Raw genomic sequence first — 57671 nt, 5'->3', positions numbered from 1 at the left:
GCTGTTTAGGATCGATATTGGCGATGCTGGCTTTGGACGAGTCATCAAAAATCTCTGACAGGTCAGGGCGGGTACGGCCCTGGTCGTCGACCGGCGCGTTGAGTTTGTTGATGATGACGCCGGTGATATTTTTGTTCTTCTGGCCGCCGAAGCTGCTCTGGGTCAGCTCGATACGCTCTTTGAGCTGTGCCGGCGAGTCATTGCCCAGCGCCATCACGAAGACGATTTCCGCGTTCAGGGTTTTGGCGATTTCATAGTTCAGCGCGTTGGCGAACTGATGCTTACGGGTCGGCACCAGACCTTCAACCAGCACGACTTCAGCATTCTGACTGCTGGCATGATAACGGGAGATGATCTCTTCCATCAGCGCATCCTGCTGGTTCGACCCCAGCAGTGACTCGACGCGCGACATCTGCAGCGGTTCGGCGGCAGGAATGGAAGAGTTCTTACGAATGATGGTCGTAGTCTGGTCGGGATTGTCCCCCCTGAGCGTGGCTGGGCAATCGGCTTGAATACGCTGAGGCGGACGCCTTTGCGCTCCATCGCACGGATCACACCGAGACTGACGCTGGTCAGGCCGACGCTGGTGCCGGTCGGAATGAGCATAATTGTACGTGACACGTTTGAACCTCTCAGTCATGGCAGGGTGTCAAAAACAACGCCGTCAGCCAGGGCTGACGGAGAAAAGGCTTCAGGCTGTCAGACGCGCAGCGTCCCGGGCGATGACCAGCTCTTCGTTGGTGGGGATCACCAGCGCCGGGCGGGACCCTTCTTTATTGATGTAGCCCGACTTGCCGAAACGGGCGGCCAGATTGCGGTCGTGATCGATGTCAAAGCCCAGCAGAGCAAGTTTTTTCAGTGACAGTTCACGCACCATCGCGGCGTTCTCGCCGATGCCGCCAGTAAAGACGACGGCGTCAAGACGACCATCCATCAGGGCTGTGTAGCTGCCGATATATTTTGCCAGACGATGGCAGAAGACATCCATCGCACGTTTCGCATCTTCTTTGGTGTCGTAATTATCTTCCACATAACGGCAGTCACTGGTGACTTCGGTCAGGCCCAGCAGGCCAGACTCTTTAGTCAGCAATTTATTGATGGCGTCGACGCTCATTCCCAGCGTGTCGTGCAGGAAGAAAACGATGGCCGGGTCGATGTCACCGCTGCGGGTGCCCATCACCAGGCCTTCCAGCGGGGTCAGACCCATGGAGGTATCTACGCACTCGCCGTTGCGAATCGCTGAAACGGAACCGCCGTTGCCGAGGTGGCAGGTGATGATGTTCAGTGACTCAAGCGGCTTATTCAGCATTCTGGCGGCTTCATGGGTCACATAGAAATGGCTGGTGCCATGCGCACCATAGCGACGAACGCCATGCTCTTTATACAATTTGTAGGGCAGGGCATAGAGATAGGACTCTTCCGGCATTGTCTGATGGAAAGCGGTGTCAAATACCGCCACATTCTTATCGGACAGATGAGGGAAGTTTTTCATCGCTTCATCAATTCCGATCAGGTGAGCCGGATTATGCAGCGGTGCAAAAGAGGCGGCGTCTTTGATGCCCTGAACCACCTCTTCGGTAATGATGACGGATTGCGTCAGCTTCTCGCCGCCGTGAACGATGCGATGACCGATTGCAGCAATTTGTGCCGAAAGCTCAGGTTTTTGTGCCAGAATGGTTTTAACGATAAAGTTCAGCGCTTCGCTATGCGCCGCACCCGCACCCAAAGGCGCTTCCTGTTTTTCGCCTTCCAGCTTCCACTTGATGCGGGCTTCAGGAAGATGGAAACATTCTGCCAGGCCTGACAGGAATTCTTCACCGCTTGCAGGGTTGAGGATGGCAAACTTAAGGGAAGAGCTGCCACAGTTCAGGACCAGAACTAACTTACTCGACATGGAAGTACCTATTTTTTGAGAGTGGCTAAATAAAACGCAATCAGACTAACAGCGTAGCCCATGAAAGCTGGTAGATTAATGACAAACATCATGCGGTAGACAGAATTCTGCATTCCCGCAAAAAATTTCGTTAATCTTACGTGAAAATTTGAAAATTGCCTTGTCGAAATAGGGCTCAGGCCTCTTCCCAAAGGCGCATTTCGCTGCCGAAGAGTATCGGAGCGGCGTCAGGATAGCCGGAGTCCCCATTAAAGACAAAAATAATTGAAGGATGTCACGTAAAGTTGTGTGGTTATAACTATTTTTTAATCTTTGCAGTATTAGTTGAGGTGAGCCATGGCGAATGAATCTGGCAGTACCAGTTGGTTTCGGATGTTTCAGCGCGGCCAGCACTATATGAAGACATGGCCTGCTGATAAGCGCCTGGCCCCCGTGTTCCCGGAAAATCGCGTTTCAACGGCGACCCGCTTTGCGATTCGTTTTATGCCGCCTCTGGCGGTTTTCACGCTGACCTGGCAGATTGCGATGGGCGGTCAGTTAGGCCCGGCCGTGGCGACGGCACTGTTTGCCTGTAGCCTGCCGATGCAGGGGTTATGGTGGCTGGGTAAACGCTCTGTCACGCCATTGCCGCCGACGCTGTTAAACTGGTTTCATGAAGTGCGTGCCCGGCTGGAAGAAGCGGGGCAGGCGATAGCACCGGTAGAAGGCAAGCCAACCTATCAGGCGCTGGCCGATCTGTTAAAACGGGCATTTAAACAGCTCGATCGCACCTTCCTCGACGATCTCTGAGCTTTCCCGGGCTGGCGGTAAATTCTTTACCGCTGACCTGCGGCCAAATTAACGCCAACTGAGACGGCGATGGTCGCGCAGTGCAACCGTCACGCTATTGTCGTTTAACTGAGCGGTCTCTGACCCGGCGTGTATAGTGCAGTTGGCCCGTGCACAGTGTCCGATATTCACCAACCAGTAAAATTATGTCCCTGCCTGAGCCGGGAAAGGCCAGGCGCGCTCGTCGGTACCAGAGCCTTATCAAATGTGATTCCGCGTCAGAAATGCGGGCGCGGGATAAAGCGTCAGGTGAACTCAGTGAGGCGGTCTGCCTGACGGTTATCGACATGCCGGAAATGCATTACGCGCTTCACGTCTTCGGGTTAAACCTTAAAGAGCGCCCGCAGCTGGACGAGCGCGATTCGCCTTTCCGGGCTTTGATGCCGCGACGGACGCTCACCTGCCAGGCTACATACGCTTTATAGTCAACACACAAGGGCGTTACCCCCGGTTCGATTCCGGCACACAGGGGGAGATACCCAGACCCCGATGTGGGAAAAGTATCAACGCATGCTGGCTTTATGGCAGACTTGTCCGCGTCAGTACCCTTTAAGTGCAAACGAAATTGCGCACGTGATTAATACCTGAGGAGGAGCGCGTGACCTACAGAGGTTTTCTTTTTGATTTAGACGGCACGCTGGTGGATTCCCTGCCAGCCGTTGAACGAGCCTGGAGCCAGTGGGGTGCCCGTCATGGCATCGCGGCGGATGAGATCCTGGATTTCATTCATGGCAAACAGGCGATTACCTCTTTGCGTCATTTTATGGCAGGCCAGCCGGAAGCCGCGATTCAGGCTGAATTTGTCGCGCTGGAACAGGCGGAAGCGGCGGACACTGAGGGCGTGCAGGCGCTGCCGGGCGCAGTGTCGCTGCTCAACCGGCTCAATGCACTGCAGATCCCCTGGGCGATTGTTACGTCCGGTTCGATGCCGGTTGCGCAGGCCCGTCATCGGGCGGCGGGCTTACCAATGCCTGAGGTGTTCATTACTGCGGAGCAGGTCGCAAAAGGAAAACCCGATCCCGATCCCTATCTGCTGGGCGCGGAAAAGCTCGGCTTAGCGGCAGCATCCTGTGTCGTGGCCGAAGACGCTCCTGCAGGCATCGTATCCGGCCTGAGCGCCGGCTGTGCGGTGGTCGCGATCAAGCCCTCCGCGCACACGCCACGCCTGAATGAAGTGGCGCTTCAGCTCGACTCACTGGCGCAGCTGGCGATAACCCGTGAGTCTGACGGCAGCTTCAGCTTCGCGCAGAAGCCCTAAGCCTGGCCCGGCGGCCTGGCCGTCGGGTTACAGCGGCGTATCCTGCGAAATCTCATCCAGCGACAGGCTGAAACTCGGAATAAAGACCTCAACGAAGTAATCCATCTCCGGTGAGCGGCGCTGCGCCAGCGTCTTCTCCAGCCGCGCTTTGGCCAGTAAAAATTCGTTGTTGCCGGCAGAAAGCTCTTCGAGGCACTTTACATAGGCACAGAGTGCATCGGCCTGTTTTACCACGGCCTGCTCCTCTTCGCTGTGCAGATGTTCATCGATCAGTGGCGCATAAACCGCCTGAAACTCATCGGGCAGCATCGCGATCAGCTTCCGCTGCGCAATCTTCTCGATCTTCTTATATTCGTGGGCGATCTGCGCGTTGTAATACTTCACTGGCGTCGGTAAATCCCCGGTGAGGACCTCGCTGGCGTCGTGGTAGAGCGCCAGCATTGCGATGCGATCGGCATTGAGCGAACCGCTGAATTTAAGATTTTTGATCACGGCCAGGGCGTGCGCCACCATGGCGACCTGCAGGCTATGCTCAGAGACGTTTTCGGTGCGCACGTTGCGCATCAGGGGCCAGCGATTGATCAGCTTAAGACGGGAGAGGTGAGCGAAGAAATGGCTTTGAGTCATGCGCGTTCCTGTTTGCCGATAGGGGAGAGACAAGCCCTCCCCAGATAGCCTCAGTATACGCGGGCGCGATTACTGACGATAGCCTTGCAGGAAACGGCCAAACTTATTGATTGCCATCTCCAGATCGTCCACGCGCGGCAGCGTCACGATGCGCAGATGGTCGGGCCATGGCCAGTTAAATGCACTGCCCTGAACCAGCAGCACCTTCTCCTGTAACAGGATATCCAGCACCATCTTCTGATCGTCGAAGATATTGAATTTTTTAGCGTCAATTTTCGGGAACATATAGAGCGCCCCCTGCGGCTTCACGCAGCTGACGCCCGGGATGTCGTTGATCAGCTCCCACGCGCGCTGGCGCTGCTCATAAAGACGCCCGCCGGGCATGATAAATTCGCTGATGCTCTGGTAGCCGCCCAGTGCCGTCTGAATGGCATGCTGCGCCGGTACGTTGGCGCAGAGTCGCATAGAGGCGAGCATCTCAAGCCCTTCAATATACCCTTTGGCGTGCTTTTTCGGCCCGTTCAGCACCATCCAGCCTTGCCGGAAACCGGCAACGCGGTAGGTTTTTGACAGGCCATTAAACGTGACCGTCAGCAGATCGGGTGCCAGCGCCGCAATGGAGTGGTGCTGTGCTTCGTCATAGAGGATTTTGTCGTAGATCTCATCGGCAAAAATAATCAGGTTATGCTGACGCGCAATCTCAACGACCTCCAGCAGCAGCTCTTTACTGTAAACCGCGCCGGTCGGGTTGTTGGGGTTGATAATGACGATCCCGCGCGTGCGCGGCGTGATCTTACTGCGGATATCATCCAGGTCCGGGAACCAGCCGGCTGACTCGTCACACAGATAGTGCACCGCTTTGCCGCTGGAGAGCGAAACTGCTGCGGTCCATAACGGATAATCGGGGGCGGGCACCAGCATTTCATCCCCGCTGTTCAGCAGCGCCTGCATCGCCTGCACGATCAGCTCAGAAACACCGTTGCCAATATAGATGTCTTCTACAGTAACATCGCGCATCTCGCGCGCCTGGTAATGCTGCATAATCGCTTTGCGGGCGGAATAGAGACCCTTGGAGTCGCAATAACCCTGCGCGCTGGGCAGGTTGCGAATCACATCCACCAGGATTTCGTCGGGCGCTTCAAAACCAAAGGGGGCAGGGTTGCCGATGTTCAGTTTAAGAACCTTATTGCCTTCTTCTTCGAGGCGCTTTGCCTCTTTCAGTACCGGGCCACGGATGTCATAGCAGACGTTATCGAGTTTTCCGGATTTATCAATTTGAAAAGTCATTGTTACCGCCTTAATGGGCAGCATCCTTTTGGCTGCCACAGAAATCGAACCAGCACAATGTACTCTCCTCACGGACACAAAAGAAGGGTGTCGCCCCGTTTTGGCGGGTTCAACACCTTTTCACACGGTGGGTAGCTTAAAAAAGAGTAAAGCAGGGATAATGTGGTTAATAAAACCATGATGAAATGATTTTAAGAAATTTTAAACTAAGTAAAGCCGGCCTGATCCCACATATCGCTTTGCGAACGGGCAGGCTGGCGGGAGAAAAATAAAGCACGCTTTTTTTCAAATCGGAAATACCCACTTAGTGAAATAGTTAAAAGATATTTTATAAACGATCAATTTTCAGACAGTTTCTGGTTGCCCGGCACGGCGACGCCTTAATGCGGCTTAAGCGTTGTCATATTGAAGCCATGGAGGAGCGGGAAACGCGCTTGTAAAAGAGGTTCATCTGAGACTTTGTTCGCAGGATTGTGAGCCTCACTTAACACTCTCTCACTAAATTTCGGAATGCTGAAGGCTTAAAAAACGATCAATAATATGGCATAAGGGTCCGTAAATGCATCTGGCACAAAATTTACAGCGCTTTTCACAAAATCATTTCCATTTTGAAGTCAAAAATGATTAAGTATAATTTATTATTTAATGCACTTTGCCGCTTCATCCTCCTGGCGAGCAAAATGCTCTTTTTGGCCCGCCGACACGTCCGGAGGGGATTAAGACAATTACGCAGCTTCCTGCATTTCCGCACCCAGTGCCATCGGTTCAGAAGTTGTCTCTGTCTTGAAGCGTATTATGGCTCCGTCAGGACGCCATCAGCGCTGGTTCCACATGAAAATTTCTTTGTGCCAGTCTTCACACAGGACTGTCATTGAGCACCATTACTGCTTATCACTTTGATAAGCCTGTAATAACACCAGGGTAGTAGTTCGTAAAAATCTTATAAGTGAAGAAAAAACATGACTAATGCAAATCGTCCGATACTGAATCTCGACCTCGATCTGCTGAGAACTTTCGTTGCCGTTGCGGATTTGAATACCTTTGCAGCCGCCGCTGCAGCGGTCTGCAGAACCCAGTCAGCAGTCAGTCAGCAGATGCAGCGTCTGGAACAATTGGTAGGTAAAGAGCTGTTTGCCAGACATGGACGTAATAAGCTGCTGACAGAGCACGGGATCCAGCTTTTAGGCTATGCCCGAAAAATCCTTCGTTTCAACGACGAAGCCTGTACCTCTCTGATGTACAGCAATATTCAGGGCGTTCTGACTATCGGCGCCTCTGATGACACCTCAGACACGATTCTGCCGTTCCTGCTAAACCGGGTCACCTCAGTTTATCCCAAACTGGCAATCGACGTACGGGTCAAACGTAATCCATTTATGATGGAGATGCTGAATCAGGGTGAAGTAGATCTGGTTGTGACTACCTCCAGCCCGGGCAACTTTACCTATCAGGTGCTGCGTACGTCGCCCACATTGTGGTACTGCGCAGCGGATTATATCTTCCAGCGCGGCGAAGCCATTCCACTGGTGCTGCTGGATGAGCCAAGCCCTTATCGTGATATGGCGATCGACCACCTCAATGAGGCTGGGATCCCATGGCGTATCTCCTATGTCGCGTCGACCCTGGCCGCTGTGCGTGCCGCGGTGAAAGCGGGTCTGGGTGTCACAGCACGTCCGGTTGAGATGATGAGCCCGGAGTTGCGTGTAATGGGTGCAGCCGAAGGCCTGCCGGTCCTGCCAGATACCCAGTATCTGCTGTGCCGTAATCCGGATAGCGACAATGAGCTGGCGCTGGCTATCTTTAATGCCATGCAGTCCACCAACGACCCTTACAATCTGAGCAACAATCCGGATGGCGCTCTGCTGCTGGATGACGAAGAGTAACGTCGTTAACGTATTCTCCTCAGCATCAGTCACGCTGTATTAATAAACGCTTATAAATAAGCCTCTCATTTCCTGAAAAGAACGAGAGGCTTTTTTTATACCTGTAATCCTCTGTTGCTGCTTCTTCCGTTCACTCACCTGCACTCAGCCCCGCCTGTAAGTTTCAGTTACGCCTGAAGTGAAACTTGCCTGCCGAAAAAATGAACCTGCCGTTTCGGATTAGCCTGTGAGGTGGAGGATTTTCATGCAAAAAGGGCAAAAGTGTGTTTTGGATCAAGAAAATACCCCTGATGAGGGGAAGGAAAACCGAGTGATACCTGTCAAAATATGTTTGTTAATTGCACGATCCATGCATGTGAATACCCGCTACACTAAAATTAACCCTACAGACTGAAGCGATTTAGCTGGAAAGCGGGGCAGCATTTGTTAATAATATGATGCAGGTGTGAAATAATGTTTGGATACTTTTGTCAAAGTTGACAAAAGGTTATCGAAAGGAGTAAAAAACCCCATAAAATTGCTGTTTATTAAAGAATAACAGCAACCTTTAAAAGGTTTTTACCCTTCCCTTGAATCGATGTGGTCAGTTTGCTGCGGGAAACGCGTGCAGGATGCCAGCGCCACTTTTGATGAGTAAGCAATGAGTATGTCAACTACCACCGAAATCATCGCTCAGCACTGGGCGTTTATCGTCTTTATCGTTATCGCCTTTGGCTTATGTGCTTTCATGCTAACCGGAGGATGGCTGCTTGGCGGCAGAGCACGTGCTCGCTACAAGGAGACACCATTCGAATCGGGCATTGAATCTGTGGGTGATACCCATATCCGCCTGTCGGCAAAATTTTATCTGGTTGCGATGTTTTTCGTCATCTTCGACGTCGAAGCCCTCTTTTTATACGCATGGGCGACCTCCATTCGCGAAAGCGGCTGGGTCGGCTTTGTGGAAGCCGCAATTTTCATTTTGGTGCTCCTGGCGGGTCTGGTCTATCTGGTACGCATCGGCGCACTGGACTGGGCGCCAGCTCGTCGTCGCGTAGTGGTGAAAACAACTACGGTCAGCCACACCAATTCTCATAAGCAGTAAAAGAGAGGCAATAAGATGGACTATACGCTCACCCGCATAGACCCGAACGGTGGTGAGAACGACCGTTATCCTCTGCAAAAGCAGGAAATCGTCAGCGATCCGCTGGAGCAGCACGTTCATCGCAGCGTTTACATGGGCAAACTCGAAAATGCCCTGCATGACATGGTGAACTGGGGGCGTAAAAACTCCCTCTGGCCTTATAACTTTGGTCTGTCCTGTTGTTACGTTGAGATGACCACCTCGTTCACCGCGGTTCACGACGTCGCCCGTTTCGGTGCGGAAGTTATGCGTGCCTCGCCACGTCAGGCTGACTTTATGGTCATCGCCGGTACGCCATTTACCAAAATGGCGCCGGTGATTCAGCGTCTGTACGATCAGATGCTGGAACCGAAATGGGTCATCTCTATGGGGGCCTGTGCTAACTCAGGCGGCATGTATGACATCTACTCAGTCGTGCAGGGGGTCGATAAATTCCTGCCGGTTGATGTGTATATTCCTGGCTGCCCGCCACGTCCGGAAGCTTACATGCAGGCGCTGCTGCTGCTGCAGGAATCGATCGGCAAAGAGCGCCGTCCGCTCTCGTGGGTGGTTGGCGACCAGGGCGTTTATCGCGCCAATATGCAATCGGAGCGTGACAGAAAACGCGGCGAGCGCATCGCAGTCACAAACCTGCGCAGCCCGGACGAAGTTTAAAACCGTATGGATGGAAAATCGCGCCTGCAGCAGAACATCACAATTTAATGCATGGCCCCATCCTGACGCCTTCATTTGAGTGCCTGAAACCAGGCCGGAATGGTGAGTAACGTATGACAGATTTGACCACGCAAGATCTCGCTCAGCCATCATGGCAAACCCGTGATCACCTTGATGACCCGGTGATCGGCGAGTTGCGTAACCGTTTTGGGCCGGATGCCTTTACCGTTCAGCCCACCCGAACCGGTATTCCGGTAGTGTGGGTAAAGCGTGAACAGATACTGGAAATTATCGAATTCCTGCGTAAATTACCTAAGCCTTACGTCATGCTGTATGACCTGCATGGTGTTGATGAGCGTTTACGTACCCACCGCGCAGGCCTGCCTGCGGCGGATTTTTCCGTTTTCTATCACCTGCTGTCGATTGAACGCAACCGCGACATCATGCTCAAGGTGGCGCTGTCTGAAAATGACATGCACCTGCCCACCATTACCCGTCTGTTCCCGAATGCCAACTGGTATGAGCGTGAAACCTGGGAGATGTTCGGTATTACCTTCGACGGTCACCCACACCTGACGCGCATTATGATGCCGCCAACGTGGGAAGGGCATCCGCTGCGCAAAGATTATCCGGCGCGCGCTACCGAATTCGATCCCTTTACGCTGACGAAGCAGAAAGAAGATTTAGAGATGGAGGCGCTGACCTTCAAGCCTGAAGACTGGGGCATGAAGCGTAGCACCACCAACGAAGATTTCATGTTCCTGAACCTCGGGCCTAACCATCCGTCGGCGCACGGTGCGTTCCGCATCATTCTGCAACTGGATGGCGAAGAGATTGTCGACTGTGTGCCTGACATCGGTTATCACCATCGTGGTGCCGAGAAGATGGGCGAGCGTCAGTCCTGGCACAGCTACATTCCTTATACCGACCGTATCGAATACCTCGGTGGCTGCGTCAACGAGATGCCTTACGTTCTGGCGGTAGAAAAGCTGGCAGGGATCGTAGTGCCCGATCGCGTTAACGTGATCCGCGTGATGCTCTCTGAGCTGTTCCGCATTAACAGCCATCTGCTTTATATCTCTACCTTCATTCAGGACGTCGGCGCCATGACGCCGGTGTTCTTTGCCTTTACCGATCGTCAGAAAATTTACGACGTGGTCGAAGCTATTACCGGTTTCCGTATGCACCCGGCCTGGTTCCGTATCGGTGGCGTGGCGCACGATCTGCCGCGTGGCTGGGAACGTCTGCTGCGTGACTTCCTGGACTGGATGCCGAAGCGCCTGAAAGAGTACGACAAGGCTGCACTGCGTAACTCGGTGCTGATTGGCCGTTCTAAAGGCGTCGCGGCTTACAACATGGAAGAGGCGCTGGCGTGGGGAACCACCGGTGCCGGTCTGCGCGCTACCGGTCTGGACTTTGATGTGCGCAAATGGCGTCCATATTCAGGCTACGAAAACTTCGACTTTGAAATCCCGGTCGGATCGGGCGTCAGTGATGCCTACAGCCGTGTGCAGCTGAAGATGGAAGAGATGTGGCAGTCGCTGCGTATTCTTGAGCAGTGCCTCAACAATATGCCAGAAGGGCCGTTCAAAGCGGACCATCCGCTGACCACGCCGCCGCCTAAAGAGCGTACGCTACAGCACATCGAAACCCTGATTACGCACTTCCTGCAGGTTTCATGGGGGCCCATCATGCCCGCCAATGAATCCTTCCAGATGATTGAGGCGACCAAGGGGATCAACAGCTACTACCTGACCAGCGACGGCAGCACGATGAGCTACCGCACCCGCGTGCGTACGCCAAGCTTCCCGCATCTGCAGCAGATTCCTTCAGTAATCCGCGGCAGTCTGGTATCCGACCTGATCGTATACCTGGGTAGTATCGATTTTGTTATGTCAGACGTGGACCGCTAATTATGCACGATCAACACATTGCCATTAAAACGATCGACCCTAACGAGGTCTTCGTGCTGAGCGCGGAAGAACATCACGCCATTGAGCACGAAAAACACCACTACGAAGATGCGCGTGCAGCCTCAATCGAGGCGCTGAAGATCGTGCAGAAGCAGCGCGGCTGGGTGCCGGATGGTGCCATCAACGCGATTGCCGAGGTGCTGGGTATTCCGGCGAGTGACGTGGAAGGCGTGGCGACGTTTTATAGCCAGATCTTCCGTCAGCCAGTCGGCCGTCATGTGATTCGCTATTGTGACAGCGTGGTCTGTCATATCACGGGTTATCAGGGCATTCAGGCGGCGCTGGAGCAGCAGCTCAATATTAAACCGGGCCAGACCACGGCCGATGGCCGCTTTACGCTGCTGCCAACCTGCTGTCTGGGCAACTGTGACAAGGGGCCAACGATGATGGTGGATGAAGATACTCATGTACATCTGACGCCGGAAGGCATCCCGACTTTGCTGGAGCAGTATCAATGACAATCAAAACGATCATTCGTACTGCTGAAACCCATCCGCTGACCTGGCGGATGCGTGACGACAAACAACCTGTCTGGTTTGACGAATACCGCAGCAAGAACGGCTATGCCGGTGCGGATAAAGCGCTGAAAACCATGTCGCAGGATGAGATCGTCGCAGCAGTTAAAGACTCCGGCCTGAAAGGGCGCGGCGGTGCAGGCTTCTCTACCGGACTGAAGTGGAGCCTGATGCCGAAAGATGAGTCGATGAACATCCGTTACCTGCTGTGTAACGCGGATGAGATGGAGCCGGGCACCTATAAAGACCGTCTGCTGATGGAGCAGATGCCGCACCAGCTGGTGGAAGGCATGCTGATCAGCGCCTTTGCCCTGAAAGCGTATCGCGGCTACATCTTCCTGCGCGGCGAATATATCGAAGCCGCGGTGCATCTGCGTCGCGCTATTGCTGAAGCGACCGAAGCGGGTTATCTCGGTAAAAATATTCTCGGTACCGGTTTTGACTTTGAGCTGATTGTCCACACCGGCGCAGGCCGTTATATCTGCGGCGAAGAGACGGCGCTGATTAACTCGCTGGAAGGCCGTCGTGCAAACCCGCGTTCCAAACCGCCGTTCCCGGCGAGTGCGGGCGCATGGGGTAAACCGACCTGCGTGAACAACGTTGAAACCCTCTCCAACGTCCCGGCGATCCTGGCGAATGGCGTGGAGTGGTACAAAGGTATCTCGAAAAGTGAAGATGCCGGCACCAAAATGATGGGCTTCTCCGGACGGGTGAAAAACCCTGGCGTCTGGGAGCTGCCGTTTGGTATCACCGCGCGTGAGATCCTGGAAGATTATGCTGGTGGCATGCGCGACGGGCTGAAGTTTAAAGCCTGGCAGCCTGGCGGTGCCGGTACAGACTTCCTGACCGATCAGCATCTGGATCTGCCGATGGAGTTCGCCAGCATCGGTAAAGCCGGCAGCCGTCTGGGCACCGCACTGGCGATGGCGGTGGACCACGAAATCAACATGGTTTCGCTGGTGCGCAACCTGGAAGAGTTCTTTGCGCGTGAATCATGCGGCTGGTGTACACCGTGTCGTGACGGTCTGCCGTGGAGCGTAAAAATTCTGCGTGCGCTGGAGCAGAAGCAGGGGCAACCGGGCGATATCGAAACCCTGCTGCAGCTCTGCCGTCAGCTTGGCCCGGGCAAAACCTTCTGTGCGCATGCGCCGGGTGCGGTTGAGCCGCTGCAGAGCGCCATAAAATATTTCCGTGAAGAGTTTGAAGCCGGCATGGCACCGCAGGTGTTTGGCAATACCCGCGCGATTGGCGGTATTCAGCCTAACCTGCTTAAAGCACGCTGGTAATCTGCCGCAGAGCACGGAACAGGCCTGGTGCCGCCGCCCCGACAATGTCGTGTGTCGGGGCAAGAATATGATTAACGCTCGTCTCTGACGAGCCTTACGGAAGCATGTCACTATGGCTACAATTCATGTAGACGGTAAAGAGTATGATGTGAACGGAGCGGACAACCTGCTACAGGCATGTCTCTCTCTGGGCCTTGATATTCCTTACTTTTGCTGGCATCCGGCGCTGGGAAGCGTTGGGGCCTGCCGCCAGTGTGCGGTAAAGCAATTCCAGAATGCCGAAGATACCCGCGGCCGTCTCGTCATGTCCTGCATGACGCCGGCCTCTGACGGCACATTCATCTCCATCGATGATGGCGAAGCGAAAGAGTTCCGCGAAAGCGTGGTGGAGTGGCTGATGACCAACCACCCGCACGATTGTCCGGTGTGCGAAGAGGGCGGTAACTGTCACCTGCAGGATATGACAGTCATGACCGGCCACAGTTTCCGCCGCTATCGTTTCACCAAACGTACCCATCGTAATCAGGATCTCGGTCCGTTTATCTCCCATGAGATGAACCGCTGTATCGCCTGCTATCGCTGCGTGCGTTACTACAAAGATTATGCCGATGGCAAAGATCTGGGTGTCTACGGTGCGCACGACAACGTCTACTTCGGCCGCCCGGAAGATGGCACGCTGGAGAGCGAATTCTCCGGCAACCTGGTTGAGATCTGCCCGACCGGCGTTTTCACCGACAAGACCCACTCTGAACGCTATAACCGTAAATGGGACATGCAGTTTGCGCCGAGCATCTGCCAGCAGTGCAGTGTCGGCTGTAACACCAGTCCGGGTGAGCGCTATGGCGAGCTGCGCCGTATCGAGAACCGCTACAACGGTAGCGTCAACCACTACTTCCTGTGCGACCGTGGCCGCTTCGGCTATGGCTATGTGAACCGTAAAGATCGTCCGCGTCAGCCGATGCTGCTGCGTGGTAACGACTGGGTCACGCTGAACGCAGAGCAGGCGGTTAACGCCGGTGCCGATTTGCTGCGTCAGGCGAAAAAAGTGATAGGCATTGGCTCGCCACGCGCCAGCATCGAAAGCAACTTCGCGCTGCGTGAGCTGGTGGGTGCAGAAAACTTCTCTACCGGGATGCCCGCTGATGAGCAGGCTCGGCTGGAACTGATGCTGAAAGTGCTGCGTGAAGGCGGGATCTATACGCCATCGCTGCGCGAAATCGAAAGCTACGATGCGGTGCTGGTGCTGGGTGAAGACCTGACGCAGGTCGGCGCCCGCGTTGCCCTCTCGGTGCGTCAGGCGGTGAAAGGCAAAGCCCGCGAGATGGCGGCGGCGCAGAAGGTTGCCGACTGGCAGATCGCCGCGATCCTGAACATCGGTCAGAACGCGAAGCATCCGCTGTTTGTCACGCATGTCGATGAAACCCGTCTGGATGATATTGCCGCGTGGAGCTATCGCGCGCCGGTTGAAGATCAGGCGCGTCTCGGCTTTGCGATCGCCAGCGCGCTGGATGAATCCGCGCCTGCGGTTGCCGATTTCGACAGCGCGCTCAGCGGAAAAATGGACGTTATCGTTCAGGCGCTGGCTGGCGCGAAAAAACCGTTAATCATCTCCGGCACCCACGCGGGCAGCACCGCGATTATTGAAGCTGCGGCGAACGTAGCCAGAGCCCTGAAAGCACGTGGCGCGGATGTCGGCATTACCCTGCTGGCGGATCACGCCAACAGCATGGGCCTAGGCATGATTGGCGGTAATCCGCTGGAGCATGCGCTGGCGCAGTTGAGCAACGGTGAAGCCGATGCGCTGGTGGTGCTGGAAAACGATCTCTATCGCCATGCTCCGAAAGCGCAGGTGGACGCCGCACTGGCCCAGACCACTAACGTTATCGTGGTTGATCATCAGCGCACGGCGACGCTGGAGAAAGCCGGTCTGGTGTTATCGACCGCCAGCTTCGCGGAGAGTGATGGCACCTCGATTAACCATGAAGGCCGCGCTCAGCGTTTCTTCCAGGTTTACGATCCGGCGTACTACGACAACAGTGTAGTGATGCTGGAAAGCTGGCGCTGGCTGCATTCGTTGCACAGCACCCTGGAAAGCCGTCAGGTGGACTGGACTCAGCTCGATCACGTGATTGATGCCGTGGTGGCACGTCTGCCGCAGCTGGCCGGGATTAAAGAGGCGGCACCGGATGCCAGCTTCCGTATTCGCGGACAGAAGCTGTCGCGTTCGCCTATCCGTAACAGCGGACGCACGGCGGTACGCGCCAATATCAGCGTGCATGAACCCCGTCAGCCGCAGGATCAGGACACCATGTTCGCCTTCTCTATGGAAGGGAACAACCAGCCTTCAGCACCGCGTTCGCAGATTCCTTTCGCCTGGGCGCCAGGCTGGAACTCACCGCAGGCGTGGAACAAGTTCCAGGCCGAAGTGGGCGGCAAACTGCGTCATGGCGATCCGGGCGTACGCCTGTTTGACGCTGGCAGCGCTCAGTTGCCATGGTTCACTACCGTACCAAAGGCCTTCAGCCGTGATGCGCAGTGGCGCGTGGCCCCGCTTCATCGCCTGTTCGGCAGTGAAGAGATGTCACAGCGTTCACCGGTGTTCCAGCAGCGTATGGCCGAGCCTGCGCTGGTGATTAACCCGGAAGATGCAGCGAAACTGGGCCTGAACCAGGGCGCGGCGGCAGAGTTTAGCTGTGCCGGTGAAACTGTGCGTCTGCCGGTCCGTTTCTCGGCGTCACTGCAGGCGGGACAGATTGGCCTGCCGCTGGGCATGCCGGGCGTTCCGCCATTCCTGGCGAACAGTAAAATCGACACTCTGCAGGAGGCGGCGCAATGAGCTGGTTAACACCGGACGTTATCGACATTCTGCTGGCCATTGTGAAAGCTATCGTGATTCTGCTGGTAGTTGTGGCCTGCGGCGCGTTCATGAGCTTTGCCGAGCGTCGTCTGCTCGGCCTGTTCCAGAACCGTTATGGGCCAAACCGCGTCGGCTGGGGCGGGTCGCTGCAGCTGGTCGCGGACATGATCAAAATGTTCTTTAAAGAGGACTGGGTCCCGCCGTTTACCGATCGCTTTATCTTTACCCTGGCACCGGTTATCGCCTTTGTTTCGCTGCTGCTGGCCTTTGCTATCGTGCCGGTTTCGCCGACCTGGATGGTGACAGATCTGAACATCGGTCTGCTCTTCTTCCTGATGATGGCGGGTCTGGCCGTATATGCCGTGCTGTTTGCTGGCTGGTCGAGTAACAACAAATACTCGCTGCTGGGTGCCATGCGCGCCTCGGCGCAGACCCTGAGCTATGAAGTGTTCCTGGGTCTGTCACTGATGGGGGTGGTGGCGCAGGCGGGCTCGTTCAATATGAACGATATCGTCAACAGCCAGACGCACCTGTGGAACATCATCCCGCAGTTCTTTGGTTTTGTGACTTTCTGTATTGCGGGCGTCGCGGTGTGTCACCGTCACCCGTTTGACCAGCCGGAAGCAGAACAGGAGCTGGCAGATGGTTATCACATCGAATATGCCGGTATGAAATTCGGTCTGTTCTTTGTCGGCGAATATGTGGCGATTACCACCGTTTCAGCGCTGATCGTTACGCTGTTCTTCGGTGGCTGGCACGGACCTTTCCTGCCGCCGTTCATCTGGTTCGCCCTGAAAACGGCGTTCTTTATGATGATGTTCATCCTGATCCGTGCTGCGCTTCCGCGCCCGCGTTACGACCAGGTGCTGTCATTCGGCTGGAAAGTGTGTCTGCCGTTGACGCTGCTGAACCTGCTGGCTACGGCCGCAGTGATTCTCTATACAGCGTCGTAAGGGGTTAACAAATGACTTTGAAAGATATTGTCACAGGCTTTGGCACGACAGTTCGCAGTATCTGGCTGATCGGCCTGCACGCCTTTGCCAAACGTGAAACTCAGATGTACCCGGAAGAGCCGGTTTATCTGCCGCCACGCTACCGTGGTCGCATCGTATTGACCCGCGATCCGGATGGTGCAGAGCGTTGCGTCGCCTGTAACCTTTGCGCGGTGGCCTGCCCGGTTGGCTGTATTTCACTGCAGAAAGCAGAAACCAAAGATGGCCGCTGGTATCCCGAGTTCTTCCGCATCAACTTCTCACGCTGCATCTTCTGCGGTATGTGTGAAGAGGCCTGTCCGACCACGGCGATTCAGCTGACTCCCGATTTCGAACTGGGCGAGTTCAAGCGTCAGGATCTGGTTTATGAGAAAGACGACCTGCTGATTTCGGGACCGGGTAAATATCCGGAGTACAACTTCTACCGCATGGCGGGTATGGCAATTGACGGTAAAGATAAGGGCGACGCGGAAAATGAAGCGAAGCCTGTCGACGTCAAAGGCTTATTACCTTAAGGAGCAAGGCATGGAATTTGCGTTTTATCTTTGCGGACTGGTGGCGGTGCTGACGACGTTGCGCGTCATTACCCACACTAATCCGGTACATGCGTTGCTGTACCTGATCGTGTCGCTGTTATCGATCGCGGGCGTTTTCTTCTCAATGGGCGCCTACTTCGCCGGTGCGCTGGAGATCATCGTTTACGCCGGGGCCATCATGGTATTGTTCGTCTTCGTGGTTATGATGCTGAACCTGGGCAAACAGACCGAGAAGCAGGAGCGTGAGTGGCTCAGCCCGTCACTGTGGATTGGTCCGGGTCTGGTTTCGCTGCTGCTGCTGGTGGTGATGGTCTATGCCATTCTGACGGCTAACGATCAGGGCATCGATGGCACCGTTATCGACGCGAAAGCGGTGGGTATCAGCCTGTTTGGTCCTTATGTCCTGGCGGTTGAGCTGGCGTCAATGCTGCTGCTGGCGGGTCTGGTCGTGGCGTTCCACATTGGTCGTGAAGAGCGTCAGGGTGAAGTTCTGAGCAACCGTCCTGCTGACGCCGCCCAGGTGAAAAAGGAGAGCGCATGATCCCGTTACAACATGGATTGATTCTTGCCGCCGTGCTGTTTGTCCTTGGACTGACATCGCTGGTGATACGCCGCAATCTGCTGTTTATGCTGATCGGCCTTGAAATCATGATCAACGCCGCCGCGTTAGCTCTGGTGGTTGCCGGAAGCTACTGGGGTCAGGCCGATGGACAGGTGATGTATATCCTGGCGATCAGCCTGGCGGCAGCGGAAGCCAGTATCGGTCTGGCACTGCTGCTTCAGCTCTATCGTCGTCGTCAGACGCTGAACATTGATACTGTGAGCGAGATGCGCGGATGAATCTTCTCTATTTAACTGTCTTGTTTCCGCTAATCGGCTTTCTGCTGTTAGCGTTTTCGCGCGGTCGCTGGTCTGAGAACCTGTCGGCCACGGTGGGTATGGGATCGGTGGGTCTGGCGGCCCTGACCACGGCGATGATCGGTTTCGACTTCTTCGCGAATGGCCAGCAGGCTTACACCCAGTCACTCTGGACCTGGATGCATGTCGGTAACTTTGACATGAAGGTCAATCTGACGCTGGATGGCCTGTCGCTGACTATGCTGTCGGTCGTGACCGGCGTCGGCTTCTTCATTCACATGTTCGCCTCCTGGTATATGCGTGGAGAAGAGGGCTATTCCCGCTTCTTCGCCTATACCAACCTGTTTATCGCCAGTATGGTGGTTCTGGTGCTGGCCGATAACCTGATGCTGATGTATCTGGGCTGGGAAGGGGTAGGGCTCTGCTCCTATCTGCTGATCGGCTTCTACTACAGCAATCCGGAAAATGGCAAAGCAGCGATGAAAGCCTTCATCATCACTCGTGTTGGCGATGTCTTTCTGGCGTTTGGCCTGTTCATTCTCTACAACGAGCTGGGCACGCTGAACTTCCGCGAGATGATGGAACTGGCGCCGGCGCATTTCGCCGCCGACAACCACATGCTGCAATGGGCGACACTGATGCTGCTGGGTGGCGCGGTCGGTAAATCGGCGCAGCTGCCGTTACAGACCTGGCTGGCAGATGCGATGGCCGGTCCGACACCGGTTTCGGCGTTGATCCACGCCGCGACCATGGTGACGGCAGGGGTCTATCTGATCGCCCGCAGCCACGGCCTCTTCCTGCTGACGCCGGAAGTGCTGCATCTGGTGGGGATTATCGGGGCGATTACGCTGGTGCTGGCAGGTTTCGCGGCGCTGGTGCAAACCGATATCAAACGTGTTCTCGCGTACTCCACCATGAGTCAGATTGGCTACATGTTCCTGGCGCTGGGTGTTCAGGCCTGGGACGCGGCGATTTTCCATCTGATGACGCACGCCTTCTTTAAAGCGCTGCTGTTCCTCTCGTCGGGTTCCGTAATTCTGGCCTGCCATCACGAGCAGAACATTTTCAAAATGGGTGGCCTGCGTAAGAGCATTCCGCTGGTTTACATCTGCTTCCTGGTCGGTGGCGCGGCGCTGGCGGCACTGCCGCTGATTACGGCGGGCTTCTACAGTAAAGATGAGATCCTGTTTGGCGCACTGGCTAACGGGCACATCAATCTGATGGTAGCGGGTCTGGTCGGGGCGTTCCTGACCTCGATCTACACCTTCCGCATGATCTTTATCGTGTTCCACGGTGAAGAGAAAATCCACGCGCACGCCGGCAAAGGTATTACGCATCATCTGCCACTGATCGTGCTGCTGCTGCTCTCCACCTTCATTGGTGCGCTGATCACGCCACCGCTGGCGGGCGTTCTGCCAGCCAATGAATTTGGTGAAGCGGGCAAAGTGGGACTGGAAATCACCTCAGGCGTTGTCGCAATCGTCGGCATTCTGATTGCAGCGGCGCTGTGGCTGGGCAAACGTGAGCTGGTTACCCGTATCGCAAACAGCGCACCAGGCCGTTTCTTCGGCACCTGGTGGTTTGCGGCCTGGGGCTTCGACTGGCTCTACGACAAAGTGTTCGTCAAACCTTATCTGGGCATTGCGTGGCTGCTGAAACGCGACCCACTGAATGGCGTGATGAACCTGCCTGCACTGTTGTCACGTGTGGCTAACAAAGGCCTGGTGGTCAGTGAAAATGGCTACCTGCGCTGGTACGTGGCATCAATGAGCGTCGGTGCCGTAGTCGTGCTGGCTCTGCTGCTGGTGATTTAAAGATTGATGAGCGGGGCAGGTTAGTTAATCTGCCCATTGAGAATGTCAAAAATTGTCCTGAGCAAGGGCGTTATCGTCACAGCCAGTTTGGTTACCGCCAGCGCGCAGCAACCGCAGCATACCGAGGTATGTGAGGATTGCGAGCACTGCCGGGAAGCAAAATGGCAAGTAAGATAGCCCGAGCTAAGACAAAGAAAAGGGAAGTGTGCCGTGTTATTACCTTGGCTAATTATCATACCCTTCGTCGGCGGTCTGATCTGCTGGCTCACTGAGCGCCTCGGCGCGAAGGTGCCACGTTGGATCGCGCTGATCACCATGGGGCTGACGTTGGCGCTTTCGCTGCAACTCTGGTTGCAGGGAGGCTATTCACTGACGCAGGCAGCGGGCATTCCGCAGTGGCAGTCAAGTTTCTCCGTTCCCTGGATCCCACGCTTCGGCATCAGCTTCCATTTAGCCATTGATGGGCTGTCGCTGCTGATGGTGGTGCTGACCGGCCTGCTGGGTCTGATGGCGGTGCTTTGTTCCTGGAATGAGATCTCAAAATATCAGGGCTTTTTCCATCTTAACCTGATGTGGATCCTGGGCGGCGTGATCGGTGTGTTCCTCTCCATCGACCTGTTCCTGTTCTTCTTCTTCTGGGAAATGATGCTGGTGCCGATGTACTTCCTCATCGCGCTCTGGGGTCATAAAGCGTCAGACGGTAAAACCCGTATTTCCGCGGCAACCAAATTCTTCATCTATACCCAGGCGTCGGGTCTGGTAATGCTGATTGCGATTCTGGGACTGGTGTTTGTTCACTACAACGCGACTGGCGTCTGGACTTTCAGCTATGAGCAGCTGCTGCAGACTCCGATGTCAAGTGGCGTGGAATACCTGCTGATGCTGGGCTTCTTTATCGCTTTCGCCGTGAAGATGCCGGTGGTGCCTTTACACGGCTGGCTGCCGGATGCGCACAGTCAGGCACCGACCGCGGGCTCCGTCGACCTGGCCGGTATTCTGCTGAAAACCGCTGCTTATGGTTTACTGCGCTTCAGTCTGCCGCTGTTCCCGAATGCCTCCGCCGAGTTTGCACCGATCGCCAACTGGTTAGGCATCATCGGTATCTTCTACGGTGCCTGGATGGCCTTCTCGCAGACCGATATCAAACGCCTGATTGCCTACACCTCGATTTCGCACATGGGCTTTGTGCTGATTGCTATCTATACCGGCAGCCAGCTGGCGCTGCAGGGCGCGGTAATCCAGATGATTGCGCACGGTCTCTCCGCCGCCGCACTCTTCATCCTGTGTGGCCAGCTCTATGAGCGTCTGCATACCCGTGATATGCGTCAGATGGGTGGCCTCTGGTCGCGCATCAAATGGATCCCGGGCCTGTCGCTGTTCTTCGCGGTCGCTAACCTCGGTATGCCGGGCACCGGTAACTTCGTCGGCGAATTTATGATCCTGACGGGCAGTTTCCAGGTGGTACCGACGATTATCGTCATCGCGACCTTTGGTCTGGTGTTCGCCTCTGTTTACTCGCTGGTAATGATGCAGCGCGCTTACTACGGCGAAGCGAAATCGAAAGACCCGCTGCCAGGTATGTCCCCGCGTGAGTTTATGACCATCGGTGTTCTGGTGGTGCTGCTGGTGCTGCTGGGCGTCTATCCACAGCCAATCCTGGATACTTCGCACGCTGCCATGAGCAATATTCAGCAGTGGTTTACCGCTTCAATTTCAACTACAAGGCCGTAATTCGCCATGACAATAACTCCTCAACAATTGATTGCGTTGCTGCCGCTGTTAATCGTCGGATTGACGGTGGTGGTTGTGATGCTGTCCATTGCCTGGCGACGCAACCACTTCGTTAACGCCACGCTAACGGTGGTTGGCCTGAACCTGGCGCTGCTGTCGCTCTACTTTGTCGGGCAGGTCGGCGCGATGGATGTGACGCCGCTGCTGCGTATTGACGGCTACGCGATGTTCTATACCGCGCTGGTGATGCTGGCCAGCCTGGCGACCTGTACTTTTGCCTATCCGTGGCTGGCAGGCTTCCCGGACAACAAAGATGAGTTCTATCTGCTGGTGCTGATTGCGGCACTGGGCGGCATCGTGCTGGCCAGTGCTAATCATCTGGCCTCGCTGTTCATCGGGATTGAACTGCTGTCACTGCCACTGTTTGGTCTGATTGGCTACGCGTTCCGCCAGAAACGTTCGCTGGAAGCGGCGCTGAAATATACCATTCTGTCTGCGGCGGCCTCTTCATTCCTGCTGTTTGGCATTGCGCTGATCTACGCAGACTCGGGCAACCTGAGCTTCGTGGCGCTGGGCAAGAGTCTGACTGACAGCATGATCCACGAACCGCTGCTGCTGGTGGGGCTGGGCATGATGATCATCGGTCTGGGCTTTAAGCTTTCACTGGTGCCATTCCACCTCTGGACGCCGGATGTCTATCAGGGTGCGCCTGCGCCGGTCTCTACCTTCCTGGCCACCGCCAGTAAGATTGCGATCTTCGGTGTCATCATGCGCCTGTTCATGTATGCGCCGGTAACCGACAGCGAAGCCGTTCGTACCGTGCTGGCAGTGATCGCCTTTGTCTCGATTCTGTTCGGTAACCTGATGGCGATTTCGCAGAGCAACATCAAGCGCCTGCTGGGTTACTCCTCAATCGCGCACCTCGGCTATCTGCTGGTGGCGCTGATCGCGGTGAAAGATCATCAGCTGTCGCTGGAAACGTCAGGCGTCTATCTGGCGGGCTATCTCTTCAGCAGCCTGGGCGCCTTTGGCGTGGTGAGCCTGATGTCCAGCCCGTATCGTGGGCCGGATGCCGACTCGCTCTATTCCTATCGTGGTCTGTTCTGGCATCGTCCGATCCTGTCTGCGGTCATGACCGTGATGATGCTGTCGCTGGCGGGTATCCCGATGACGCTGGGCTTTATCGGGAAATTCTATGTGATTGCGTCAGGCGTCAGCGCCCACCTCTGGTGGCTGACCGGTGCCGTGGTAGCAGGCAGTGCGATTGGTCTGTACTACTACCTGCGCGTGACCGTAAGCCTTTACCTCAGCCCGCCGGAACTGCATACCCGCGATACCCCGGCGAACTGGGCGTTTACAGCCGGTGGTGTGGTGGTACTGATCTCCGCCATTCTGGTGCTGCTGTTAGGGGTTTACCCGCAGCCGCTCATCAGGCTGGTGCAGCTGGCGCAGCCACTGATGTAAACCGCATTTTGCGACGAATCAATCAGGCCTCCGGGCCTGATTTTTTTTTGCCTTAAGTTTGGCGAACCGGCAGATGCGGGCCGGGTCGCGCTGATGTAATGTATCCCTTTCATTACACAGGGAGAGACGATGAATATTGACTGGCACGACAGACATCACAGTGAACTCACGCAGCATGAGCTCTATGCACTGCTGGCGTTGCGCAGCGCTGTGTTTGTAGTTGAGCAGCAGTGCGCATATCTGGATGTGGATGGCAACGATCTACGGGCGGAAAACCGGCATCTGCTGGGCATGGCAGAGGGGCAGCTGGTGGCCTATGCACGTCTTCTCTCCCCGGACGATGCGAACAGTCCGGTGAAGATCGGACGGGTCATCGTGTCAGGGCAGGTGCGGGGCGCGCGGCTGGGTAACAGGCTGATGGAGCAGGCCATCGGCCGCTGCCAGCAGCACTGGCCGGGGCGCGATATTTTTCTTTCCGCGCAGGCCCATCTGGAAAGTTTTTATCAGCAACACGGATTCATCGCGCAGGGGGAGGCATACCTGGAGGATGGTATCCCGCACGTCGATATGCGGAAAAGCACACCATAAAAAAGGCGAGGCTGGTGCCTCGCCTTTTTTTATTAACCCACCGTCATCTGGCGGTCATCGACATATTTACGCTGATCCGGCGCAGGCGGGAAGTACTGATAGAGCCAGGTTTCGCTCAGCGTTTCATCCTTGCTACGCAGGAACAGACGCATCTCCACTGGCTGAGTGGAATCGCTGTTCGGATACCAGTCAAACAGGATGCGGTAGCCTTTCAGCGGATCAACATACAGGATCTCAACCTGCTTCACGGTTCCGGATGAGACAGTGATCACCGGCTCAATGCCTTTCGGTGCTGCGGCCTGCAAATCACCACCAATAAAGTCGATAGCGAAGCGACGGCACCAGGTTTCCGGGAAGTGTTCGCCCGGCGCCCAGCCTTCCGGGAAGCCACCGATACCGGTACGAGTGGCGTCAACGCGCGCCAGACCGCTGCGCACTGGCGGCAGTCCACTCCAGTAGAGTTTATAGGCGAAGCTCAACTCGCTGCCCGCTTTAACCGGCTCAGAAGGCTGCCAGAAGCAGACGATGTTATCCAGGGTTTCACCGGTGGTCGGGATCTCCATGAGATTAACTGCGCCTTTGCCCCACTTGCCGACCGGCTCCACCCACAGGCTGGGCCGTTTGTCATACCAGCCGATGACATCCTGATAATCTTTGAAGTCGTGGTTGAGCTGCAGCAGACCAAAGCCACGCGGATTCTCATCTTCGTAGGCGTTAAACTGCAGGCGCTGCGGGTTGTTCAGTGGACGGGCAATCCATTCGCCTTTCCCGGTCCACATGGCCAGGCGGTCGGAGTCGTGGATCTGCGGATGATAGGTGTTGCACATTCGGCGCTCGTTGGTGCCACAGCTGAACATACTGGTCATCGGCGAGATACCAATCTGACGAATCTCTTTACGGGCGAACAGGTGGTTTTCCACCTCCATCACCACGCGCTTCTCTTCGCAGTGGATAATGAACTTGTAGGCGCCGGTGAGGCTGGCACCATCCAGCAGGGCGTAACAGGTAAAGGTGGTGTCCTCTGCTTTTGGCGTTTCAAACCAGAAGGCGGTGAAATCCGGGAACTCTTCCTGGCCATTGCTGAAGGTGTTAATAGCAACGCCCCGTGCGGAAAGGCCATACTGGAATGTTTCGTCAACCGCACGGAAGTAGCTGGCACCCAGGAAGGAAACAATGTCACGACGGGCCAGTTCCGGCTTTTTGAACGCACGGAAGCCAGCAAAGCCGAGGTCAGTTTTACCCTCCAGCTGCTTCGTGTCGACGTGGGCATTGTTGTAGTTAAACAGCTCCGGGCGGAAGTGAATTTCACGCGCCTCACGGCTCTCGCCATCAACAGAAAACATGCGGATGCGCCGCTTAAAGCCCATACCCACATGGAAGAACTGCACATCCAGCTGACGATCGGGCAGATTGTTCCACAGCGAGTGATTCGCATCATACTGAATTTCGTTGTACGCCTGCGGCGTCAGCGTGGCCAGCGTCTCTGGCAGTGCGCCAGGTGCGCCGCCCCAGGGTTTTTTCGCCAGTGCTGCCGCGTTTTTTTTCAGTACGTCGAAATCGAAGCGCACGGCGTTCCCGTCTGCAATGCCATCTTCTGCCCATGCGGATTGCGCAAACAGCGTGGAGAGGCCGGTCATGCCACTGACGGCAGAGAAGGCCATTGACGCTTTCATAAACATTCTTCGATTCATGCCAGAGATCATTCCTTAGCTGTTCGAGGGTGTCGTGACTGTCGTGCAAAATGCACTTTTATGGCCCGGTAATTACAGGCAACAGAGGGGTACGACAGCAGGGTTACTGGAAAATTCAGTCACGTTAAAATTTATCAGATTAATCAAAGAAGCGAAGCGAAATTCAGGGCCTGCCGCTGCGTCTTACACTTCTTTGCGCTGCGAAGCGACAGCCCGCCGGAATCGTCCATTTTTAGCAGATGAAAAATCAGGGGATTCCTGGCGCAGGAAATCGGCAGTTCGCCAGATTGTGACTATAGTTAATGAACTGCTTTGCAATTCACACGGAGGAAACGATGGTAAATCAGACAAATCAATTCGAAACGGGCCTCGATGACGATATTGCGTTACTGACCGAAACGCTGGAAGAAGTGCTCAAATCATCAGGCGATCCGGCCGACCAGAAGTACATTGAGCTTAAAAGCAAAGCCGAACAGGCCCTGAACGACGTGAAATCCCGCGTCAGCCAGGCATCCGACAGCTACTACTATCGCGCAAAACAGGCCGCATACCGTGCTGACGACTATGTGCACGAAAAGCCGTGGCAGGGCGTCGGTATCGGCGCAACGGCTGGCCTGGTTCTGGGGCTGCTGCTGGCAAGTCGCTAATCGTGATGGCCAGACATCCTTAACATGAATAAACGGCGGGCAAATCCCGCCGTTTTTGATTCTCCTCCCTGCGCCTCTATCCCCCCTTATACGCAACGTGCTGCCCTGCATTTTACGGTCACATTCGCTGACGCGGCTGATTGTGTTTCGCGGCCGGACTTCCTACAGTTAAACAAACGTAAAAGGAGAAACGACGTGATCAGAGTAGAGATGCTGTCAACCGGGGATGAGGTGCTGCATGGCCAAATCGTCGATACCAACGCGGCCTGGCTGGCGGACGTGCTGTTTCAGCAGGGGTTACCTATGACCAGCCGCACTACGGTGGGCGATTCCCTCGAATCGCTGATTGCCACGCTTCAGGCGCGCAGCCACGAGGCCGATGTGCTGATTGTGAATGGCGGACTTGGGCCAACCAGTGACGATCTCAGCGCGCTGGCCGCTGCCAGAGCCTGTGGCGTTGAGCTGGAGATGCAGCACGAATGGCTGGCGCAGATGGAAGCCTGGTTCGCCAGCCGGGGACGCGTCATGGCGGCCAGCAATCGCAAGCAGGCTGAAATCCCGGCGAATGCTGAACTGATCGATAATCCTGTCGGCACCGCCTGCGGTTTCGCACTGCAACTTAATCGCTGCTGGATGTTCTTTACGCCTGGCGTACCGTCAGAATTTAAAGTGATGGTGGAGCAGCAAATCATCCCACGGCTGAAAGCGAAATTTTCACCGCCTGAGCCTCCGATCTGTCTGCGGCTGACGACCTTTGGTCGCGGCGAAAGCGACATCGCGGCAGAGCTGGAGCCGCTGCCGTTGCCGGAAGGGGTGGTAATGGGCTATCGCTCCTCCATGCCGATCATTGAGATCAAACTCACGGGACCGGCAAGCCAGCAGGTAGCGATGGAGCAGGTGTGGCAGCAGGTACGTCTGCAACTGGCAGAGTGCACGATTTTTGAAGGGACGGAAGGTTTACCGGCGTTGCTGGCCCGTGAACTTGCGCAACGCGGTGAGCAACTGGCGGTCAGCGAGCAATACACCGCCGGACTGCTCTGCTGGCAACTGGCGTCTGCCAGCGTGCCGCTGCGTGGTGGGGATATTTTACCGCCGCAGCCGGAGACGCTGGCGCAGCAGGTCGCCCGCACCCGCCATCTTGCGACGCAGCAGCAGTCGGCACTGGCGCTCTCCGTCGGCACTCTGGATCAGGAGGCAATATCCATCGCACTTCACACGCCGGACGGCAGCACAGGGCAGCGTGTGAAATTCAGCACCGGTCGCCATAATCTGGAGACGCGGCAGAAGGTGGTGGCGATGATGGCGATGAACCTGTTGCGTCGCTGGCTGCACGGCAGCGAGGTAAGTACGGGGCACGGCTGGATTGATGTGGTTGAAACCATCAGACAGTGATATCAGAGAAAATAAAACGGGCGCCTGAGGCGCCCGTTTGGTTTCTGACTCTGTTTCCTGAGTTGACGCCATCTTAATGCAGAGCCAGAACGGTCCGGCCACTCTTATAACTCAAGCTCAATCTCGCCTTTTGCTTTGCAGCAGCAGGGCAGAATCTCATCCTGCTGCACAAAAGCCAGTGGCTGCTGCGGATAATGCACTTCGCCTTTCAGCAGACGCATCCGGCAGGAGCCGCAGTAACCTTCACGACACTGGAACTCCACGCAGAGATTATTCGCTTCCAGCAGCGTCAGCAGATTGGTGTGCTCGTCTGTGCATTCCAGCCGGGTGCCGGAACTGCGCAGAATAACAACATCGCGGCTCATGATTACAGCTGGAAGTCGTCGAAGTCGTTGGCGCCCACTTCAGAATCGATCTGACCCACCAGATAGGAGCTGACTTCGACTTCCTGCGGCGCAACCTGGACGTTGTCAGAGACCAGCCAGGAGTTGATCCACGGAATCGGGTTTGAACGGGTCTGGAATGGCAGATCGAGGCCCACCGCCTGCATACGGATATTGGTGATGTACTCGATGTACTGGCAGAGAATATCTTTGTTCAGGCCGATCATTGAGCCGCCACTGAACAGATAGTCCGCCCACTCTTTTTCCTGCTCGGCGGCTTTCTTAAACAGCTCGAAGCACTCTTCGCGGCACTCTGCGGCGATCTCTTTCATCTCCGGATCGTCTTCACCACTGCGCAGCAGGTTCAGCATGTGCTGCGTGCCGGTCAGGTGCAGGGCTTCGTCGCGGGCGATCAGTTTGATGATCTTGGCATTGCCTTCCATCAGCTCACGCTCAGCGAAAGCAAACGAGCAGGCGAAGCTGACATAGAAGCGGATCGCTTCCAGCGCATTGACGCTCATCAGGCAGATGTAAAGCTGCTTTTTCAGCGCACGCAGGCTGACGACAACCTGTTTGCCGTTAACCTGATGTGTACCTTCGCCCAGCTGATGCCAGTAGTTGGTCATCTCGATCAGATCGTCGTAATAGCGGGAGATATCCTGCGCACGCGCCAGGATCTGCTCATTGGTAACGATATCGTCGAATACCAGTGCCGGATCGTTAACGATGTTACGGATGATATGGGTATAAGAACGGGAGTGGATCGTCTCTGAGAACGCCCAGGTTTCGATCCAGGTTTCCAGTTCAGGAATGGAGATCAGCGGCAGCAGCGCCACGTTCGGGCTGCGGCCCTGAATCGAATCCAGCAGCGTCTGATACTTCAGGTTGCTGATGAAAATATGCTTTTCATGCTCAGGCAGTGCCTGGTAGTCGATACGGTCGCGGGAGACGTCCACTTCTTCCGGACGCCAGAAGAAGGAGAGCTGCTTTTCGATCAGCTTTTCAAAGATGTCATATTTTTGCTGGTCGAAGCGCGCCACGTTTACCGACTGACCGAAAAACATCGGCTCTTTCAGCTGATCATTTTTGTTCTGTGAGAAAGTGGAGTAAGCCATAAATGTTGTCCAAAAAAGTAGACGAAGCCAGGCCTCGTGAAATGAATGAGGCGGGAGAGTTTCCCGCCTGACCATTAGATCTTACAGGCGCCGCTCTCGCAGCCGTCATCCTGGATAGAAGGTGCCAGGTCATCCTGCGCATCTTCCGCACCGTCACGGGTGTTCTGATAGTAAAGCGTCTTCACGCCGAACTTATACGCGGTCAGCAGATCTTTCAGCAGCTGCTTCATCGGCACCTTGCCGTTGGCAAAGCGTGACGGATCGTAGTTGGTGTTGGAAGAGATCGCCTGGTCGATAAACTTCTGCATCAGACCCACCAGCTGCAGGTAGCCGTCGTTGTTTGGCATTTCCCACAGCAGCTCATACTGATCCTTCAGACGCTCATACTCCGGCACCACCTGGCGCAGAATGCCATCTTTCGACGCTTTAATGCTGATATGGCCGCGTGGCGGCTCAATGCCGTTGGTGGCATTAGAGATCTGCGACGAGGTTTCAGACGGCATCAGCGCCGACAGCGTGGAGTTACGCAGGCCGTGCGTTTTGATCGCTTCACGCAGCGTTTCCCAGTCGAGATGCAGCGGTTCGTTGCTGATCGCATCCAGGTCTTTCTTGTAGGTGTCGATCGGCAGAATGCCCTGCGCATAGGTGGTTTCATTAAACCACGGGCAGGCGCCTTGCTCTTTCGCCAGTTCGTTTGAGGCTTTCAGCAGGTAGTACTGAATGGCTTCAAAGGTTTTATGCGTCAGACCATTTGCGCTGCCATCGGAGTAGCGCACGCCGTGTTTAGCCAGATAATAGGCGAAGTTGATCACGCCAATACCCAGGGTACGACGGCCCATCGCGCCACGCTGCGCAGCCGGGATTGGGTAGTCCTGATAATCGAGCAGGGCATCAAGGGCGCGGACGGCCAGGGTTGCCAGCTCTTCCAGATCGTCGAGGCTCTCGATCGCGCCGAGGTTGAACGCAGAGAGTGTACAGAGCGCGATCTCACCGTTTTCGTCGTTAACGTCTTCCAGCGGTTTGGTCGGCAGGGCGATTTCCAGGCAAAGGTTAGACTGGCGAACTGGCGCAATAGCGGGATCAAACGGGCTGTGCGTGTTGCAGTGGTCAACGTTCTGGATGTAGATACGGCCAGTGGAGGCGCGTTCCTGCATCATCAGCGAGAAGAGATCGACCGCTTTAACACGCTGTTTGCGGATGCTCTGATCCTGCTCATATTTGGTGTAAAGGCGCTCGAATTCATCCTGATCGGCGAAGAAGGCGTCATACAGGCCAGGCACGTCAGACGGGCTGAACAGCGTGATATCTTCGCCTTTCAGCAGGCGCTGATACATCATCTTGTTGAGCTGAACGCCGTAGTCCATGTGACGTACGCGGTTGCCTTCAACACCCCGGTTGTTCTTCAGTACCAGCAGGCTTTCGATTTCCAGATGCCACATCGGGTAGAACAGCGTAGCGGCACCGCCACGCACGCCGCCCTGAGAACAGGATTTCACTGCGGTCTGGAAGTGTTTGTAGAACGGGATACAGCCGGTATGGAACGCTTCACCGCCGCGGATCGGGCTGCCCAGCGCACGGATACGACCCGCGTTGATGCCGATACCGGCACGCTGAGAAACATATTTCACAATCGCGCTGGAGGTGGCGTTGATGGAGTCGAGGCTGTCGCCGCACTCGATCAGTACGCAGGAGCTGAACTGACGCGTCGGGGTACGCACGCCGGACATAATCGGGGTCGGCAGCGAGATTTTGAACGTTGAGATCGCATCATAGAAACGCTTGATGTAATCCATACGCGTGTCGCGCGGATAGCCAGAGAAAAGGCAGGCCGCGACCAGAATGTAGAGGAACTGCGCGCTCTCATAGATATCACCTGAGACGCGGTTCTGCACCAGATATTTGCCTTCCAGCTGCTTCACGGCGGCATAGGAAAAGTTCATATCGCGCCAGTGGTCGAGGAACGTATCCATCTGTGCAAACTCTTCCTGGCTGTAATCTTCCAGCAGGTGGCGATCGTATTTGCCCAGATCAACCATTTTAACTACCTGGTCGTAGAGCTTCGGCGGCTCAAACTGACCATACGCTTTTTTGCGCAGGTGGAAGATCGCCAGACGGGCAGCCAGGTACTGATAATCAGGGGCATCGCGAGAGATAAGGTCTGCTGCGGCCTTGATGATGGTCTCATGAATGTCAGAGGTTCTGATGCCATCATAGAACTGAATGTGAGAGCGCAGTTCCACCTGTGAGACAGAGACATTGTTCAGCCCTTCGGCAGCCCAGTCCAGCACACGGTGAATTTTGTCGAGGTCAATGCGCTCCTGGCGGCCATCGCGTTTAGTAACGAGCAGACTCTGGTTCATGTCGCGTTTTTACCTTTGCGTGAGTATCCAAAAATTAAAAGAAATCCCGGTTTATACACAGCCTATTCATTGTGAATAATATGTGGATAAACACTACATCTAGGGGGTGATGGGAAAAGCCATAACTACATGGAGGCATATTTTAGTATTTTGCGGCGGGTTAACAAGAGCAAAAATGATGGCTGAAGGGGTTGTATTTTTGCCGAAAATTCTCAGGCCACGCCTTATAAGGCCTGACATCGTGTCAACCAGATCACACTTTTTTTTCTAACTTTGATCGGGCGCGTATTTCTTATTCAATCCTCCGGATTCTTCACCAGAAGGGAGGAAAAATAGTCAAAAGCCGCTAGCAGGATTGCAGACAATCCGAAATCCGGCGACGGAAACGGCAGCAAAAAGACCGTAACCGGCTGGTAATGCTCAGAATAACGCGGGACGAAAATGAGAGGAGCAATGGGAAGAGGCCCGCCCGGATTCGGGCGGGCAGATCGCTTACACGGCGCGGTGGGTGTGCACCATGTAATTGACGTCGGTGCCGGGCGCCAGTTTGAAGCGGTTCGTGAGCGGATTGTAGTGCAGGCCAATGATGTGGCGTTCGCGCAGCGCGGTTTCATCAACCCAGCCCAGCAGTTCAGAAGGGCGGATAAACTTTTTCACGTCATGCGTTCCGCGCGGCAACATGCGCAGCACATATTCGGCGCCAAACACCGCCAGCAGCCAGGCTTTCGGGTTGCGGTTCAGTGTAGAGAAAAAGACCTCGCCACCCGGTTTGACCAGCTTCGCACAGGCATGAACCACCGAGCGCGGATCCGGGACATGTTCCAGCATCTCCATGCAGGTCACCACATCATATTTTCCGGCATGTTCTTCCGCGTGCGCTTCCACGGTCTGCTGTACGTAGTCCAGCGTCACGCCGCTCTCCTGCGCATGCAGACGCGCCACGGCCAGCGGTTCCGCGCCCATGTCCAGGCCGGTCACGATTGCGCCTTCACGCGCCATGCTTTCGGCTAAAATGCCGCCGCCGCAGCCGACGTCGAGCACGGTTTTACCAAACAGGCCGTTGCTGTGCTCTGCGATATAGCCCAGACGCAAGGGGTTGATACGGTGCAACGGTTTAAATTCACCCTCCAGATCCCACCAGCGCGAGGCAACGGCCTCAAACTTGGCAATTTCCTGTGCATCGACGTTGTGCTGATGATTCTGCGGTTGTGCATTCATTGAATCGTAACTCCTGACAAAATGTGTCCACAGTATAAACGCTTAACCGCCGATGGCACACCTTTCAGACGGAAGGAAAAGCAGGCGATATCGGTGGTTAACGTTCACCAGAGGATTGCAGTGTGATATACTTTCGCACCTTTAAAATCCGGGATTAAGTAGAGGGATAGCGGCTCCATGAGCGACCTTGCGAGAGAAATTACACCGGTCAACATCGAAGAAGAATTAAAAAATTCTTACCTCGGTTACGCCATGTCGGTCATCGTTGGCCGAGCTTTACCCGATGTGCGTGATGGCCTGAAGCCGGTTCACCGTCGCGTACTCTACGCGATGAGCGTACTGGGTAACGACTGGAACAAACCCTATAAAAAATCTGCCCGCGTCGTCGGTGACGTTATCGGTAAATATCACCCGCATGGTGATTCTGCCGTTTACGACACCATTGTACGTATGGCCCAGCCTTTCTCCCTGCGTTACATGCTGGTGGACGGACAAGGCAACTTCGGTTCCATCGACGGCGACTCCGCCGCGGCGATGCGTTATACCGAAATTCGCATGTCGAAAATCGCCCACGACCTGTTAGCTGACCTGGAAAAAGAGACCGTCGATTTCGTGCCGAACTACGACGGCACTGAGCAGATCCCTGACGTTCTGCCGACCAAAATCCCGAACCTGCTGGTGAACGGTGCTTCCGGTATCGCCGTAGGGATGGCAACGAATATTCCGCCGCACAACCTGCGTGAAGTCATTAACGGCTGCCTGGCTTACATTGAAGATGAGAACATCAGCGTTGAAGCGCTGATGGAGCACATTCCAGGGCCTGATTTCCCGACTGCCGCCATTATCAATGGTCGCCGCGGCATTGAAGAGGCGTACCGCACCGGACGCGGTAAAATCTACATTCGTGCGCGTGGCGAAGTGGAGGCCGATGCAAAAACGGGCCGCGAAACCATCGTCATTCATGAGCTGCCTTATCAGGTGAACAAAGCCCGCCTGATTGAGAAAATTGCGGAGCTGGTGAAAGAGAAGCGCGTCGAAGGCATCAGCGCACTGCGCGATGAGTCTGATAAAGACGGCATGCGTATCGTCATTGAGATCAAGCGCGATGCGGTTGGTGAAGTGGTGCTGAATAATCTCTACTCGCTGACGCAGCTGCAGACGTCGTTTGGCATCAACATGGTTGCCCTGCATCAGGGCCAGCCAAAGATTATGGCGCTGAAAGAGATTCTGGACGCCTTTGTTCGCCATCGTCGTGAAGTGGTGACGCGTCGTACCATCTATGAGCTGCGCAAAGCCCGTGATCGCGCCCATATCCTGGAAGGTCTGGCGATTGCGCTGGCGAATATCGACCCGATCATCGAGCTGATTCGTCGTGCGCCGACTCCGGCAGAAGCGAAAGCGGGTCTGATCGCGCAGGCCTGGGATCTCGGTAACGTGTCAGCCATGCTGGAGCGTGCAGGCGATGATGCGGCGCGCCCGGAGTGGCTCGATCCGCAGTTTGGTATCCGCGAAGGTCGTTACTATCTGACCGAACAGCAGGCTCAGGCGATTCTGGATCTGCGTCTGCAGAAGCTGACCGGCCTGGAACATGAGAAGCTGCTGGACGAGTACAAAGCGCTGCTGGAGCAGATTGCTGAGCTGCTGCACATTCTGTCGAGCGCCGAGCGTCTGATGGAAGTGATCCGTGAAGAGCTGGAGCTGATGCGCGATCAGTTTGGCGACGATCGTCGTACTGAGATCACCGCGAACTCTGCCGATATCAACATCGAAGATCTGATCAACCAGGAAGACGTTGTGGTGACGCTGTCGCATCAGGGCTACGTCAAGTATCAGCCGCTGAGCGACTATGAAGCGCAGCGTCGTGGTGGTAAAGGCAAGTCAGCTGCGCGTATCAAAGAAGAGGACTTCATTGATCGCCTGCTGGTGGCCAATACTCACGATACCATCCTGTGCTTCTCCAGCCGTGGCCGTCTCTACTGGATGAAGGTTTATCAGCTGCCGGAAGCCAGCCGTGGTGCGCGCGGACGTCCAATCGTCAACCTGCTGCCGCTGGAAGCTAACGAGCGTATTACAGCCATTCTGCCGGTTCGCGAGTATACCGAAGGCTTCAATATCTTTATGGCGACCGCGCTGGGCACCGTGAAGAAGACCGCGCTGAAAGAGTTCAGCCGACCACGCAGCGCGGGGATTATTGCCGTGAACCTGCGTGACGACGATGAGCTGATCGGTGTGTCGCTGACTAACGGTAACGATGAAGCGATGCTGTTCTCCGCAGCCGGTAAAGTGGTGCGCTTTGCAGAAACCGCCGTTCGCGCGATGGGTCGTACCGCTTCAGGCGTACGTGGCATTAAGCTGGCGGAAGGCGATCGCGTTGTGTCACTGATTGTACCGCGTGAAGAGGGTGCCATCATGACCGTGACGCAGAACGGGTACGGTAAGCGTACGGCTAACAGCGAATATCCGACCAAGTCGCGTGCGACGCAGGGTGTGATTTCCATCAAAGTGACCGAGCGTAACGGTCCGGTGATTGGCGCGGTTCAGGTTGTCGATAGCGATCAGATTATGATGATCACCGATGCCGGTACGCTGGTGCGTACCCGCGTGTCAGAAGTGAGCGTCGTGGGTCGTAATACCCAGGGTGTCATTCTGATTCGTACGGCCGAGGATGAGAATGTCGTGGGTCTGCAACGTGTTGCTGAGCCGGTTGAAGAAGAAGAGCTGGATTCAATCGACGGCAGCGTAGCGGAAGGCGAAGAGGATATTGCGCCGGAAGCCGAGATCGATGATGAAGAGATTGCACCGGAAGAGGATGCTGACGGTGAAGACGACGCGGCGGAAGACGAAGCGTAATTTGTCTGGAACACGCTAAGGTCGTTGCAGAAACGGCAGGTCAGGGGAAACCCGGCCTGCCGTTTTTTTTGCCTGAACGTTGGGGACGGGAAGATCGCTTTAAGTGGGGTGCTGCCGAAAGGCCCGCTACGCCCGATCGCAAAGGAATCCCGCTTCCCTGGCGTAGACGCTTTGCTCTTCGGGCAGGGCGGGTCTTTCTCGCTGGGGCTTTTGTGTCGCTTCAGGTGGGATAGCGCGTTGAGTGAGGAAGCTGGTGGTCGATCTCAGAGGGAAATCGCTTTGAGCCGGGTGCTGCCGAAAGGCCCGCCATGCCCGATCGCAAAGGAATCCCGCCTCCCTGCGGATCGGCCACGCCACCCCTGGCGTGGACGCTTTGCTCTTCTGGCATAGCGGGTCTTTCTCGCTGGAGCTTTTGTATCGCTTCAGGTGGGGTGGCGCGTTGAGGAAGCTGGTGGTCGATATTAAAGGGAAATCGCGGTGAGCCGGGTGCTGCCGAAAGGCCCGCCATGCCCGATCGCAAAGGAATCCCGCCTCCCTGCGGATCGGCCACGCCACCCCTGGCGTGGACGCTTTGCTCTTCGGGCATAGCGGGCCTTTCTCGCTGGAGCTTTTGTATCGCTTCAGGTGGGGGGGCGCGTTGAGGAAGCTGGTCATCGATATTAAAGGGAAATCGCGGTGAGCCGGGTGCTGCCGAAAGGCCTGCTATGCCCGATCGCAAAGGAATCCCGCCTCCCTGCGGATCGGCCACGCCACCCCTGGCGTGGACGCTTTGCTCTTCTGGCATAGCGGGTCTTTCTCGCTGGAGCTTATGTATCGCTTCAGGTGGGGTGGCGCGTTGAGGAAGCTGGTGGTCGATATTAAAGGGAAATCGCGGTGAGCCGGGTGCTGCCGAAAGGCCCGCCATGCCCGATCGCAAAGGAATCCCGCCTCCCTGCGGATCGGCCACGCCATCCCTGGCGTGGACGCTTTGCTCTTCGGGCATAGCGGGCCTTTCTCGCTGGAGCTTTTGTATCGCTTCAGGTGGGGTGGCGCGTTGAGGAAGCTGGTCATCGATATTAAAGGGAAATCGCGGTGAGCCGGGTGCTGCCGAAAGGCCTGCTATGCCCGATCGCAAAGGAATCCCGCCTCCCTGGCGTGGACGCTTTGCTCTTCAGGCCGGGCGGGTCTTTCTTGTCAGGGCTTTTGTGTTGCTTCAGGTAGGCTGGCATGGGAGAGCAGGGCGGGTCTTTCTCGTTTTAATGGGGGCCGCTTAATATTATTGTGAACGCGTGTTTGGTCAGGGGGCAGGAGCGACGCTCTGATACAGGCGTTAACGACCTTGTCACGCTGTCCTAAAAGCGTCTCAAACCACCCGCTAAGCCTGCGGCTGGCTGGCTTTTTACGCCCGATAAAGCTAGTGTATGAGCATTAAAAATCGACGATGCGACTAACCTTGCCAACTGCGAGTTACCTTTGAAATATCCTGTCTCTTTCCGCACCACGCTTCGCATCTCGCGTTATCTTTTCCGCGCGCTGGCGCTGCTAATCTGGACGCTGGGTGCTGTTCTGACGGCGTTTTACATCATCAGCGTGCTGCACAATAAAGAGACGCAGGTTCGTCAGGAGTTTGCCAGCAATTACGGCACAGTACAGTGGTATGTGCGTCATTCGGCAGACATGATGCGTGAGCTGAAATATATCACCGAGAATCGCCTGACCAACGCCAGCAGCGGGCTGGATGTTCTGACGGGCATGATGCCGGGTAAAGCCACCCAGCCGCAGTTTACGCCGCTGTTTTCCGATGGCGACTGTACCGCAATGAGCAATACCTGGCGCAACTCGCTCGATTCCCTGAGTTACTACATTAATTACTGGAAAAGCAATTTCGCCTCGTCGTATGAACTGAACCGGGTGTTCTTTATCGGTGGCGAGAGTCAGTGTCTGGCCGACTTTACCATCAGCAGCAGCAATGCTGACCGGGAGCGCAGCCTGAAAGCGCTGCGTGAAAATGTGCTGCGCTACCGAAACAGCAGCGAGGAAGAGCGTCGTAATCCGATGTACTGGATCAACAGCAGCGCTCAGCCAGGCGTCGGCACCTTCTATATGGTTGTACCGGTTTATGTCGCGAATAAGCTGCAGGCGCTGCTGGGCGTGGAGCAGAATATTCGCCTGGATGAGTTTATCCAGCCTGGCAGCCTGCCGATCATCGCCTCGATTACGGATGAAAATTATCGGCCGCTGCTGAACTCACGACGCGGCGGGCTGGGCTTTTCGCTCGATAACCTCCCTGACGATAAAACCTGGTTCGGCTACCTGAATGGCTATCGTCAGCTGGTGCTGAAAAAGCCGCTGCCGCCATCAGATCTTAACGTGGTCTGGTCGATACCGACCGACGCGATGGTGGATCAGCTAAAGCTGATGATTATCAACGCGCTGCTGCTTAATATTTTCAGCGCCGTGATCCTGATTACTCTGGCCTGGATATTTGAGCGGCGGATGTTCCTGCCAGCGGAAGAGAATGCCCATCGGCTGGAGGAGCACGAGCAGTTTAACCGTAAGATTGTCGCCTCGGCGCCGGTCGGGATCTGCATTTTACGCACCAGCGACGGCACCAATATTCTGAGTAACGAGCTGGCACATAACTATCTGACGCTGCTGACTCAGGAAGATCGTCTGCGGCTGAATGAGATTATCGGCGGTCAGCAGGTCAACTTTGTCGATGTGCTGACCGGCAGTAACACTAACCTGCAAATCAGTTTTGTTCATTCACGCTACCGTAACGAGAACGTGGCGATCTGCGTGCTGGTTGATGTCTCGGCGCGCGTGCGGATGGAGCAGTCTCTGCAGGAGATGGCCCATGCGGCAGAGCAGGCCAGTCAGTCAAAATCGATGTTCCTTGCCACGGTCAGCCATGAGCTGCGAACGCCACTCTATGGCATCATCGGAAACCTTGATCTGCTGCAGACCAAAGAGCTGCCCAGCGGGATTGATTCGCTGGTGACGGCGATGAATAACTCGTCCAGCCTGCTGCTGAAAATCATCAGCGATATTCTCGACTTCTCGAAAATAGAGTCGGAGCAGCTGAAGATTGAACCGCGTCCGTTCGCCCCGCGCGAAATTGTCACCCACATCGTTGGCAACTATCTGTCGCTGGTGGTGAAGAAGCGGCTGACGCTCTACTGTTTTATTGAACATGATGTTCCGCAGGTGCTGGATGGCGATCCGCTGCGCCTGCAGCAGGTCATTTCGAATCTGCTGAACAACGCCATCAAGTTCACGCATACCGGCTGCATCATTCTGCACGCCTATGTGGAGCAGGGCTACCTGGCGTTTCGCGTGCGCGACACGGGCGTGGGAATTCCGGCCAAAGAGCTGCCACGCCTGTTTGATCCCTTTTTCCAGGTAGGGAATGGGGTGCAGCGTAATTTCCAGGGCACCGGGCTGGGGCTGGCGATCTGTGAAAAACTGATCAATATGATGGACGGCGATATTGAGGTCGACTCCGAGCCAGGCATGGGCAGTCAGTTCATTGTGCGCATCCCGATCTACAAAGGGCAGAAGCCGTCACTGCTGCTGCCGGAAGATTTGCAGGACAGGACGATCTGGCTGGCCATGCGAAACGACTACCTTGCCGCCTTTATGACGCGGCAGATCCAGCAGCAGGGCATCCAGGTCGCGGAGTACAACGGCAAGCCTGACCCCGATGATGTGGTGATGACCGACTACGATTTTGTACCGGATGTGCCGCTGCGTGCGCTGGTCACCTTTGATGGATCGCATGTGGATATGCCGCGCGAACGTCAGCCCGGACACTGGGTCCACTCGACCGCCACGCTGCATGAGGTTCCGGCGCTGCTGGCACGCATTTACCGAATTGCGCTGGGACAGGATGCAGCGGATGCACTGCTGCTTGCCGTGCCGGTCGAAGAGAAGGTACATAACGATGACATCATGGTACTGATTGTCGATGATCATCCCATCAACCGTATGTTGCTTTCGGAACAACTGGGCACGCTGGGCTACCAGGTCAAGACCGCGCAGGATGGCGTCGATGCGCTGAATGTCCTCAGCCGGAATGAGATCGATATCGTGCTCACCGACGTCAACATGCCTAATATGGATGGTTATCGTCTGACACAGCGGTTGCGTCAGCTGGGCCATCTCTTCCCGGTTATTGGTGTCACGGCGAATGCACTGGCGGAAGAAAAACAGCGTTGTATGGATGCGGGTATGGATAACTGCCTGTCAAAACCGGTAACGCTGGATGTGCTGAAAGGCTCGCTGGCAATCTATGCAGAGCGGGTGCGTAAAACGCGGGCAGGATAGGGCAGGCAGGGAGAGAGACGGTACAGGCTGTACCGTCTCACAAACGCGTTATTCTCTTTCGACCTGCGTCTGGCTGACAGAAGAGAGGTAGTTCAGCAGTGCGATATCGTTATCCACGCCCAGCTTCATCATTGCTGATTTCTTCTGGCTACTGATGGTTTTGATACTGCGGTTCAGTTTTTTGGCGATTTCAGTTACCAGGAAGCCTTCAGCAAACAGACGCAGTACTTCGCTCTCTTTAGGTGACAGACGTTTGTCGCCGTAACCGCCCGCGCTGATTTTCTCCAGCAGTTTTGCCACGCTTTCCGGCGTATATTTCTTGCCTTTCTGCAGTGCAGCCAGTGCTTTTGGCAGATCCGTTGGTGCGCCCTGTTTCAGCACGATCCCTTCGATATCGAGATCCAGCACGGAGCTGAGGATCGCCGGGTTATTGTTCATGGTCAGAACAATAATCGAGAGGTCAGGGTAGTGACGTTTGATGTATTTAATCAGCGTGATGCCATCGCCATACTTCTCACCGGGCATAGAGAGGTCGGTGATCAGGACGTTAGCGTCAAGTTTGGACAGATTGTTGATCAGTGCTGTTGAGTCTTCGAACTCACCTACAACGTTGACCCATTCAATTTGTTCCAGAGATTTTCGGATACCGAAAAGGACAATTGGATGGTCATCGGCAATAATTACATTTAAGTTATTCATCTTATTGGTTACCTTGCTGCAGCAGTTGATTGACGTAAGCGTCAATATCACTGGTGGTATTTTTAATGTCTGAATCGTCACACACTTTAATGTGGTGTTCTAACTCTTCACAAAGCTGTTTGCCGGGAGTCAGATTGAGCATGGCAAACACGCCCTTCAGGCGATGCGCTGTCTGAGCAAGCGAAGCGTAGTCCTTTTCCGCTGACTCAGTATACAGTCTCTTCACATCATCCGGTACTGTCTCCGTAAACAGCTGGAAATAGCCGCCGCTCATCAATGGCGTGGCTGCGTCGTCTTCCGTGTCATTATCCATCACGTCATACGACAGTTGCTTCTCAATCAGGGCCAGCAATGCATCAAGCAGCGCATTGCTGAGATTGAAATTCACCCGATACTGCTGGTCATTAAGGGCATGATGCCCCAGCTCATCCTCTGCCAGCAGCAGTGCCCAGCCGCTGAGCTTCAGGGGATCGTCGGTGACCAGCACATCGTGATCCTGACCGGAGATACGCTCGTCGGGCGTCAGGCAACGCGCTCCCCAGTTTTCCAGATGGCGGCAGACGATCTTATGCACGTCCTCCACGGTGATCTCCACCAGCGCGGTCACGCCATCCAGAATTTTTTCCTCTTCCTCTTCCTGCTTCTGTTCCAGCGCCAGCGGCAACTGCATATTGTAGCGCGTGCCGATGTCCGCTTTCGCCACGATATCGAGGCTGCCGCCCATTTGCTTGCAGAGCTGCTTACACAGGAAGAACGCCATGCCTGACGCCTGCCCGTAGCGATCCTGACTGGTGTCGCCCAGGAACGGGAAGTCAACGTTAGCCAGTTCATCCACCGTCAGGCCGGCCCCGGTATCAACCAGTTCGATCATCAGCCTGTCGGGCTGTTTTCCTGTCGTCTTCACTTCCAGGGTGATTTTTCCCCAGCGGGTGGTCGTCAGAGCATAGTGCATCAGCGTGGTTAGTACCTTACGCAGGGCACGACGGTCGCCAAAGCGCATTTCGTCGTTCGCCAGATGGTTATTCACCACCAGCGACAGCCCTTTGCGGCGCATCAGCGGGAGGCTCTCCAGCGCGATCTCATCCAGCAGCTCCTGCAGATTGAAGATGGTCGCATCCGGTGACCAGTCGTGCGCCTCCAGCCGGTTCAGCAGAACGATATCATCCACCAGCCTTACCAGCCCCTGACTCTCATCGAGCAGATCCAGCACGGTTTCATCTTCGTCGCGCTGACTCAGCTGCACCAGCTGGGCGACCATCTTCTCCAGCGGCTGATTCAGCGCATGGCCCAGATTGTGCAGCAGCTGCTGCCGCATCTGATGGTTGCGATCCAGCACCTGCTGCGCCTTCTGCAGTTTTTTGTTCACCAGCAGCTCGCGATCCTGATCGCGCATCATAAACAGCTGCGTATGCGGCGACAGCACGCTGCGGGCGTGACGGATCTCATACACTTCGTTGTTGATGGTGGCCTGGAGCACGCCCTGGTGCTGGTCGGACATATTGATGATCTTCTGCAGATTGAGATGCGGCAGAAGATGTTCGGCAATTTTATTGCTCAGCAGGGTGCGGTTGCTGGCGAAGTCATAGACCAGCAGGCCGACCGGCAGGCTGGCCACGATCTCTTCATTCAGCACCCGCAGCGAATCGAGTTCCGCGCTCTGGTTTTCGCTGGGGCGCAGCGACTGCTGACGCAGCAGCACGATCCCGGCCAGCGACAGCAGGAACAGCAGCAGGTTAATCAGCAGCGGCCAGAGCAGATTGTAGAGACTGTCGAGGATCAGGCGGGTGATCGGGACCTGATAGACCAGCTGCAGCGAGGTGCTGGGCAGGGTCGCTGTGATCTCAATATCAGGATTAACCAGCGAGATGCGGGTGTTTTCCACCTCCTGCTGGTCATTGCTGCTGGCAGGCAGGCTGCTGTCCTGACGCAGCTGGAAATTCTCCAGCGGCATGTTCTGCGGAATCAGGTCGTTAACCGGCAGATCAAAGGCGACCACGGTGGCCAGGTGGCCCGGCTGATTAAAGGTCGTGCGCAGCGTGAAATAGTGGTCATTCTGAAAAGCAAGATGGCGCAGTGGCGAGAAACTTTCCCGTTCATCCAGCGCGTTGGCCTGCTGCAGCATCTCCGCGCGGCGTCCATCAACCATAGAGCTGATGGCACTCTCTTTATAACGTGTCGCCATATCTTTCAGCGGCAGGGTCGAGATCATAATCAGGCTGTTATCCTGACCGTTAAGAAAATACATCGACCAGGTGGGGTTTTCCGCGCCCCAAAGGGTGTCGAGATAGTTCGACATCCGCATCGTCATATCCAGCGTGCTGCTGTCGTGCGAGCCAAAAATCAGCGCTTCAGTTTTACGCCGGGTTTTTTCCAGATAATAGACATCAGGACGCAGTCGCGTCTCCTGCAGATTACTGCCGGGCGTCGCTCCCGCCGCACTGGTGGAGAGATTTTCATAGATCTGCCAGGTCGCAAAGCGATAGGCGTCGATGCGCTTCTGTACGTCACGCGCCAGATCGTCCATGGCATACCGTTTTCCGGTCAGCCAGGCGTTCACCGAGTTGTGCACCATGAAGCCCAGCGCCAGCAGGAGCACCAGATTGAAAACCACAAAAAAGCGGGTGACGTTGCCGGAGGTCAGTGGAAACTTATACAACATAGCGTGTCAGGTACCTGAATTATCGCGCAACTTTTCGCGCACTGGCGGCTACCGCTAACAGCAACAGGGCAATCACTAAAAATGCACCACTGAGGCTGATCCATTGCGAAATAAATCCGATTAAAGCCGGACCTGAGAGAATACCCGCATATCCCAGCGTTGTCATGGCAGAAATCGCCAGGTTCGCAGGCATATCCCGCTGATTACCGGCAGCATTGAACAACATCGGCACCGTATTAGACAAACCAAAGCCGACCAGCAGAAAGGCAAACAGGGCGATCGCCGGCCAGGGCAGCCAGACAGCCAGGGTCATGCCCGCCGCCGCAGTCAGCGCACCCGTCAGCATCACCGGATAGCGGCCAAATCGCGAAATGACTTTATCGCCGCTGAAACGGCCCAGCGTCATCGCTACCGAGAATATTGCATAGCCCAGTCCGGCATAGGCCGGTGTCATGGCCGGATTCTGCAGCAGCAGCAGTGCGCCCCAGTCCAGTACGGCGCCCTCCGCCAGAAACAGGATAAAGCAGAGCAGGCCAAGAAAAGCGACCCAGCCACGCGGGATCACCAGCCAGGGCTGATCGGGCTGGTGCAGGCGCTCGTTCATTAACACCGGCAGTCGCCACAGCAGCAGGATCAGCATGACGGCCATCACCATCAGTGTGGCGGCCAGCGGGGTAAAGGACTGGCTCAGCAGCAGGCTGACCGTGCCCGCGCCCAGAATCCCGCCCAGACTGAAGAAGCCGTGAAAGCCGGACATCATTGGTTTTCCGGCAGCCTGCTCGACCTGCACCGCCTGATAGTTCATCGCCACATCCAGCATGCCCAGTCCGGCACCAAAAAGCATCAGCGCCACCGCCATGACCAGATGCGAATCTGCCGTGGCCAGCAGCGGCATCATCAACAGCACTAATAGCGTGGAGAAGGCCATCACCCGGCGACAGCCGAACCGCGCCACCAGCGTACCGGTCACTGGCATGGCGGCCAGCGACCCGATTCCCAGACAGAGCAGTAATGCGCCCAGAGACGCGCCGCTGAGCTGCAGGCGATCGCGGGCAAACGGAACCAGCGGAGCCCAGGCGGACATGCCTAATCCATTAATCAAAAAGATGGTGCGCGTGCCCCAGTTCAGGCGGCTCTGCTGTTTATGTTGTTGTGCAGCGTCCAGTGCGGTCATAGGTCAGATTCATCAAAGGTAAAGCGGAAAAGTGTAGCACTGGCCGGGAGTCAGCGGCCCTTACACGGCTTATCAGAAGTCATGCAGCAACATCGTCTGAATCATAAAACCGGGAGTTTACCGACTTTTACTGCGCCGCGAATTTTTTCCAGAACTTTCCTGGCATCGTGCGGCTCTGCAAAAGGTGACTTAACACAAATTTCCTGTCTGTTTTTAATATGTTGCTGACGACCTGCGAGAACAGGACCACGAATAAATGCTAGCTGACTCACATATTCAGCAAATTTTTTTTAACGCTATAACGTTTCTCAAGTGCTGCTTTTTTGCTCTTTCCGCATCATTTATGGACACAGTCAGCAATAAATTGACATGAAAAAACAATGACGAAGCGCGTTTTCAGAAAGCCTTTTCCCATTTCTTGCTTATGTAAAAAGTATTAAATCATAATGAAATCTGCACATTGCAATTGATTTTTCATCCGGCTACGCTAAAAATCAATTTGTCAGAACCGTTACGTTCTCCGCGAGTCTGCAAGAAAATTCCAACAAAAAAAAGCGACGTATCCCGCAATACGCCGGGTCTTTGCCGTAGTTTTGCTGCGCTGTTTCTCTGACCACCAGGTGGATACACCTTCCTTTTCAGGGAGGTAAACCTAAATGTGAAAATCATAAGCATAAAAATAATTTATGTTTGTGGATTCAGTACATTAGCCAATCTGGTGGAATAGAGGTTAAAAATGGCAGAACTCACGCAAGGCCGTGTCGATATTATCTCGCGCGAAAATGGCACGCTCATCTCACAATCGGTTGCCGGTTCATCACAATCCATTAACCTTACCGAGCCCAGTGTCGTGCGTATCAACGGCACGCGCGCCCTTGTCACTCAATATGAGCGCCAGGGCAACGATTTAGTGCTGCACATGCGCGACGGCAGCACCGTTCGCTATCAGAAATTCTTCCTGGACGACGCCGATGGCCAGCATAGCGAGCTGGTGTTCGACGATGGCGTTAATCCACCGGAACATGCGCTCTTCCCGGAAACCGCAGAAGGGGCTGAGCTGGCCTCCAGTTCGGTCACACCAACCTACGAATCTCTGGACAGCGTAGAGCCGCTGCTGCTGGCCGATAACACTAACACCTCAATGGGCGTAATCACCGCGGGCGGTCTGGGCGTGCTGGGCTTAGCCGGACTGGCCGTGGGCTTAGGCGGTGGCGGTGGCGGCGGAGATAACGGCGGCGGCACTGACCCCGGAAACCCGGTGACGCCAGGCACACCTTCCATCACCCTTAATCCGTTTGCCGGCGATGGTGTACTGGATAACGCCGAGAAAACCAGCGATCAGGTGGTGAGCGGGACCACCAGTAATGTCGAAGCGGGTCAGATTGTCACCGTGACGCTGGGCGGCCAGACCTACAACACCACCGTCGGGGCGGACGGCAGCTGGAGCGTCACGATTCCGGCCGCGGCTCTGGCGGCGCTTCCGGCGGGCAGCACGACTATCGATGTCAGTGTGACCAACGGGGCGGGTACGACGGCGAGCGGTAGCCTGCCTGTTACCGTGACCGCCCCCGATCCTGGCACGCCCGCAACGCCTGCCATCAGCCTCAATCCGTTTGCCGGCGATAATCTGCTGGATAACAACGAAAAAACCACCCCGCAGACCCTCTCCGGCAGCACCAGTAACGTCGAGGCCGGACAGATCGTAACGGTCACGCTGGGCGGCCAGACTTATAACGCCACCGTTGGCGCAGATGGCACCTGGAGTGTCGCCATCCCGGCCGCCGCGCTCTCCGCGCTGGCCGCGGGCAGCAGCACCATCGCCGTCAGCGTCACCAGCGCCGCCGGCACAACGGCGTCCGCCACTCTGGGCATCCAGGTGCAGGCACCGGACACTACGCCAGGCGTGCCCTCCCTGACCATCGCTCCGTTCACCGGCGATGACGTGCTGAGCAACGCCGAAAAGAGCACGCCGCAGACCCTCTCCGGCAGTACCAGCAACGTTGAGGCCGGGCAGATCGTTACCGTTACGCTGGGCGGGCAGAGTTACAGCGGCAGCGTCGCGGCCGACGGCAGCTGGAGCATTACCGTGCCTGCCGATGCGCTGGCGGCACTGGCCGCCGGTTCAGTGACCGCCACGGCAACCGTCGCAAGCCAGGCAGGCACCGTTGCCAGCGGTAGTCTGACCTTCACCGTTGAGGCACCAGCGACGCAGCCGGGCACGCCGGTTATCACCATCGATCAGTTTGCGGGGGATGACATCCTCAGCAACAGCGAGAAAAACAGCGACCAGCTCCTGAGCGGCAGCACCGCCAACGTGGAGGCGGGGCAGGTTGTGACCATCACGCTGGGCGATCAGACCTACAGCGCGGTGGTGGATGCGCAGGGCAACTGGAGCGTCACGCTCTCGTCTGCAGCACTGAATACGCTGGCCGCCGGATCGGTCGCGATCTCTGCCGTTGTCACTAATCAGGCGGGTACGCAGGCCAGCGAAAACCGCACCATCAGCGTCGATACACCGGTGGTGACGGGCCCGCCCGCGATCACGCTGGATGACTTTACGGGCGACAATCAGCTGAGCAACGCGGAGAAAACCACCGATCAGACCGTGACTGGCAGCACCAGCAACGTGGAACCGGGTCAGCTGGTGACGGTGACTCTGGGCGGACAGACCTACAGCGGCACTGTGGACGCACAGGGCAACTGGAGCGTAACGCTGCCATCGGTCGCCCTGAGTGCCCTGGCATCGGGCACAACAACCCTGACGGTATCGGTCAGCAACGCGGCTGGTGACACGGCGACCAACAGCCTGCCGCTGAATGTCGAGGCTCCGGTTACACAGGCGGGCGATCCTGTTATCACCATTGGTCAGTTTGCCGGGGATGACATCCTGAGCAATGACGAAAAAGGCACCACCCAGACGCTCTCCGGCAACACCACTAACGTCGAGGCGGGCCAGACGGTAACCGTCACCCTGGGTGGACAGACTTACCTGGGCACCGTAGATGGCAATGGAAACTGGAGCGTGAGCATCCCGGCCGCCGCGCTGGGGGATCTGCCTGCGGGATCCAATGCAATTAACGTGTCAGTCAGCAACGCCGCAGGTGTCATCGCCATTGAAACCCGCGACATTGCGGTGGAAGCCCCGGCGACGCAGCCGGGCGAGCCCGTTATCACGATCAATCTGTTTGCCGGTGATGATGTGCTGAGCAACGATGAAAAAACCAGCGATCAGCTGCTCAGCGGCACCACCTCGAACGTCGAAGCCGGTCAGGTTGTGACGGTCACGCTGGGTGATCAGACCTACAGCACCACGGTCAACAGCGATGGCAGCTGGAACCTGAACGTACCAGCCAGCGCACTGGCCGCCCTGGCAGCGGGAAGTGCGACCATCACTGCCAGCGTCACCACGCAGGCCGGAATCGCGGCGAATGAAGATCGGTCGATTGTGGTAGAGGCCCCGTCACAACCGGGCGCACCGACGGTCACGATCGCCGTGTTTGCCGGTGACGATCTGCTGGACAACAGCGAGAAAACGCTGGATCAGACGCTCTCCGGCAGCACCAGCAATGTTGAAACGGGCCAGACGGTCTTCATTACGCTCGGCGGCCAGAACTACAGCAGCACGGTTAATGCAGACGGCGGCTGGAGCGTATCGATCCCGCCTGAAGCACTCAGCGCCCTGGCAGCAGGTACCACCACCATTGCGGTCAGCGTTTCGACGGCAGCGGGGCTGCAGGCTACCAACAGCCGTGACATTAATGTCGAGCCAGCGCCAGGTCAGCCGGGTGTCATCACCATCACCGAACCTGTCAGCCTGGACGGCTTCCTCAATCTGCAGGAGCTGAGCAGCGACCTGGTCATCAACGGCTCTGCAGTGGGTGTCAATCCGGGGCAGGCAGTACTGGTTGATTTCAACAACAACACCTACAGCGCGGTGGTGAACAGCAATGGCTTCTGGAGCGTCACTGTGCCAGCAGGCGATCTGGCGGGGATCACTGACGGCATCAAAGTGATTTCGGCGACGGCTACTGACACCACCGGCGCTCTGCTGACCGATGCCGCCCAGCTGAACGTTGTGGTGAACACGCTGCCACAGATAACCCTCGCGGAGAGTGCCATCAGCGATGGCATTCTTAACCAGCTGGAGGCGGGCAGCGATCTGCTGCTCAGCGGCAGCACCGGTAAAGCCGTGGCGGGTCAGCAGGTCGAGCTGCAACTCAACGGCAAAACATACAGCACTACCGTCAATGCTGACGGAAGCTGGAGCCTGTCGCTGCCGGCCAGCGATCTGGCGTTACTGCCGCAGGGTGCCAACAGCCTGACGATCGCCGCGATCGATGAGGCGGGCAACCGCGTGGACGATACGCTGAACTTCAGCGTCAACACGCTGCCACCCACGCTGATTGTCGGGGAGATCGCGGGCGGCGATGGCATCCTTAATAACCTTGAAGTGGCGTCAGGTGTGCCGGTCAGCGGGTCAGGTGCCCGGCCAGGCGAGAGTGTTGCTGTCTCGCTGAACAATCAGACTTACACCGCCACCGTGGATGCAGACGGGAACTGGCAGGTAAATCTGCCTGCCTCTGCGCTGCAGGCTCTGGCGGATGGCAGCAGCTATCCGCTGATCGTGACGCTGACCGATGCCAGCGGGAATACGGCTTCGCAGACTGAGAATCTGACGGTCAGTACTCAGCTTCCGGTGGCTACCGTCAATGCGCCGGGGGGCGATGGCGTCCTGACCAACAATGAACTGACGGTGCCGCTGCAGATCAGCGGGACCGGTCAGCCAGGCGACAGCGTGTCGGTGACGCTCAATGACAAAACCTACAGCGCCCTGGTGGATGTTAACGGAAACTGGAGTACCTCTGTACCGGCTGCCGACCTGGCTACGCTGCCGAATCAGACGCTGCCCGTCACGGTCACGGTAACCGATCTGGCCGGAAACAGCAGCACGCAGAGTACTGAACTGCGGGTGTCAACGGCACTGCCTGCCCTGACGCTGGACGAGCCGACCCCGGATGGCGTGATCAACGTCGGCAATGCGCAGCAGCCGCTGGTCGTCAGCGGAACCGGCGATGAAGGGGATATCGTCCGTGTCAGCTTAAACAACCTCACCTACTCCGCTGTTGTGGCGCAGGATGGCCGCTGGAGCGTAACCGTTCCGGCTTCAGATCTGACCCGTGTACCTGACGGTACTCAGCCGATTTCGGTCGTGGCGACGGATGCCGATGGTAACAGTACGCAGACCGCCAGTTCGCTGATTTTTGCCACGACGCCGCCGCTGCTGGAGCTCTTTACACCAGCCAGCGATGGCTATATCAACATCGCGGAACACACCCAGGATCTGGTCATTGACGGACGCGGCGGCGCACAGGGCAACCTGGTCAGCGTCACCTTCAACGGTGACACCTACACGGCGACCGTGGGCACCGATGGCCTGTGGAGCGTGACGGTACCTGCTGCGATCGTCAGCCAGCTGGGCGATGCAAACTATCCGATTAATGTGGTGCTCAGCGACGCCTATGGCAACAGCAGCACCATTGCGTCCAGCGTCACGGTGCTGGTGGACAATCCGCCCGTACTGACTATCGATCCTGTGACCGGTGATAATCAGGTCGACAGCGCCGAACAGCTGACGGATATTCTGGTGACGGGACGTGTCACTAATATTCCGGCCGGCCAGCCGGTAGTGCTGACAATTAACGGCCAGTCTTACGATGGCGAAGTCGGGGCTGACGGCAGCTGGCGTGTCACCCTGCCTGCCGGATCGCTGGGCGGAGCGGGGGATAAATCCTTTACCGTCGCGATTTCAGATCTGGCCGGTAATCCGGCGCAGCCTGCCGCGGGCCAGCTCACCGTCGTCGTCTCCGGTGAACCGCTGCTCTCCCTTGCCCCGATCAGCGATGATGGCACGCTGAATGCCCTGGAAGCCCAGAGTAACCTTGTCCTCAGCGGCGCATCGGCGAACCTGCCTGCGGGCAGCCCAATCAGTGTGACCCTGGTGCCGGGCGGCACTGTGTATACCACGGTAACGGATGAAAACGGCGCCTGGACGCTGACCGTACCGGCCGCCGATCTGGCGAATCTGCCGCAGGGCACGATCACGGTGACCGCGTCGTCGGGTGAGGTGCAGACCAGCCAGTCGCTGCTGGTGGCGACCACACTGCCAGCCGAACCGCAGGTCGACACGCCCTTCATCGATGGCATTCTTAATACGGCTGAAGCCAGCGTAGCGCAGACGCTGACCGGCTCCGTTGAACCGGGTCAGGCAGTAAGCGTGACCCTGGGCGGCATCCGCTATCCGGCCACGGTTGATGCGAATGGTGAATGGAGCGTCACACTGCCGCCCTCTGCCCTTCAGGCCCTGGCGCAGGGCAGTAATCCGTTTACCGTGACGGTCACTGATGTCGCGGGTAACAGTAACAGCATCAGCGTACCGCTGACGGTCGATACCGGGCTGCCTGTGCTGACCGTTGATCCGATCGCTGTCGATGGCATCATCAGCGCGGCGGAAGCAGCAGCCGATCTGACCCTCAGCGGCACCGTGACGCCGGGCAGCAGCGTCAGCCTGACGCTGAACGGTGAGTCCTATGACGCGGTAGTGGACGCCGCTGGCCGCTGGACCGCCACGCTGCCCTCTGCCGACCTGCAGCAGCTGGCCGATGGGCGTTACGATCTCAATGTGACCGTGACCACCGCAAACGGCAACGTGGCCACCACGCCGTTCCCGGTTGCCGTGGACACTGCCGCCCCTGACCTCAGCCTGAATCTGCCTGCCGGAGATGGCATCCTGAATAACGCCGAGCAGGCTGCCGGCCTCAGCTTCAGTGGTACGGGCAGCGCGGGGGACCGCATCAGCGTGACGCTGAATGGCGTCACTTACACTGGCACGGTTGATGAGACGGGTAACTGGTCGCTGCCGGTGCCGCCTGCGGCACTTGCCGCACTGACTAATGGCAGCAGCTATCCGGTGGTCGTGACCGTGACCAATGCCATCGGCAACAGCAACAGCCAGCTCAGTGAGCTGACAGTGGATACCACGCTGCCGCCGCTGGCTGTTGCCCCAATCGGCGACGACAACGCTCTGAACAGCAGCGAAGTGCTGGTGCCGCTACAGATCAGCGGTAGCGGCCAGAATGGCGACATCGTCACTGTTCAGCTTAATGACCAGCTCTACAGCACCACGGTCGGTGTCAATGGTCAGTGGTCGTTGCAGATTTCACCTGAGGCGCTGGCCGCGCTGCCGTCGGGTACGGTACCTGTTACCGTGACCGAAACCAGCGTGAACGGCAACCAGAGCAGCCAGGTGATAGATCTGAACGTCGCCACTGCGCCGGAGGTACAGCCGGTGCTGAATATTGACAGCAGCACCTTTGCGGGTGACGGTATCGTCACGACGGCCGAGCAGCTGCAGCCGATTACGGTCAGCGGCAGCAGCAGTAACGTTGAGGCAGGTCAGCAGGTCGTTATTTCCCTGAACGGCACCGACTACAGCGGCGTTGTCGGCGCCAGCGGCAGCTGGAGCATCATTCTGCCTGCGGGCGCACTGTCTGAACTGGGTGAGGGCAGTCAGAGCCTGATCGTCAGTGTGGTTAACGCTGTGGGTAACAGTGCCACCAGCCCGCTTACGTTCACTGTCGACAATACGCTACCGTCGCTCGCGCTGGCACCGATAAGCGGCGACAACTACCTTAACGCGCTGGAGCGGAATGAGCCTGTCGCGGTCAGCGGCAGCACCAGCGGCCTGCCTGTGGGTGCCCTGGTCACCGTGGTCGCCGGCAACACAGCGGCCAGCACGACCGTCAACGCTGACGGCAGCTGGAGTCTGACGCTGCCGGCGGACACCTTCAGCACGGCGGCCGATGGTCCGCTGACTATCACCGCGACCGCCAGTGATGGCAACGGCGTCACGCTGGCCACCGGTGATGCCACCCTGACCGTGATAGCCAGCGCGCTGCCGGTTGCGACACCCGGCGTGGCCTTTACGGATGGTATTCTTAATGCTGAGGAAGCCGCCGCCGGGGGCGCGATCGCCGGAAATACCGGCGTGACGGGCGACGGCCAGACCGTCAGCATCACGCTGAATGGCAGCAGTTACAGCGGTACGGTCGATGCCGCAGGCAACTGGCAGGTAGCGATCCCGCCACAGGCGCTGGCTGTGCTGCCGCAGGGCAACAACCCTTATAGCGTGATCGTCAGCGATGTCGCAGGGAACAGCAGTCAGGCAGCTGGCAGTCTGCAGGTGGATACGCTGCCGCCGGTACTGAACGTCATCACCCCCTCCGATGGCATCATCAACGCGGCGGAAAGCCAGCAGCCACTGACGCTGAATGGCAGCAGCGAGGCGAATGCGCTGATCGTGGCCAGCTTCAACGGCACCACCCTGAGCACCACCGCTGACAGCAACGGCAGCTGGTCGCTGGAACTGCCCGCCACCATTTACAGCGGCCTGAACAACGGCAGCTATCCGCTGACGGTTACTGCCACCGATCAAGCCGGGAACAGTACTGCCAGCAGCCGCGATCTGGTGCTGAAAGTGGAGGCTGCCAGCCTGCCGACGCTGACGCTGGATGCCTTTGCGGGTGACAATGTGGTGGATGGTGCGGAACGCCTGACCGACCAGCGTCTGACCGGCACCACCACCAACGTCGAAGCGGGCCAGCTGGTTACACTGGCGTTCGGCGGTGCGGTTTACAGCGGCGTGGTACAGGCCAGCGGGGCATGGAGCCTGATTGTGCCAGCCGGTGCGCTGGCTGCTATTGCGGATGGCAGTGCCACCTTTACCGTAGCCGTCAGCGATGTTGCGGGCAACACCACCACCCGTGACCTGACGTTTGACATTAACAGTAACGCCTCTGGCCTGTCGCTTGACGCCATCAGCGGTGACAATTATCTGAATGCACAGGAGTTGGGTCAGCCGCTCATCGTGACCGGCAACGCCGTCAATGTGCCGCAGGATGGTGTGATTACACTGCTGTTTAACAATGTCAGCTACACGGCCCAGGTGTCGGCCGAAGGACGCTGGAGTATCATTATTCCTGCGGAGGCGCTGATCGCGCTGGCTGACGGCCCTTACACGCTGACGGTCACGGCGACGGACAGCGGGGGGCGGCTCTGAGCAGCGAAGCCTCGCTCAGCGTACTGACCACGCCGCCTGCACCCCAGATCGTGTCGGCTTTTGGTGACGGCACGCTCAACAGCAGCGAGATCGCCACCGCCCAGACGCTGAGCGGCACCACGGGCATCACAGGGGACGGCCAGACGGTCAGCGTGCTGCTGAATGGCCTCACCTACACCGGCACGGTCGATGCCGCAGGCAACTGGCAGGTCAGCGTGCCCGCCACGGCGCTGGCCGATCTGCCGGAAGCGGTGGTGGACTACACCGTGACGGTTCAGGATGCCGCCGGAAACACCGGCAGCAGCCAGGGCAGCGTGACGGTCGATCTGACGCCACCGACCCTGATTCTGAATGCCGTCGCGGATGACAACATCGTCAATATCGCTGAAAGCCTTGCCCCGATTGAACTGAGCGGCAGCAGCAGTGCAGAGGCTGGTCAGCGGATCACCGTGACTCTTAATAATCAGATCTGGACCACTACCGTGGGCCCGGATGGCGACTGGAGCCTGACCCTGCCTGCCGGAGCGCTGGCGGGTATTCCGGCCGGGGCCTATATCCTGACGGTGACAGTCAGCGATGCGGCGGGCAATCCGGTGACTGAAACGCGCGAGATCAGCGTGGCAACCAGCGACATCGCGGTCACGCTTAACACCCCGTTTGGTGACGGCTATCTCAGCCTGGCTGAGTCGGCGCTCAGTCAGACACTGAGTGGCACAACCGGCGTAGCAGGTAGCGGTCAGTCGGTAACGGTGACGCTGGGCGGAAATGATTACCCTGCCACGGTAGATGCAGAGGGCAACTGGACGCTGACCTTAACGCCGGAGCAGGTACAGCTCCTGGCCGGGGGCGTCAATGTGCTGGAGATCAACGCCAGTGATGCCGCCGGTAACAGCGGATCGCTGACCAGTGCGGTGACGGTGGATCTGACGCCGCCGGTACTGACCCTGAACCCTGTCAGCGGCGACAACATCATCAACTCACTGGAGGTGCTGGAACCCATCATCATCAGCGGCAGTGCATCGGCAGAGGATGCCGGACAGACCGTGACCGTCAGCTTCCAGGATGTTGATTACACCACCCGGGTTCTCTCTGACGGTACCTGGCAGGTCACGCTGCCAGCCAGCGTCATGCAGGGGCTGACAGACAACACCTATCCACTGACGGTGACGCTGACGGATGTGGCGGGCAACCCGACCACGGTAACGCAGAGCCTGACTCGTGATGCGGACAGCGTGAATCTGCCTACGCTGACCATCGATCCCATCAGTGGCGATAACTTCCTGAACCAGGCGGAGGCGCAGCTGGATCTTGCCGTCAGCGGCGGCAGCACCAACCTGGCTTCGGGCCAGCTGGTAACGGTGACGCTGAACGGTATCCAGTACAGCGGCACGGTGGACGGAGAGGGGCTCTGGACGGTGACCGTGCCAGCCGCCGATCTCGCTAATCTGCCGGATGGTGACCAGCTGCTGGTCGTGGTTGCTGCCGATGCGTCGGGCAACCCGGCCAGCAGCAGCGCCTCTCTGATCGTGCTGGCCAGTGCCCAGGTTCAGCCGACGCTGACGCTCGACGTCATCGCAGGGGATGATGTGATCAATGCCCTCGAAGCCGCGGCAGATGTGGTGGTCAGTGGTGGCAGTACTCAGCTGGCAGCCGGGTCGCCGGTCACGGTGTCGTTTAACGGCAATGATTACACCACCACTCTGGACGCTGACGGTAACTGGAGCGTGACGGTGCCGTCTGGTGCCTTTACGGGCCTGGCGTCAGGCAGCACGGAAACCTTTATCGTGACGGCCAGTGACGTTGCCGGTAACCCGGCCACCGCCAGCCAGGCGGTGAGCTTCATTACCACACCTCCGGCACTGACCGGCATCACGGTCAGTGCCGGTGAGGTCCTGGATATTGCAGAATCGCTGCAGGATCTGACTATCAGTGGCACCACCACTGGCGCATTCCCGGTCACGGTGACGCTTAACAATGTCAGCTATACCACCACGGCCGGGGAGGGTGGCAACTGGTCAGTGACCATTCCGACCGCCGATCTGCAGCAGCTGGCTGATGGACAGAACGGCATCAGCGTTTCGGTCACCGATGCGGCGGGCAATGTCACAACGGACAGCGATCTGTCGCTCAACGTGGCATTTAATGCGCCGCCAGCCCTGACGCTGGAGACGCCATTTGGTGACGCCCTGGTCAGTGCAGCTGACATTGCGGGCCCGTTAACCCTGAGTGGCGGCAGCGCCAACCTGACGGCAGGCACCGTAGTAAACATCACTGTCGGCACGGAAGCGTTCAGCACGACCACTGATGCCAGCGGCAACTGGACGCTGAATCTGGCACCAAACGCGCTTAATGTGTTAGTTAATGGCGTGACGCAGGTTGTCGTTACTGCCGCAGATGCGGCAGGCAACCCGGCGCAGGCGACCGCAGGCGTCGAGATCCTGAAGACGGCGCCGGTTCCGGCGGCCTTTGCGGCTATTCAGTTCGGCGACAACGTCATCAACATCAGTGAAGCCGGTGTGGTTCAGCAGGTTACCGGCACGTCTGCGGTGGTCGCGGGGCAGACCCTCAGCGTCACGGTTGGCGATCAGAACATCCCGCTGACTGTCACGGTTGACGCCAGTGGCAACTGGACAGCCAGCCTGACGCCGGACGTGATCGCCAGCCTGGGTGCAGGTGAGCACACGCTGACCCTGGTAACGACCGACCGGGCAGGCAACACCAGTCAGGCAACCCAGACGTTCACCTCGGCGCTGACGCCACTGGCGGAACCGACGCTGGATACGCCCTTCACCGATGGTCGTATTAATGCCGCAGAGGCGGCCGCAGGCGGTGTTCTGACCGGCGCCGTAAACAGTGAGAATGCTGCGGATGTCACGGTGACCCTCAATGGCACACGCTACACCGCTGAACTGAGTGCGGATGGAACGCGCTGGTCGCTCGACCTGCCTCCGGCCCTCTTGCAGACCCTGCCGGACGGTAACTGGCCAGTGAGCGTGACCGTCACTGACGCTGACGGCAATAGTGCCAGCACCAGCGGTACGGTGCTGGTGGCCATCAGCACGCTGCCGGATGTCACACTGAACCTGCCCTTTGGCGACGGGGCGCTCAACGTGGCCGAGGCGCTCAATCCGCAGGTTCTGACGGGATCCACCGGCATTACCGGTGCCGGACAGACGGTGGCGGTTCTGATCTCAGGTTTCAACGACAATGAGCCACTGGCCGCCACGGTGCAGAACGATGGCAGCTGGTCACTGACGCTGACGCCAGATCAGCTGGCGACCTTTACCACCGGCAGCCACACCATCACCGTGACCGCGACAGATATCGCCGGTAACAGCGACAGTACCGCGCTGAACGTGGTGACGGCGGTTACCCTGCCGGTGCCGACCTTCAGTGCCGACACCTTTGGCGGCGATAACCAGCTGAACATCAGCGAAGCCGCGGCCGGGGTCACCCTGACCGGTACTACCGGCAGCACTGGGGCAAATCAGGCGGTCAGCATTACCGTTGACCTCAACGGCAGCCGCTATTCCGGTACGGTGGATGCGGACGGCAACTGGACGGTGGACATTCCGGCCAATGCTCTGAATTCGCTGACGAATGGCGCGCAGACGCTGACGGTTAACGTCGTGGATGCGGCGGGCAACAGCGCATCAGCGCAGCTGCCGTTCTTCGCCAGCTTCATCGCACCGAAACCGGTGGTCAGTCCGGATTTCCTGGGCGGCTATGTGAATGCGGATGAGGCTGCCGCCGGGATTAACCTGAGCGGCACGACCGGTAAGGCGGAGCCGAATCAGCGCGTTGAGCTGACGCTGGGAGGCGAACTCTACACCACCACGGCCGACACCAGTGGTAACTGGACGGTGCCGCTGACAGCGGCCCAGCTTTCGGCGCT

General features: G+C 57.0%; 33 protein-coding genes and 3 pseudogenes (2 of these 36 cut by a window edge). 23 read left to right on the top strand and 13 right to left on the bottom strand.

What is annotated here, in order from left to right; translation table 11 throughout:
- Positions 1–621: pseudogene (gene pta, locus ACLHDD_RS09675) on the bottom strand (phosphate acetyltransferase) (it extends 1523 nt beyond the left edge of the window).
- A 70-nt stretch (positions 622–691) separates the two neighbouring features.
- A complete protein-coding gene (gene ackA / locus ACLHDD_RS09670; RefSeq protein ID WP_427103944.1) occupies positions 692–1894 on the bottom strand; it encodes an acetate kinase in 1203 nt (400 codons plus the stop codon).
- A gap of 336 nt (positions 1895–2230) precedes the next feature.
- Here ackA and yfbV point away from each other — a divergent pair, with 336 nt between their 5' ends.
- The 3 genes and pseudogenes from yfbV to ACLHDD_RS09655 all read left to right on the top strand — a co-directional run bounded on the left by yfbV (position 2231) and on the right by ACLHDD_RS09655 (position 3980).
- The gene (gene yfbV, locus ACLHDD_RS09665) at positions 2231–2683 is read left to right on the top strand and encodes a terminus macrodomain insulation protein YfbV (RefSeq protein ID WP_427103943.1); all 453 of its coding nucleotides are present in this window, start codon (positions 2231–2233) and stop codon (positions 2681–2683) included.
- 136 nt (positions 2684–2819) lie between these two features.
- Positions 2820–3310: pseudogene (locus ACLHDD_RS09660) on the top strand (YfbU family protein).
- Positions 3311–3320: 10 nt separating this feature from the next.
- Complete coding sequence (locus tag ACLHDD_RS09655; RefSeq protein WP_427103942.1) at positions 3321–3980, top strand: sugar phosphatase; 660 nt, start codon at positions 3321–3323, stop codon at positions 3978–3980.
- A gap of 27 nt (positions 3981–4007) precedes the next feature.
- Here the strand turns inward: ACLHDD_RS09655 and yfbR are convergent, their stop codons facing one another.
- Positions 4008–4607, bottom strand: coding sequence for a 5'-deoxynucleotidase (yfbR, locus tag ACLHDD_RS09650; protein ID WP_427103941.1), 600 nt, complete (start codon positions 4605–4607; stop codon positions 4008–4010).
- A gap of 69 nt (positions 4608–4676) precedes the next feature.
- Positions 4677–5894: a pyridoxal phosphate-dependent aminotransferase gene (locus ACLHDD_RS09645; RefSeq protein WP_427103940.1), complete on the bottom strand. Its 1218-nt coding sequence runs from the start codon at positions 5892–5894 to the stop codon at positions 4677–4679.
- A 959-nt stretch (positions 5895–6853) separates the two neighbouring features.
- Between ACLHDD_RS09645 and lrhA the strand changes: the two genes are divergently transcribed.
- From lrhA to ACLHDD_RS09570, 15 genes are all read left to right on the top strand, one after another.
- Complete coding sequence (gene lrhA / locus ACLHDD_RS09640; RefSeq protein WP_003854247.1) at positions 6854–7777, top strand: transcriptional regulator LrhA; 924 nt, start codon at positions 6854–6856, stop codon at positions 7775–7777.
- A gap of 640 nt (positions 7778–8417) precedes the next feature.
- The gene (locus tag ACLHDD_RS09635; RefSeq protein WP_427103939.1) at positions 8418–8861 is read left to right on the top strand and encodes an NADH-quinone oxidoreductase subunit A; all 444 of its coding nucleotides are present in this window, start codon (positions 8418–8420) and stop codon (positions 8859–8861) included.
- 15 nt (positions 8862–8876) lie between these two features.
- Positions 8877–9554 carry a NuoB/complex I 20 kDa subunit family protein gene (locus ACLHDD_RS09630; RefSeq protein ID WP_427103938.1) on the top strand — a complete coding sequence of 226 codons (678 nt, stop codon included), beginning with the start codon at positions 8877–8879 and terminating at the stop codon, positions 9552–9554.
- A 113-nt stretch (positions 9555–9667) separates the two neighbouring features.
- A complete protein-coding gene (nuoC, locus tag ACLHDD_RS09625) occupies positions 9668–11467 on the top strand; it encodes an NADH-quinone oxidoreductase subunit C/D (protein WP_427103937.1) in 1800 nt (599 codons plus the stop codon).
- A 2-nt stretch (positions 11468–11469) separates the two neighbouring features.
- Positions 11470–11985 carry an NADH-quinone oxidoreductase subunit NuoE gene (gene nuoE, locus ACLHDD_RS09620; RefSeq protein ID WP_111140112.1) on the top strand — a complete coding sequence of 172 codons (516 nt, stop codon included), beginning with the start codon at positions 11470–11472 and terminating at the stop codon, positions 11983–11985.
- Between the two features lie 2 nt (positions 11986–11987).
- On the top strand, positions 11988–13328 hold the full coding sequence (gene nuoF / locus ACLHDD_RS09615) for an NADH-quinone oxidoreductase subunit NuoF (protein ID WP_208721853.1): 1341 nt from the start codon (positions 11988–11990) through the stop codon (positions 13326–13328).
- A gap of 112 nt (positions 13329–13440) precedes the next feature.
- Complete coding sequence (gene nuoG / locus ACLHDD_RS09610) at positions 13441–16164, top strand: NADH-quinone oxidoreductase subunit NuoG (protein WP_427103936.1); 2724 nt, start codon at positions 13441–13443, stop codon at positions 16162–16164.
- Positions 16161–17138 (top strand): NADH-quinone oxidoreductase subunit NuoH, encoded by a 978-nt coding sequence (gene nuoH, locus ACLHDD_RS09605; RefSeq protein WP_009089020.1) that lies wholly within the window; start codon positions 16161–16163, stop codon positions 17136–17138. The genes nuoG and nuoH overlap by 4 nt, the downstream gene beginning before the upstream one ends.
- 11 nt (positions 17139–17149) lie before the next feature.
- A complete protein-coding gene (gene nuoI, locus ACLHDD_RS09600) occupies positions 17150–17692 on the top strand; it encodes an NADH-quinone oxidoreductase subunit NuoI (protein WP_313653907.1) in 543 nt (180 codons plus the stop codon).
- Between the two features lie 10 nt (positions 17693–17702).
- Entirely contained in the window at positions 17703–18254 is a 552-nt protein-coding gene (nuoJ, locus tag ACLHDD_RS09595) for an NADH-quinone oxidoreductase subunit J (protein ID WP_128084685.1), read from the top strand.
- Positions 18251–18553 carry an NADH-quinone oxidoreductase subunit NuoK gene (gene nuoK / locus ACLHDD_RS09590; RefSeq protein WP_003854236.1) on the top strand — a complete coding sequence of 101 codons (303 nt, stop codon included), beginning with the start codon at positions 18251–18253 and terminating at the stop codon, positions 18551–18553. Before nuoJ ends, nuoK begins: the two co-directional genes overlap by 4 nt.
- Entirely contained in the window at positions 18550–20385 is a 1836-nt protein-coding gene (gene nuoL, locus ACLHDD_RS09585; RefSeq protein WP_427103935.1) for an NADH-quinone oxidoreductase subunit L, read from the top strand. The genes nuoK and nuoL overlap by 4 nt, the downstream gene beginning before the upstream one ends.
- A gap of 210 nt (positions 20386–20595) precedes the next feature.
- On the top strand, positions 20596–22116 hold the full coding sequence (nuoM, locus tag ACLHDD_RS09580; protein ID WP_128084683.1) for an NADH-quinone oxidoreductase subunit M: 1521 nt from the start codon (positions 20596–20598) through the stop codon (positions 22114–22116).
- Between the two features lie 6 nt (positions 22117–22122).
- On the top strand, positions 22123–23580 hold the full coding sequence (gene nuoN / locus ACLHDD_RS09575; protein WP_313653910.1) for an NADH-quinone oxidoreductase subunit NuoN: 1458 nt from the start codon (positions 22123–22125) through the stop codon (positions 23578–23580).
- A gap of 129 nt (positions 23581–23709) precedes the next feature.
- On the top strand, positions 23710–24168 hold the full coding sequence (locus ACLHDD_RS09570) for a GNAT family N-acetyltransferase (RefSeq protein ID WP_427103934.1): 459 nt from the start codon (positions 23710–23712) through the stop codon (positions 24166–24168).
- A 32-nt stretch (positions 24169–24200) separates the two neighbouring features.
- Here the strand turns inward: ACLHDD_RS09570 and ACLHDD_RS09565 are convergent, their stop codons facing one another.
- Entirely contained in the window at positions 24201–25859 is a 1659-nt protein-coding gene (locus tag ACLHDD_RS09565; RefSeq protein WP_427103933.1) for a glucan biosynthesis protein D, read from the bottom strand.
- Positions 25860–26194: 335 nt separating this feature from the next.
- Here ACLHDD_RS09565 and elaB point away from each other — a divergent pair, with 335 nt between their 5' ends.
- Together elaB and ACLHDD_RS09555 are read left to right on the top strand one after the other, a co-directional pair.
- Positions 26195–26506, top strand: coding sequence for a stress response protein ElaB (elaB, locus tag ACLHDD_RS09560; protein ID WP_111140114.1), 312 nt, complete (start codon positions 26195–26197; stop codon positions 26504–26506).
- 195 nt (positions 26507–26701) lie between these two features.
- Entirely contained in the window at positions 26702–27898 is a 1197-nt protein-coding gene (locus tag ACLHDD_RS09555) for a nicotinamide mononucleotide deamidase-related protein YfaY (RefSeq protein WP_427103932.1), read from the top strand.
- Between the two features lie 104 nt (positions 27899–28002).
- On the opposite strand, the gene yfaE is transcribed toward ACLHDD_RS09555, so the two are convergent.
- The 4 genes from yfaE to ubiG all read right to left on the bottom strand — a co-directional run bounded on the left by yfaE (position 28003) and on the right by ubiG (position 32974).
- Positions 28003–28263, bottom strand: coding sequence for a class I ribonucleotide reductase maintenance protein YfaE (gene yfaE, locus ACLHDD_RS09550; RefSeq protein WP_128084679.1), 261 nt, complete (start codon positions 28261–28263; stop codon positions 28003–28005).
- A gap of 2 nt (positions 28264–28265) precedes the next feature.
- Positions 28266–29396, bottom strand: a complete 1131-nt coding sequence (nrdB, locus tag ACLHDD_RS09545) for a class Ia ribonucleoside-diphosphate reductase subunit beta (RefSeq protein ID WP_313653916.1) — start codon at positions 29394–29396, stop codon at positions 28266–28268.
- A 74-nt stretch (positions 29397–29470) separates the two neighbouring features.
- Complete coding sequence (nrdA, locus tag ACLHDD_RS09540) at positions 29471–31756, bottom strand: class 1a ribonucleoside-diphosphate reductase subunit alpha (RefSeq protein WP_427103931.1); 2286 nt, start codon at positions 31754–31756, stop codon at positions 29471–29473.
- Positions 31757–32248: 492 nt separating this feature from the next.
- Positions 32249–32974: a bifunctional 2-polyprenyl-6-hydroxyphenol methylase/3-demethylubiquinol 3-O-methyltransferase UbiG gene (ubiG, locus tag ACLHDD_RS09535; RefSeq protein WP_427103930.1), complete on the bottom strand. Its 726-nt coding sequence runs from the start codon at positions 32972–32974 to the stop codon at positions 32249–32251.
- 177 nt (positions 32975–33151) lie between these two features.
- On the opposite strand from ubiG, the gene gyrA reads away from it, so the two are divergent.
- Positions 33152–35824, top strand: a complete 2673-nt coding sequence (gene gyrA / locus ACLHDD_RS09530; protein WP_427103929.1) for a DNA topoisomerase (ATP-hydrolyzing) subunit A — start codon at positions 33152–33154, stop codon at positions 35822–35824.
- A 220-nt stretch (positions 35825–36044) separates the two neighbouring features.
- Here the strand turns inward: gyrA and ACLHDD_RS09525 are convergent, their stop codons facing one another.
- On the bottom strand, positions 36045–36212 hold the full coding sequence (locus tag ACLHDD_RS09525) for a hypothetical protein (protein ID WP_427103928.1): 168 nt from the start codon (positions 36210–36212) through the stop codon (positions 36045–36047).
- A gap of 1064 nt (positions 36213–37276) precedes the next feature.
- On the opposite strand from ACLHDD_RS09525, the gene rcsC reads away from it, so the two are divergent.
- Entirely contained in the window at positions 37277–40129 is a 2853-nt protein-coding gene (rcsC, locus tag ACLHDD_RS09520) for a two-component system sensor histidine kinase RcsC (RefSeq protein WP_427103927.1), read from the top strand.
- A 48-nt stretch (positions 40130–40177) separates the two neighbouring features.
- Here the strand turns inward: rcsC and rcsB are convergent, their stop codons facing one another.
- Genes rcsB through ACLHDD_RS09505 form a run of 3 tightly spaced genes read right to left on the bottom strand, consistent with a single transcriptional unit; the run spans position 40178 to position 44661 of the window.
- Positions 40178–40828 (bottom strand): response regulator transcription factor RcsB, encoded by a 651-nt coding sequence (gene rcsB / locus ACLHDD_RS09515; protein WP_427103926.1) that lies wholly within the window; start codon positions 40826–40828, stop codon positions 40178–40180.
- Between the two features lies 1 nt (position 40829).
- A complete protein-coding gene (rcsD, locus tag ACLHDD_RS09510; protein ID WP_427103925.1) occupies positions 40830–43487 on the bottom strand; it encodes a phosphotransferase RcsD in 2658 nt (885 codons plus the stop codon).
- A 19-nt stretch (positions 43488–43506) separates the two neighbouring features.
- Positions 43507–44661, bottom strand: coding sequence for an MFS transporter (locus ACLHDD_RS09505; RefSeq protein ID WP_427103924.1), 1155 nt, complete (start codon positions 44659–44661; stop codon positions 43507–43509).
- Between the two features lie 736 nt (positions 44662–45397).
- On the opposite strand from ACLHDD_RS09505, the pseudogene ACLHDD_RS09500 reads away from it, so the two are divergent.
- Positions 45398–57671: pseudogene (locus ACLHDD_RS09500) on the top strand (Ig-like domain-containing protein) (it continues 4780 nt past the right edge of the window).

The organism is Pantoea sp. NSTU24 (assembly GCF_050157905.1).
Lineage (GTDB): Bacteria > Pseudomonadota > Gammaproteobacteria > Enterobacterales > Enterobacteriaceae > Pantoea.
The sequence above is the reverse complement of the archived record's forward strand: the minus strand, read 5'-3'. Positions and strand labels throughout refer to the sequence as shown.

What these genes read in the sequence shown, in the direction of transcription:
- rcsD (WP_427103925.1), bottom strand. Translation starts at nt 43,487, where the DNA reads ATGTTGTATAAGTTTCCACTGACCTCCGGCAACGTCACCCGCTTTTTT.
- ubiG (WP_427103930.1), bottom strand. Translation starts at nt 32,974, where the DNA reads ATGAATGCACAACCGCAGAATCATCAGCACAACGTCGATGCACAGGAA.
- ACLHDD_RS09570 (WP_427103934.1), top strand. Translation starts at nt 23,710, where the DNA reads ATGAATATTGACTGGCACGACAGACATCACAGTGAACTCACGCAGCAT.
- yfaE (WP_128084679.1), bottom strand. Translation starts at nt 28,263, where the DNA reads ATGAGCCGCGATGTTGTTATTCTGCGCAGTTCCGGCACCCGGCTGGAA.
- nrdA (WP_427103931.1), bottom strand. Translation starts at nt 31,756, where the DNA reads ATGAACCAGAGTCTGCTCGTTACTAAACGCGATGGCCGCCAGGAGCGC.
- nuoJ (WP_128084685.1), top strand. Translation starts at nt 17,703, where the DNA reads ATGGAATTTGCGTTTTATCTTTGCGGACTGGTGGCGGTGCTGACGACG.
- ACLHDD_RS09645 (WP_427103940.1), bottom strand. Translation starts at nt 5,894, where the DNA reads ATGACTTTTCAAATTGATAAATCCGGAAAACTCGATAACGTCTGCTAT.
- nuoK (WP_003854236.1), top strand. Translation starts at nt 18,251, where the DNA reads ATGATCCCGTTACAACATGGATTGATTCTTGCCGCCGTGCTGTTTGTC.
- nuoE (WP_111140112.1), top strand. Translation starts at nt 11,470, where the DNA reads ATGCACGATCAACACATTGCCATTAAAACGATCGACCCTAACGAGGTC.
- ACLHDD_RS09505 (WP_427103924.1), bottom strand. Translation starts at nt 44,661, where the DNA reads ATGACCGCACTGGACGCTGCACAACAACATAAACAGCAGAGCCGCCTG.
- ACLHDD_RS09635 (WP_427103939.1), top strand. Translation starts at nt 8,418, where the DNA reads ATGAGTATGTCAACTACCACCGAAATCATCGCTCAGCACTGGGCGTTT.
- elaB (WP_111140114.1), top strand. Translation starts at nt 26,195, where the DNA reads ATGGTAAATCAGACAAATCAATTCGAAACGGGCCTCGATGACGATATT.
- lrhA (WP_003854247.1), top strand. Translation starts at nt 6,854, where the DNA reads ATGACTAATGCAAATCGTCCGATACTGAATCTCGACCTCGATCTGCTG.
- nrdB (WP_313653916.1), bottom strand. Translation starts at nt 29,396, where the DNA reads ATGGCTTACTCCACTTTCTCACAGAACAAAAATGATCAGCTGAAAGAG.
- ackA (WP_427103944.1), bottom strand. Translation starts at nt 1,894, where the DNA reads ATGTCGAGTAAGTTAGTTCTGGTCCTGAACTGTGGCAGCTCTTCCCTT.
- ACLHDD_RS09565 (WP_427103933.1), bottom strand. Translation starts at nt 25,859, where the DNA reads ATGAATCGAAGAATGTTTATGAAAGCGTCAATGGCCTTCTCTGCCGTC.
- nuoG (WP_427103936.1), top strand. Translation starts at nt 13,441, where the DNA reads ATGGCTACAATTCATGTAGACGGTAAAGAGTATGATGTGAACGGAGCG.
- yfbR (WP_427103941.1), bottom strand. Translation starts at nt 4,607, where the DNA reads ATGACTCAAAGCCATTTCTTCGCTCACCTCTCCCGTCTTAAGCTGATC.
- yfbV (WP_427103943.1), top strand. Translation starts at nt 2,231, where the DNA reads ATGGCGAATGAATCTGGCAGTACCAGTTGGTTTCGGATGTTTCAGCGC.
- nuoL (WP_427103935.1), top strand. Translation starts at nt 18,550, where the DNA reads ATGAATCTTCTCTATTTAACTGTCTTGTTTCCGCTAATCGGCTTTCTG.
- gyrA (WP_427103929.1), top strand. Translation starts at nt 33,152, where the DNA reads ATGAGCGACCTTGCGAGAGAAATTACACCGGTCAACATCGAAGAAGAA.
- rcsB (WP_427103926.1), bottom strand. Translation starts at nt 40,828, where the DNA reads ATGAATAACTTAAATGTAATTATTGCCGATGACCATCCAATTGTCCTT.
- nuoN (WP_313653910.1), top strand. Translation starts at nt 22,123, where the DNA reads ATGACAATAACTCCTCAACAATTGATTGCGTTGCTGCCGCTGTTAATC.
- nuoI (WP_313653907.1), top strand. Translation starts at nt 17,150, where the DNA reads ATGACTTTGAAAGATATTGTCACAGGCTTTGGCACGACAGTTCGCAGT.
- nuoC (WP_427103937.1), top strand. Translation starts at nt 9,668, where the DNA reads ATGACAGATTTGACCACGCAAGATCTCGCTCAGCCATCATGGCAAACC.
- ACLHDD_RS09630 (WP_427103938.1), top strand. Translation starts at nt 8,877, where the DNA reads ATGGACTATACGCTCACCCGCATAGACCCGAACGGTGGTGAGAACGAC.
- nuoH (WP_009089020.1), top strand. Translation starts at nt 16,161, where the DNA reads ATGAGCTGGTTAACACCGGACGTTATCGACATTCTGCTGGCCATTGTG.
- ACLHDD_RS09525 (WP_427103928.1), bottom strand. Translation starts at nt 36,212, where the DNA reads ATGCCAGAAGAGCAAAGCGTCCACGCCAGGGGTGGCGTGGCCGATCCG.